The following is a 56589-nucleotide window of genomic DNA, read 5'->3' on the forward strand; positions in this document are numbered from 1 at the left end:
GACCTGACCGCTATTGCGACGGCTTACGGCCTGACCGCTGACGCGACCGGCGCCAATGTGTACGCTGCAATGGTAACCGCGCTGGCTACGTACACCGCCAACGGCGACTACGCTTCGGCATTCGCTACCGCCTATGACTCGAACCAGCCAGCAGCAGTGCTGCGCGAAATGGTCGGCAAAGACGGCGACGCTATCAGCGACAACATCATCACCGGCGGCACGGGTAATGACGTGATCGTTCTGGGCACCCGCGAAGCGCTGAACGGTGGCGCGCAGATCCTGGCTCCAACCGTTGCCGATTTCGCTGCTTCGGATAACGATACCCTGGTCTACGCTCCTGCATTCGGCAACGACACGGTCCTGAACTTCAACGCCGTCGGCGCTGGCGTCGACCACCTGGACTTCACCGCACTGGGCGGCACCACCCTGACCAATGCGTTCACGGCTGACAAGTCGATCACCATCGGTGCTCCGACCGCAACCGCAGCCGCACTGACCACGACCGCGATCGCTGCTCTGTACAACGCGAACAACGCTGCTGCACAGACCCACGTGTACGTTGCTGTCGATCTGGACAACATCGGTACCGTGTACACGATCGCTGACGCTGTTGGCGCAACCAACGCAGTGGTGACCGTTGCCGGCACGATCGATATGGCTGACACCGCCTGGGGCACCCTGACCCAGACTAACTTCGTCAATTCGTCTGCCGCTAACTACTACCTGCTGGAAGGTGCTTCGGCCTTCGTTGCTCCAGTTGTTGTCGTGCCGCCTACGACCGCTGCTGTTACCCTGAACAACACGGTTCCAGGTTACAACGCTGGTAACAACACCAACGTGACCTTCACCGCAGCTGCACAAAACTTCTCTTCGACGCTGAGCAACTTTGCTGCTGGCGACAAGATCGTTCTGCCAGCAGGTTCGGTTATCACCGTGACCGATACTGTTGTCGGTAACAATGAAGTTGTGGTCTCGGCAACTGCCGGTGGTTTCACCCAGAACATCACCGTTCAGACCCAGGCGCCAGCAGTGATCGGTACCGCGGTTAACACCGTTGCGCTGTTCAACACCTTCTTCGGTGCTAACTCGCTGACGATCGCTTCGTCGACGGTGGCTGTTGCTGTCAGCAGCGGCAACACCAACTTCGATGCAGCGACGCTGGACTACGCGTTCAACATCGCAACCGGTACCTACACCGCGAACGTCACCAACTTCGCAGCTGGTGATGTGTTGAATTTCGTCAACGGCAGCGTTGTTACCACCAACAATGCAGTCCTGAACGACAACATCATCGACATCGTTTCGGTCAACGGTGGCACCACCACCACCATCCACCTGGTTGGTGCTGGCGTTGATGCCGGTCTGGCTGTCGGTAACGCAGGTACCGTTGCTGCATACAACGCTGTGATCCCTGGCGCAATCGTCATCGCCTAAGTGTTGTTATAAGTAGCAAGGAATCGCAGGCTTCGGCCTGCGTTTCCAGGCACTCGAAAGGCCAGGCTTTACCGCCTGGCCTTTTTTCATCACCCCTGCCGTTCGCGCCGGGTAGAAACCCATAAAGGCAGCGCTGTCATGCTGCGTTCAGTTAATCTTCTCTGGCGTAAAAACCTGCCCTGTGCTAAGCTTTCGAACTTGTGATCCACATCACATTTCCAAGCGGATTTTTTTGACATCCTGTCGTCCTGCTCACGTCGCCCAGCTCCGACAGGCAATGGCGAACACCTATGCCAGAAGCGGGAAGTCGCCGCTTTCCGCGCCGCCCTCGTGAATTACTAAACAATTGTGTTGGCCTCAAATGAAAAAACTTTTCGATAAAAAGAACGAAATTGGGCAGGCGCTGCTCATGTTCAAGGGCACCTTCTACACAGTCGGTATCTTCAGCGCGATCACCAATCTGTTGATGCTGGTGCCCTCGCTGTACATGCTGCAGGTGTACGACCGCGTGCTGGCCAGCCAGAACGAGATCACCCTGCTCATGCTGACCTTGCTGATGCTGGGCGCCTATGTCCTCATGAGCGCGCTGGAATTGATGCGCAGCATGATCCTGGTGCGCGTCGGCGCCCGTTTCGACATGAAGATGAACAAGCGCGTGTACACCGCCGCGTTCGAGCGCAACCTCAGAAAGGCGGGCGGCAACGCCGGCCAGGCCCTGAGCGACCTGACCAACATCCGCCAGTTCCTCACCGGCAGCGCGCTGTTCGCCTTCTTCGATGCGCCCTGGTTCCCGATCTACCTGCTGGTGATCTTCTTCTTCCAGCCGATCCTCGGCTGGTTCGCCCTGGGCGGCACCCTGATCCTGGTGATCCTGGCGGTCATCAACGAACGCGTCTCGCACAAGCCCCTGGCTGAAGCGAACACCACCGCCATCCTGGCCGGCAATATGGCCACCAACAACCTGCGCAACGCCGAAGTCATCGAAGCGATGGGCATGCTGCCGAACATGCAGTCGCGCTGGTACAAGCTGCACGCGAAATTCCTGCAGTTGCAGGCCGAAGCGAGCGCCAAGGCCGGTACCGTCGGCGCCGTCACCAAGTTCTTCCAGGTCGCGCTGCAATCGCTGATCCTGGGCCTGGGCGCGCTGCTGGTGATCGAAGGCAAACTGACCCCGGGCATGATGATCGCCGCCTCCATCCTGGTCGGCCGCGCCATGGCGCCGGTACAGCAGGTCATCGGCGTGTGGAAGTCGGTAGCCGGCGTGCGCAGCTCCTACGAACGCCTCAGCGCCTTGCTGGAAGAAAACGAAGAACGCAAGGAAGGCATGAGCCTGCCGAAGCCGACCGGCCACCTGACCATCGACAACATCACCGCCGGCCCACCGGGCGCGACCGTGCCGGTCCTGAAGGGCGTCAGCTTCGCCATCCAGGCCGGCGACGTGCTCGGCGTGATCGGCCCCAGCGGCTCCGGCAAGTCGACCCTGGCGCGCCTGCTGGTCGGCGTCTGGCCTGCGCTGATCGGCAAGGTGCGCCTGGACGGCGCCGATATCTACCAGTGGAACAAGGATGAGCTCGGCCCTTACGTGGGTTACCTGCCGCAGGATATCGAATTGTTCGGTGGCACTGTCAGCGAAAACATCGCCCGTTTCGGCGTGGTCGAGCCGGAAAAAGTGGTGGAAGCGGCCAAGCGCACCGGCGTGCACGACATGATCCTGAAAATGCCGCAAGGCTACGACACCGTGCTCGGCGACGGCGGCGCCGGCCTCTCCGGCGGCCAGAAGCAGCGCCTCGGCCTGGCGCGCGCCATGTACGACGATCCGTCGCTGCTGGTGCTGGACGAACCGAATTCGAACCTGGACGAGGTCGGCGAACAAGCCCTGATGATGGCGGTGCACGACCTGCGCCAGCGCGGTAAGACCATCGTGCTCATTACCCACCGTCCGTCCGCGATCAGCGTCTCGACCAAGCTGCTGGTGCTGCGCGACGGCGCCGTGCAGATGTTCGGCCCGACCAACCAGGTCTTGCAGGCGATCCAGGAAGCCAACCAGAAAATGGTCGAAGCACAGCAGCAGGCGGCGCGCCAGCAGCAGGCGCAGCAGGGAGGACAGCCGCCCCAGGCGGGCCAGCCCCAGCTGAACCCGGGCGCCGCAGTCACAACGGAAAAGGAATAAGCAATGAACGACCTGAAAAAGAAGACCGACGTGACCGATGTGGTGGTGCGCGACGTCCAACCGCTGAACGGCGCCAGCGTCGATTCGGGCAAGTACGCCCGCATGGGCTGGATCATCGTGCTGGTCGGCTTTGTCGGCTTTATCCTGTGGGCCTCGCTGGCGCCGCTCGACCGCGGCGTGCCGCTGTCGGGTACGGTGGCCACCGAAACCAGCCGCAAGGCGGTCCAGCACTTGAGCGGCGGCATCGTCCAGGACATCCTGGTCAAGGACGGGGACGTGGTCAAGGCCGGCCAGGTGCTGGTGCGCATCGATCCGACCATCGCCCGCTCCGCTGCCGAAATGAGCCGCGCCCAGTATTTCGGTTCGCTGGCGGCGGAAGCGCGCCTGCTGGCCGAGCGCAGCGGCAAGTCGGAACCGGCGTTTCCCAAGGAATTGATGGATCGCAAGGACGACCCGCGCGCCGTCGAAGCCATGGAAGCCCAGAAGCAGCTGCTGGCCTCGCGCCAGTCCAGCCTGAAGAGCGAACTGGCCGCGCTGGAAGAAAACGCCGCCGGCCTCAAGGCCCAGACCAAGGGCTTGCAGGAGTCGCTGGCATCGAAGAAAAGCCAGGCCGCGATCATCAAGGAACAGCTCGACGGCATGCGCGAACTGGCCAAGGATGGCTATGTGCCGCGCTCGCGCCTGCTGGAAATGGAACGTAACTTCATTTCGCTGCAAGGCACGATTTCGGAAGATATCGGCAATATCAGCCGCGCCCAGAACCAGCTCATGGAACTGAGCCTGCGCCGCATCGTGCGGACCCAGGACTATCAGAAGGAAATCAATGCCCAGCTGGCCGAGGTGCAGAAGGAAAGCGGCGCCATGGCCAGCCGCATCCAGGCCCAGGAGTTCGAACTGGCCAATGCCGAAGTCAAGGCGCCGGTCGACGGCGTGGTGGTCGGCATGCAGATTTTCACCAAGGGCGGCGTGGTCGCTCCCGGCGCGCGCATGATGGATATCGTCCCGAGTTCGGATGCGATGGTGGTTGAAGGGCAACTGGCCGTCAACCTGATCGACAAGGTGCAGGTCGGCCTGCCGGTCGAATTCATCTTCTCGGCCTTTAACACCAACAAGACCCCGCACATTCCGGGCATCGTGACCCAGGTCTCGGCCGACCGGACGGTCGATGAGCGTACCGGCATGCCATACTACAAGATCAAAGCCCGCGTGACGCCGCAAGGCGCCAAGCTGATCGCTTCGCACAAGCTCGATATCCAGTCCGGCATGCCGGCCGAACTGTTCATCAAGACCGGCGAACGCACCATGATGAATTACCTGTTCAAGCCGATTTTCGATCGCGCCAAGACATCATTGTCGGAGGATTAAGATGACGTTTCGACTCACTGCGTTCCGCATCACCGCCCTGGGCCGCATGAAGGCCGCCGCCGGCGCCGCACTGCTGCTGGCCAGCGCCGGCGCGTCCGCCATCAATCTGCAGCAGGCTTACGAACAGGCGCTGCGGAACGATCCGACCTACCGTTCGGCGTTCTATGAAAACCAGAGCGGCAAGGAAAACGCGATCCTGGGGCGCGCCGGCCTGTTGCCCAATGTGCAGGCGAACTACAACGCGAGCAAGAACCACTCGGACATCGAAACGCCGACCTCGATCACCCAGCCGGAATACATCAGCCGGGTCTCCAGCATCCAGCTGCGCCAGACCTTGTTCAATGTGGACGCGTATGCGCGCTTCAAGCAGGGCAAGGCCCAGGCCCTGCTGAGCGACCAGGTCTTCAGCGTGCGCGGCCAGGAAGTGCTGATCCGCGTCATCAGCGCCTATTTCGACGCCCTGTTCGCCGACGAGCAGGTGGCCCTGAACACGGCCCAGCGCGACGCCTACCTCGAACAGAGCGCGGTCAACACGCGCCTGCTCAAGCACGGCGAGGGGACCCGCACCGATGTGCTCGAAGTACAGGCGCGCCTGGAACTGTCGGAAGCGACCCTGATCGAAGCGAAAGACAACCAGGCCACGGCGCGCAATACCCTGGCCGGCATCATCGGCGGCGACCCCGGCACCCTGGTCGGCCTGAACGATACCTTCCGCATGCTGCCGCTCTCGCCGAGCGGGCTGGAAGAGTGGAAGGCGATGGCGCTGCGGCAGAATCCGGAATTGCTGGCCCAGACCACCGCGCTCGAAGTGGCCAAGCAGGAAATCCTCAAAGCGCGCGCCGGCCATTCTCCGCGCCTCGATTTCGTGGCCAGCTACAGCAAGAACGCCTCCGAAACCATCAATACCTACAACCAGGATTCGACCGTGCGCGCGATCGGCATCCAGCTCAACGTGCCGCTGTACTCGGGCGGCTCGGTCAACGCCACCTCGCGCCAGGCCGTGGCCGGCCTGGAGCGTTCGCGCGCCGACCTGCAAGCGAAGACCGACAAGGCCCTGATCGAAGTGAGCAAGCAGTACTCCGCCGTCCAGAGCGGCATCGCCAAGGTGAATGCGCTCAACCGCGCGGTGGAATCGAGCAACCTGTTGATCAAGGCGACCGAACAGAGCATCAAAGGCGGGGTGCGCATCAATCTCGACTTGCTCAATGCCCAGCAACAGCTGTTTACGACCAAGCGCGACCTCGCGCAAGCGCGCTATGGCTACCTGATGGCCTCGCTGCGCCTGCGCGCCGCCGCCGGCGCCCTGGATGCGAGCGACGTGAGCCGCACCGCATCCTACTTCCGCTGACCAACCCCCCTGCCGGCGGCCACGTGGCGCCGGCTTTTTTATCATAAGAGGAAACATGAGCAACGAACTTGAAATCACCACCGGCGGCATCAGCTACAAAGTGTCGGACCTGTCCCCGGAAGCGCAACAGCAAGTGACCAACCTGCGCTACGTCGAATCGGAAATCGCCCGCCTGAACGCCCAGCTGGCCATCTACGAAACCGCACGCGGCACCTACAAGAGTGTCTTGAAAGATCTGTTGCCGAAAACCGCGCAATAAGACTAACCGGACCCTGCCCGCCGCCTCGATGCGGCGGGCAGGGCGCTGCGATTCCTCCGGTGCATCCCATGATGTAGAATGCGCAACGTTATTTGCGTTGTCACATCAATCGCCGGACGATCCGGCATGCATGCACTAAAGGAAGCGCAGTTGAAACTCATCCCTACCATTCTTTGCGGCGGCGCCGGCTCGCGCCTGTGGCCCGTCTCCCGCGAACTTCATCCGAAACCCTTCATCCGCCTGGCCGATGGCCATAGCCTGCTGCAAAAAGCCTGGCTGCGCGGCGCCGCCCTGCCCGAGGTGGCGCAAATGCTGACCGTGACCAACCGCGAACTGTTCTTCAAGACCGAAGACGATTACCGCGCCGTCTCCGCCGGCCACCAGGGCCTGGCCAACAGCTACATCCTGGAACCGTTCGGCCGCAACACCGCGCCCGCGATCGCCGCCGCCGCCCTGCATGTGGCCGCCGTCCATGGCCCCGACGCCGTGCTGCTGGTGCTGGCCGCCGACCATCTGATTTCCGACCAGGCCGCCTTCGGCGCCGCCGTGGCCAAGGCCATTCCGCTGGCCCAGGCCGGCCGCCTGGTGACCTTCGGCATCGAGCCGGACGCGCCCGAAACCGGCTTCGGCTACATCGAGGCGGACGGCAACACGGTGCTGCGCTTCGTCGAAAAGCCGAGCCTGGAAAAAGCCCGCGAGTACCTGGCCAGCGGCCGCTACCTGTGGAATTCGGGCATGTTCTGCTTTGCCGCCGGCAGCATGATCGCCGAGATGGAATTGCACTGCCCGCAGATCCTGGCCGCCACCCGCGCCTGCCTGGCCGAATCGCGCAGCGCCACCGGCAAGAACTTCACCCAGTGCGAACTGGACGCGGCCGCCTTCGAGCAGGTCGCCGACGATTCGATCGATTACGCGGTCATGGAAAAATCGGCCAGGGTGTCTGTGGTGCCGTGCAATATCGGCTGGAGCGACATCGGTTCCTGGAATGCGCTGGGCGAACTGATCGCGCCCGACGCCGACGGCAACCGCATCGACGGCGACGTGCGCCTGCACGATGTGAGCGATTGCTTCATCCAGAGCAACGAGCGCCTGGTGGGCGCGGTCGGTGTCAACAACCTGATCATCGTCGACACGCCCGACGCCCTGCTGGTGGCCGACCGCAGCCGCGTGCAGGACGTCAAGCACCTGTACGTCAGCCTCAAATCCGAAGGGCACGACGTGCACAAGCTGCACCGCACCGTGCACCGTCCGTGGGGCACCTACACCGTGCTGGAAGACAGCACCCGCTTCAAGATCAAGCGCATCGAAGTCAAGCCGGGCGCCAGCCTGAGCCTGCAGATGCACCATCACCGCAGCGAACACTGGATCGTGGTCAGCGGCATGGCCAAGGTGGTCAACGGCGAGCGCGAATTGTTCGTCTCCACCAACGAGTCGACCTATATTCCGGCCGGCCACAAGCACCGCCTGGAAAATCCGGGCGTGCTCGACCTGGTGATGATTGAAGTGCAGAGCGGCGACTACCTGGGCGAGGACGACATCGTCCGCTTCCAGGATAACTACGGCCGCGTTTGATTGCTTACCGTCATTCCCACCCTGGGCGGCCCCCTTGACGGGAATGACGGTTTTAACGTTAACGGTACAGGCGAAGGCGGCAGGACACCCCGGTCTTACGCCGCTGCCTGGTCCCGCTCGGGATGGCATTGCGGGCACGATTTTTCGTACACGTACAGCGGCGAGAGCTGGTCGCGCGGCGTCACCACCGCGCGGCAGGCGAAGCACTGCACGGTCGTCACGGTCGCCTCGAGCTGCGGATTGAGCGCGGTGCGGTAGTCGAACACGAAGCAATCGCCCTGGTAGTGGGCGCCGCCGACTTCCTCGAAATACTTCAGGATCCCGCCGTCGAGCTGGTACACATGCTCGTAGCCGATATTTTTCATGTGGATCGCCGCCTTTTCGCAGCGGATGCCGCCGGTGCAGAAGGTGACCACGGTCTTGCCTTCGAGTTCGTCGCGGTGCCGCGCCACCACGTCAGGAAACTCGCTGAACTTCTCGATGCGGTAGTCGAGCGTGTTCTCGAAGGTGCCGACGTCGACTTCGAAGGCGTTCCGGGTTTCCATCATCACCACTTCACGGCCCTCGTCGTCCACGCCGTTGTCGAGCCAGCGCTTGAGCGTGGTGGCCCCGACCGCCGGCGCGCGCCCTTTTTCGGGCTGGATCAGGGGCATGCGCATGGTGATGATTTCTTTCTTGATCTTCACCAGCATGCGCTTGTGCGACTGTTCCTCGGAATAGCTTTCCTTCACTTCCAGGTCGGCGAAGCGCGCATCGGCACGCACCCAGGCCAGGTACTCGTCGATGTGCGAGCGCGGGCCGGACAGGAACATATTGATGCCTTCCGGCGTCAGCAGGATCGTGCCCTTGAGCCCCAGGCGCTTGCAGATGTCCTGGTACAGGGGACGCATTTCCTCAATATTGTCGAAAGTGACAAATTTATAGGCGGCGATATTGACGTGAGCGGCAGCTGCGGCGATGGCGGCATGCGCTTCAGCTTGTAAAGCGGTATTAGCTTGCATGGGAGCGAAGGAAAGGTAAACGGGAAAGCCGACATTATAGAACAATGTCCACGCCGGTAGCAGGGGTATGCGCGGGAACGGCCGGCGCCACGCCGTCCTGTCGCCCGGCCCGCCAGCGCGGTAAAATAGCGCTCTTTGCACAGCAGGCGAAACACACATGAGTACCGATGTCATCGAAGCCGGGAGCGCCACGCTCGCCGCGCCAGCCAAGCCGGCCGCACCGGCCTTCGTCCACCTGCGCGTGCACTCCGAGTACTCGATCGTCGACGGCCTGGTGCGCATCGACGACGTGGTCGCCGCCGCCGCGAAGGACAGGCAGCCGGCGCTGGCGATCACCGACCTGGCCAACCTGTTCGGCATGGTCAAGTTCTACAAATCGGCGCGCGGCAAGGGCATCAAGCCGGTCATCGGCGTGGACGCCTGGATCAGCAACGACGACAACCGCGACAAGCCGTCGCGCCTGCTGCTGCTGGCCAAGAACCGCATGGGTTACCTGCAGCTGTGCGAACTGCTGTCCAAGGCCTGGCTGACCAACCAGCACAAGGGCCGCGCCGAAATCCGCCCCGAGTGGCTCGACGCGCTGGCCACCAGCCAGTCCACCCTGTCGCCCGACGAAAACCAGGCCAACGGCCTGATCGTGCTCTCGGGCGCGCACTTCGGCGACGTCGGCACCGCCATCGAAAACGGCAACCTGGCCCTGGCCGAACGCTGCGCCCAGCGCTGGGCCTCGGTCTTCCCCGGTCACTTCTACATCGAGGTGCAGCGCGCCGGCCAGCCCAACCAGGAAGCCCAGGTGCGCCACGCGGTGGCGCTGGCCGCCAAACTGGGGCTGCCGGTGGTCGCCACCCACCCGATCCAGTTCCTCTCGCCCGACGAATTCATCGCCCACGAAGCGCGCACCTGCATCGCCGAAGGCGAAATGCTGGCCAACGCCAAGCGCGTCAAGCGCTTCAACGAAGAGATGCGCTTCAAGTCGCAGGCCGAGATGGCCGAGCTGTTCGCCGACATGCCGGCCGCGCTGGCCAACTCGGTCGAGATCGCCAAGCGCTGCAACGTCGTGCTCACCCTGGGCAAGCCGCAGCTGCCGAACTTCCCGACCCCGCCCGGCATGAGCATCGACGAATTCCTGGTCGCCGAATCGAAGGCCGGCCTGGAACAGCGCCTGGTCCACCTGTACCCGGACCCGGAAAAGCGCGCCGCGGCGCGCCCGCGCTACGACGAGCGCCTCAAGTTCGAGACCGATACGATCTGTAACATGAAGTTCCCCGGCTACTTCCTGATCGTGGCCGAGTTCATCAAGTGGGCCAAGGAAAACGGCGTGCCGGTCGGCCCGGGCCGCGGTTCGGGCGCCGGTTCGCTGGTGGCGTACTCGCTCCTGATCACCGACCTCGATCCCTTGCAGTACAACCTGCTGTTCGAACGCTTTTTGAATCCCGAACGCGTCTCGATGCCCGACTTCGATATCGACTTCTGCCAGGAAGGGCGCGACCGCGTCATCCAGCACGTCAAGGATTTGTACGGCAAGGAAGCGGTCTCCCAGATCGCCACCTTCGGTACCATGGCGGCCAAGGGCGCGATCCGCGACGTCGGCCGCGTGCTCGATTTCGGCTACAACTTCTGCGACGGCATCTCCAAGCTGATTCCCTTCAAGCCGGGCAAGCCGGTGACGATCGCCGACGCCATCGAAGAAGAACCGATGCTCAAGGAGCGCCTCGACAACGAGGACGAGGTCAAGCAGCTGCTGGCGCTGGCGCAGCAGGTCGAAGGCATCGCCCGCAACATCGGCATGCACGCCGGTGGCGTGCTGATCGCCCCCGGTAAGCTCACCGACTTCTGCCCGCTGTACACCCAGGGCGGCGACTCGGGCGTGGTCTCGCAGTACGACAAGGACGACGTCGAGGCCGTGGGCCTGGTCAAGTTCGACTTCCTGGGCCTGACCACGCTCACCATCCTCGACCGCGCGGTGCGCTACATCAAGCAGCTCGACCCGGCCAACGCCGACTTCGCGTTGGAAAAGCTGCCGCTCAACGACAAGGCCTCCTACGATCTGCTGACCAAGGCCAAGACGGTCGCGGTATTCCAGCTCGAGTCGCGCGGCATGCAGGGCATGCTGAAAGACGCGCGCCCCGACCGCTTCGAGGACATCATCGCCCTGGTGGCGCTGTACCGTCCGGGCCCGATGGACCTGATTCCCGACTTCTGCAAGCGCAAGCACGGCGAACGCTTCGACTATCCCGACCCGCGCACCGAGTCCATCCTGTCCGAAACCTACGGCATCATGGTGTACCAGGAGCAGGTCATGCAGATGGCCCAGATCGTCGGCGGCTACTCGCTCGGCGGCGCCGACATGCTGCGCCGCGCGATGGGCAAGAAGAAGGCCGAGGAGATGGCCGAGCACCGCGAGATCTTCCGCGCCGGCGCCGCCAAGGACGGCCTGTCGGCCGAAAAGGCCGACGAGATCTTCGACCTGATGGAAAAGTTCGCCGGCTACGGCTTCAACAAGTCGCACGCCGCCGCCTACGCGCTGCTGTCCTACCACACGGCCTACCTGAAGGCGCACCACACCGCCGCCTTCATGGCCGCCAACTTGTCGCTGGCGATGGACGACACCGACAAGATCAAGATCCTGGTCGAAGATTCGCTGGACGTGTGCGGCCTGACCTTGCTGCCGCCCGATATCAACCATTCCGACTACCGCTTCATGCCGGAAGGCCCGCCGCCGTCGGTCACGGGCAAGCGCGTCACCAATATCCGCTACGGCCTGGGCGCGGTCAAGGGTTCGGGCCAGTCGGCGATCGAAGCGATCATCGCCGCGCGCACGGCCGGCGGGCCGTTTACCGACCTGTTCGATTTCTGCAAGCGGGTCGACCGCAAGCAGATCAACCGCCGCACCATCGAGTCGCTGATCCGCAGCGGCGCCTTCGACTGCTTCAAGGTCGACCGCGCGATCCTGCTGGCTTCCGTGGCGTTCGCGGTGGAAGTGGCCGACCAGGCCTCGGCCTCGGTCAACCAGGTCAGCCTGTTCGGCGGCGACGACAGCGACCTGGTGGCGCCGCCCGAGTACGTGAAAGCGACGCCGTGGACCGACCGCCAGAAGCTGGCCGAAGAAAAGATCGCGCTCGGCTTCTACCTGTCCGGCCACATGTTCGATTCCTTCGCCACCGAGGCGCGCCGTTTTGCGCGCACCAAGCTGACCGACCTGGAACCGTCGCGCGAGCCGCGCATGATGTGCGGCGTGATCACCGGCGTGCGCACCCAGATGACCCAGCGCGGCAAGATCCTGATCGTCTCGCTGGACGACAAGAGCGGCACCGTGGAAGTGACGGTGTACAGCGAAGTGGTCGAGTCGAACAAGAACATCTTCAAGGAAGACGAATTTTTGGCGGTGGTGGGCAAGGTGTCGGAAGACCGCTTCAACGGCGGCCTGCGCATCACGGCCGAGAAGGTGTTCGACCTGACCTCGGCGCGCGTGCACTACGGGCGCCAGCTCGGGCTGTACCTGCCGGCCAAGGTGGCTTCTTCGAAAATCGTGGAAGTGCTGCAGCCGCACCGCGCCCAGAGTGGCGGCGGACTGCCGGTCGCGATGCGGGTCAAGCCGCAGGGCGTCGACTGCACCCTGCAGTTCGGCGACGACTGGCGCGTGGCGCCGTCCGACGCCCTGACCCTGGCGCTGGAACAGGTGCTGGGGGCGCGCGAAGTGGCGGTGGAGTACTAGGGCAGTGCGCGCGGCGCCGGGGCTCAGGAACCTGCCGCCGCCTTGCGCTTCCTGCGCAGCCGTTGCCACACCTTGATCTTGCGGCTGGCGGTCTGCCTGACCCGGAACACCAGGCTGCCCTCCAGCGCGCGTTGCACCTGGCGGATCATGCGCGCATCGTGTTCCCGGTCGATCGACACCGTCTGCCCGGCCTGCACCGCCGCCAGCATGCTGGCGCAGTCGCCGAACAGGCTCTCCACGAACACCGATTTGATGGCGGCACGCACGCGGCGCCCGCTTGCGCGCGGCAGTTCGTACGAATCCTTGACCACGTTGATATAAAAATACCCGGCCGCGATATCGAAGTGGTTTTTCACCGACGGCGCCACCCCAAGCCGTTCCAGGTGCCCGCGCGCGGCCAGCAGCGCCCCCGCCAGGTCCATGCACCACTGCTCCGAAATGAGCTTGGTGATGCTGGCCGGGTGCTGGCGGTAGTCGACGATCGCGTGCGGCAGGTACACCAGGCTGGCGCACTGGCTCAATAGCCGGGGCAGGGTGGCCATGTCCTCGAATACGCGCCCGGGTGGGAACACCGGCGCCTCCAGCTGCTCGTACACGGCGCGCTTGAAGACTTTGGCCCACACATACATCTGGCGGTCGGCAAAGAAGATATTGAGGATGGCGGCCTGGTCGCGCAGCAGGCCTTGCGGATAACGCAGGCCGACCCGGTGCGATTTGTCGTCCTGGTCGGGCAGCCACACGCGGAAGTCGCAGGCGATGACGTCCGGATGATACTCGCCGATGGCTTGCTCGAGCGCCGCCAGCGAGCCTGCCAGCAGGCGGTCGTCGCTGTCGACGAACACGATGTACTCGCCTCGGGCGCACGCCAGGCCCTTGTTGCGCGCCACCGAGATGCCCTGGTTGTCCTGCGCCAGCACCGTGCACGCCAGCTGCGGGTATGCCTCGAGCAGGGTGCGTATGCGCGCCAGGGTGGCGTCGCGCGAGCCGTCGTCGATGACGATCAGCTCATGGCGCGGCCCCATCTGGTCCAGCACCGATGCCAGGCACGCCACAATGTAGTGCTGCACATTCCAGGCGGGGACGATGATGCTTAATAACGGCTGCGGCGCCGCGGCGTGCATGGCCATGTACGCAGTCAGCGCGCCAGTCCGACCGGCGCGCGGATGGTCTTGTCGACCTGGCTCTGGTACACCAGCTTATCGTGATGGGCCGCCTGGTCGCGATTGCGCTCCTTGTGCCACAGGTGGAATACCTCGGTGGCGAAGGCGCCGTCCTTGCGCCGCACGCCGGCGTTAAACAGGCGTACCACGAAATCGGCATCTTCATGCCCCCAGCCGCTGAACGATTCGTCGAAGCCGTTCACGCGCTCGATGTCGCTGCGCCAGGCACTCATGTTGCAGGCCTTGATGCGGCGCATGGTGAAGCCGCGCCGCACCCGCCCCAGGTCGGGCAGGCGGACCGCCAGCTGCAGGATCTTCTGGATATTCCCGGCGCGCCAGGCGCGCCACCACACGCCCAGCCCCGCCTCGTGCAGGTCGCGCTGTTCGGCCAGGGCGGCGCGGGTAAAGTCGGGACAGAGCAGCACCCGGCTACCGGTGATCATGCAGCCTGGCTGCGCCAGGCGCCGGTGGCTGGCCACGAAATCCTTGCGCGGCACGCAGTCGCCGTCGAGGAAGATCACGTAATCGCCGCGCGCCGCCAGCACGCCCTGGTTGCGCGCGCGCGCCACGCGGAATCCGTCGTCGGGCTGCCATACATGCACCAGGCGGCGCTGCGTCCCCGCCGCGATGCGTTCGACGCAGTGGCGGGTCGCCTCGGTCGATCCGTCGTCGGTGACGATGATCTCGAAATCGTCGTCGTCCTGCGCCAGGCAGGCGCGCAGCACCGCTTCCAGGGCATCCGGCCGGTTGTAGGTGGTGACGATCAGAGAAATGGTGTGCGGACGTGACAAGATGGACTCCCGGTGAAGCGACATTCACTGCCAGCGGCAGCGCCCATCGCGTACATACCTATTATACGTCTCCGCCGCGTCAGGTCTAGCGCTTGCGGCATCAAAGCGGGACATCCGCGCGTGGCCTGTCACGCCAGCCCGCGCAGTGCGCGCACGGTGCGCTCGGCGGCGCGCTGGCGCACCAGCGCGCGGTTGCTCGAGGCGTCGTCGCGCGCGTTTTCGCGGTGCCACAAATGAAACACTTCGGTGGCAAAAGCGCCATCCTTGCGCACCACGCCGGCGTTAAAGAGGCGCACCACGAAGTCGGCGTCTTCGTGCCCCCAGCCCTCGAAGCTCTGGTCGAAACCGTTGACGGTGTCGATGTCGCTGCGCCAGGCCGCCATATTGCAGCCTTTGATGCGGCGCCAGCTGAAGCGCTTCTGTACCCGTCCCAGGTCGGGCAGCTTGACCAGCAATTGCAGTACCTTGTTGAGGTGGCCGCGCGCGCGCAGCACCAGCTTTTCGCCGACAGCGAGAGCGTGCAGGTCGCGCCTGTCGGCCAGCACGCGCTGGGTGAAGGTTTCGCCCAGCAGGATACGGCTGCCGGTGACCATGCAGCCCGGCTGCGCCAGCGCGCGGTGGCGCGCGACGAAATCGCGCTGCGGGATGCAGTCGCCGTCGAGCAGTACGATGTACTCGCCGCGCGAGGCCAGGATGCCCTGGTTGCGCGCCATCGCCAGCCGGAAGCCCTGGTCCGGCTGCCACACATGCCGCAGCGGCACCGTGGCGCGCTGTTGCAGTCGCGCGACACAGGCGCGGGTCGCCTCGCCCGAACCGTCGTCGGCGATGATGATTTCGAACCGCCTGTCGCTCTGCGCAAAGCAGGCGTCGACGACGGCTTCGAGCGCGTCGGGCCGGTTGTAGGTGGCGATGATGATGGAAATGAGGGCGTCGGCGCGCATCTAGCTATCCTGCAAGGTGAACTTGCCCGATGGGGGCTGGTAGCGTGCGCTCACATACAGGGAGCCTGCCAGCAGCAGGAACCAGTAGGCTTCCGTCACATCCCACAGCAGGCTGTTGAACGAGGAGCTGGCCACGTAGATCACCCATAGCAGCACCAGCGCATCGGCGTGGAAGGAGCGCGTGCGCAGGGCCGGGCGCAGCAGGCTGCCCAGCATGGCGAAATACAGCAGCAGTCCCGGTATCCCGATCTGCACCGCCATCAGCAGGAACTCGCTGTGCGGCTGGTGGCGCGTTTTTCCGAGTTCGTCCTCGGGCCAGTCGCGCAGCGCGGTCGGCGCATACACCTCGGCAAAGGAGCCGGTGCCCAGTCCGGCCAGCGGATGGGCGGCGATGATGCCCGAGCCGACCCGCAGATAACTCATGCGCAGGCCGTTGGGCGAGCGTTTCTGGTCGGTGCGCACCTCGGTGATCAGGTCATCGGTGCGCAGCTTGAAGTTGTCGGAGCTGGCGTAGAAGCCCACGAACAGCAGCACGATGGCGGCCATCCCGAAGCTGGTGCGCAGCAGCGTGAAGCGCACCCGCAGCAGGAACAGCACCACCATCCCGACGAACAGGGTGACATAACCGGTGCGGCCCTGGTTCAGGAAAATGATCGGTACGCTGAACAGGACCCCGGCCGCCACGCAGGCCACGCGCGCGCGCGCGCCCTGGACATAGGTGGAGCCGAGCAGGCAGGTCACCGACGCAAAACTGAGCAGGATGCCGATCGTGATGTGATTCTTGAACGAGAACGAATCCTTGGCATCGCCGATGCGCCACCAGCCGTGCGGAGAGGCGGGCATCAAGTCGTGCCAGACCAGGTAGTTCGAGGTGGCCAGCACCGCCGCGCCGCCGAAAAAGGCGGCCAGCGCGCGCGCCGGCATGCCCGGGTCGCGCATGCTGGTGGCCACCGCGATCGGCAGCACCAGCAGGCGCGAATATTTTTTCAGGGCCGAGACGATATCGGCCGGCGGCCCGATCGACCAGCTCGCGCCCAGCACCAGCAGCGCCAGCAAGGCGACCGCCAGCAGCGCCGGCGGCGTGCGCGCGACCGCGCGCAGCGGCGCGCTGGTGGCCAGGGCCGCGCCAAAACACACTACGCACAAGCCGGCGAAGACATTCGTCAGCCAGGTGGAGAACGGTACGCAAAACAGCGCCAGCAGGAGCAGGTACTGGACCGCGCGCTCAAGCCGTGTAATCGGAAAACCGGGAGAATCTTGCATTCTAGCAATAGCCTTGTTAAGCGACCTGGGTCGTGCAAGCCGCGCCTGCGGCGTGGCGATAGCGGGCGGCGGCCCTCGCGGCACCTGCCCCCCTAAAATTTGTTCGCCATTTTACAGTACGGTCCGCGGGCGGCCCGGGGCGGAGATATGCACGTGCGGGGGAAGCGCTGCCGGAGCCCGATTCGGCCCCCCTGCGATGTTGTAGTGGCCGCACCCGGACCGCGTGTGCGAGAATGGCGGGCCTCTGGTACAGGCCGCGTCTTTACGATGGCGGCATGCCGCAACCGGAACAAGCTGGAAGCTTGAACGCGAAAGAAAACGATGGAAAATAGTGTCATAGTCCGGCGCCTGCTGGCTATCGTCAAACCGTACCGTGCGCGCGCGCTGATGTCGCTGCTGGCCATGGCCGGCACCGCCGTCACCGAGCCGGCGCTCGGCTACGCGCTGCAACTGCTGATCGACAAGGGCTTCGGCCCGAACCGGGTCGAGTTTTCCCTGTGGCTGGTGCCGCTGGTGCTGCTGTCGATCTTCATCGGGCGCGGCATCTTCACCTTCTCCACCGCCTACCTGAACAACTGGGTCATCAGCCGCGTGCTCAACGACCTGCGGCGCATGGTGTTCGACCGCTTGCTGCGCCTGCCCGTGGCGCGCTTTCACGAAGAATCGACCGGCAAGATCATCAACGTCGTCATCGGCGACGTGCGCCAGGTGGTCGACATGATCAACTCCGTGTTCGTGGCCTACGTGCGCGATTCGCTGGTCATTATCGGCCTGCTGCTGATGCTGATGTGGACCAACTGGAAACTGACCCTGATCGCGCTGGTGGTGATGCCGGTCACCGCCGCCATCGTGCGCACCACCGCCAAGCGCATGCGCCGCCTGAGCCGCGACAACCAGCGCGTCACCGCCGAAATGACCCAGGTGGTCGAAGAAGCGGCGCGCGGGCACCAGGTGATCCGCGTGTTCGCCGGCGAGCGCTACGAGCGCGAACGCTTCGAACAGCGCAGCGGCGCGCTGCTCGGCTTCTCGCAGCGCATCACGGTGGCCAGCGCCGCCACCGTGCCGATCACCCAGAGCGCCACCGCGCTGGCGGTGTCGGTGGTGATCGTGATTGCCATGACGTCCGGGATGACCCAGGGAGAATTCATCAGTTTCATCACCATGATGCTGATGCTGCTGGCGCCACTGAAGTCGCTGGTCGGCGTCAACGGCCCGCTGCAGCGCGGCATGGCCGCCGCCGAAACCGTCTTCGCCATGATCGACACCCCGGTCGAAGCCGACCCCGGCAAGGTCGTGCTGGAGCGCGCGCGCGGCCACCTGCAGTTCGAGAAGGTCCGTTTCCGCTATACCGACAACAACCCGCTGGCGCTCGACGACGTCACGCTCGAGGTGCTGCCGGGGCAGACCGTGGCGCTGGTCGGCATGTCGGGCGGCGGCAAGTCGACCTTCGTGAACCTGGTCACGCGCTTCTATTCGCCGCAAGGCGGGCGGATCCTGCTCGACGGTGTGCCGTACGAAGACATCACCCTGCAAAGCCTGCGCGCGCAGCTGGCCATGGTCAGCCAGAACGTGGTGCTGTTCGACGACACCCTGGGCGCCAACATCGCCTACGGCGCCGAGCGGGTCGACCCTGCGCGCCTGGCGGCGGCGATCGGGGCAGCCCACCTGGACGAGGTGGTCGCGGCCCTGCCGCAAGGCGTCGATACGCCGATCGGCGAAAACGGCATGCGCCTGTCGGGCGGCCAGCGCCAGCGCGTGGCGATCGCGCGCGCCATCTACAAGGACGCCCCGATCCTGATCCTGGACGAAGCCACCTCCGCCCTCGACAACGAATCCGAACGCGCGGTGCAGGGCGCGCTCGACACCCTGATGGCCGGGCGCACCACGCTCGTCATCGCGCACCGCCTCTCGACCATCGAACGGGCCGACCGCATCGTGGTGCTCGACCAGGGGCGGATCGTGGAAGCGGGCCGCCACGACGACCTGCTGGCGCTGGACGGCATGTACGCCAACCTGTACCGCCTGCAGTTCGCCAACAAGCCCGAAGACAAGCCCGAAACCAAGGCCGAAGCATGAGCGAAGGGCGCACCCTGGTCATCTCGCCGAACTGGATCGGCGACGCAGTCATGGCCCAGCCGCTGCTGCAGCTGTTAAAGCGCCAGCATCCGGCACGGCCGATCGACGTGCTGGCCCCGCCCTCGGTGGCGCCGGCCTGGCGCGCCATGATCGAGGTCGACAGCGTGCTCGAAACCCCGTTCCGGCATGGCGCGCTGCAGCTGCGCGAACGCTGGCGCTACGCCAAAGTCCTGCGCGCGCGCGGCTACGTCGACGCCTACGTGCTGCCGAATACGATCAAATACGCGCTGATTCCCTGGCTGGCGGGGATTGCGCGCCGGGTCGGCTACAAGGGCGAGATGCGCTATGGCCTGCTCAACGTGGTCCATCACGACGACACCCCCAAGCGCGCGATGGTGCCGTTCTACGCCGCCCTGGCCGGCGCGCCGGGCGCCGCCTTGCATGCAGGCGTGCCGTGTCCGGCGCTGCGGGTCGCGCCGGAACAGATTCATCAGGTGCGCGAACGCCACGGCATGGGTGGGGCGGGGCGGTTGGTGGTGTTTGCGCCGGGTGCCGAATTCGGCGCCGCCAAGCGCTGGCCGGCGCGCCACTTCGCCGCGCTGGCGCAATCGGTGCGCGAGCAGGATTCCTCGGCGCGGATCGCCCTGCTCGGCTCCCCGAAGGACCGTGAAGCCTGCGCCGAGATCACGGCGCTGACCGGCACCGACGGCATCCACAACGTGGCCGGCGCCACCTCGCTGGCCGAGGCGATCGCCCTGATTGCCGGCGCGGCCGCGGTGGTCGCCAACGATTCCGGCCTGCTGCACATTGCCTCGGCGCTGAACCGGCCGGTGATTGCGCTGTACGGCCCGACCGACCCGGACCACGCGCCGCCGTTCTCCGACGTTGCCCGTTCGATCTCGCTGCGGCTGGCCTGCGCGCCGTGCCGCCAGCGCGAATGCCCGCTCGGCCACCACGACTGCATGGAAAAGCTCGAACCAGGCATCGTCTGGCAAGAGCTGCGCCAGATGTAAGGCCTCACACTGCCCAGCCTGTGTCCACCCCGGTGCCAGGTCTGACATTTGTCCACCCCGGTGCCAGGTCTGACATTCGTCCACCCCGGTGCCAGGTCTGACATTCGGACACGGACTCTACTTTAAATAGGGAAACGTGCTGCGTTAATGTCGAGCTCGTGTCCACTCCGGTGCCAGGTCTGACATTCGCCACTCCGGTGCCAGGTCTGACATTCGGACACAGACTCTACTTTAGATGGGAAAACGTTCGGCCTTAATGTTTAGCTCGTGTCCGAATGTCAGACCTGGCACCGAAGTGGACAGGCACCGAAGTGGACAGACATTCGGACACGGACTCTACTTTAAATAGGAAAACGTTTGGCCTTAATGTCGAGCTCGTGTCCACCCCGGTGTCAGGTCTGACATTCGGACACAGACTCTACTTTAGATGGGAAAACGTTCGGCCTTAATGTCGAGCTCGTGTCCGAATGTCAGACCTGGCACCGAAGTGGACACCGGGGTGGACGCCAGCTTGGGAGGTGAAATCTTGCGTCGGCAAGGGTATGATGTGAAGTCCTTATCGCCAGCANCGGGGTGGACGCCAGCTTGGGAGGTGAAATCTTGCGTCGGCAAGGGTATGATGTGAAGTCCTTATCGCCAGCATGCCGCGCGGCTACTTTCAGGATCATCCATGAACCATCCCGTCATTCCGATCGTGGCCCAGGGCAGCAGCCGCCAGCGCAAGCGCCAGGCGCCCAAGGGCCGGCGCGTCGATCCGCAGGCCTTGCTGGAAATCCAGGCCCTGCTCGGCACGCAATCGCGCCAGCGCGACCTGCTCATCGAGCATCTGCACAAGATCCAGGACGCCTTCGGCTGCCTGGCGCACGCCCACCTCGCCGCGCTGGCGCAGGAGATGAAGCTGGCCCAGGCCGAGGTCTACGAAGTCGCCACCTTCTATCACCATTTCGATGTCGTGCGCGAGGGCGACAGCGCGCCGCCGGCATTGACGGTGCGCGTGTGCGACGGCCTCTCCTGCGAGATGGCCGGCGCGCGCGACCTGCTCGACCGCTTGCCGGCCATCCTGGGCGCCGCCGTACGCGTCCTCGCGGCTCCCTGCATCGGCCGCTGCGAACAGGCGCCGGCCGCCGTGGTCGGCCAGCATCCGCTCGCCCACGCCAGTTGCGAGTCGGTGGCCGACGCGGTAAGCCAGGGCCGCACCACCCACGCGCCGACAGGCTACATCGACTACGACAGCTACCGCGCCGGCGGCGGCTACGTTCTCGCGCGCGAATGCCACGCCGGCTTGCGCGATGCCGATGCGCTGATCGCCACGATGGAGGAGTCCAGCCTGCGCGGCCTTGGCGGCGCGGGCTTCCCGACCGGGCGCAAATGGCGCATCGTGCGCGGCGAACCCGGTCCGCGCCTGATGGCGATCAACATCGACGAGGGCGAACCGGGCACCTTCAAGGACCGCCACTACCTCGAACGCGACCCGCACCGCTTCCTCGAAGGCGCGCTGGTGGCGGCCTGGGTGGCCGGCGTCGACACCATCTATATCTACCTGCGCGACGAATACCACGGCTGCCGCGCGATGCTCGAAGCCGAACTGGCGCGCCTGCGCGCCGATCCGCCGTTCGCGTCAATGCCGCAACTGATCCTGCGCCGTGGCGCCGGCGCCTATATCTGCGGCGAAGAATCGGCGATGATCGAATCGATCGAGGGCAAGCGAGGCATGCCGCGCCTGCGGCCCCCGTACGTGGCGCAGGTCGGCCTGTTCGGTTTGCCGACCTTGCAGCACAACTTCGAAACCCTGCACTGGGTGCGCGCCATCGTCGAGCGCGGGGCCGACTGGTTCAGCGGCCAGGGACGCCACGGCCGCAAGGGCCTGCGCTCGTTTTCGGTCTCGGGCAGGGTGCGCGAGCCGGGCGTCAAGCTCGCGCCGGCCGGTATCACCGTGCAGGAGCTGATCGACGAATACTGCGGCGGCATGGCGCCCGGCCACCGGCTCTACGGCTACCTGCCGGGCGGCGCATCGGGCGGCATTTTGCCGGCCGCGCTGAACGCGATCCCGCTCGACTTCGACACCTTGCAGCCCTATGGCTGCTTTATCGGTTCGGCCGCCGTGGTGGTCTTGTCGGACCAGGATTCGGCGCTGGCGGCGGCGCGCAACACGCTGCGCTTCTTCAAGGACGAATCGTGCGGCCAGTGCACGCCGTGCCGGGTCGGTACCGCCAAGGCGCTGGCGCTGATCGAGCAGCCGCAGTGGGACACGCCGCTGCTGGCCGAGCTGTCGCAGGTGATGCGCGACGCATCCATCTGCGGCCTCGGACAGGCCGCGCCAAACCCGGTCGACTGCGTGGTCAAGTACTTTTCTCATGAATTGGTGGCGCCATGAATGCGATCGGCAGAATTAATCAGGTGGCTCCCGGTCAGCCCGTCGAGCTGGAAATCGACGGCCGCCCGGTACGCGCCTTTGCCCACGAAACCCTGATCGAGGTGGCCGCGCGCGAGGGCATCGAGATTCCGCGCCTGTGCTACAAGCCGGGCATGGACACGGCCGGCAACTGCCGCGCGTGCATGGTGGAGATCGAAGGCGAGCGTGTACTGGCGCCGTCCTGCTGCCGCCATCCGGCCGCCGGCATGAAGGTCGCGACCAGCAGCGCGCGCGCCGTGGCCGCGCAAAAAATGGTGCTCGAACTGCTGCAGTCGGACATGCCGGAACGCGCCTACACGCGCCACAATGAAGTCGACTTCTGGGCGCGCAAGCTGGCCCTCGGCCAGCCGCGCTTCGCCGCGCGCAGCCAGCCGGCGCGCGACGCTTCGCACGCGGCCATCACCGTCAACCTCGATGCCTGCATCGCCTGCACGCGCTGCGTGCGCGCCTGCCGCGACGAACAGGTCAACGATGTGATCGGCCTGGCCCTGCGCGGCGACCATGCCAAGATCGTGTTCGACATGGACGACCCGATGGGCGACTCCACCTGCGTCGGCTGCGGCGAATGCGTGCAGGCTTGCCCGACCGGGGCCCTGATGCCGGCGCGCGACGCGGCCCTGGCCGTGCCGGACAAGCGGGTCGATTCGGTCTGCCCGTACTGCGGCGTGGGCTGCCAGCTGACCTACAACGTCAGGGACAACAAGATCCTGTTCGTCGAGGGACGCGACGGCCCGGCCAACCGCGAACGCCTGTGCGTCAAGGGCCGCTACGGTTTCGATTACGCGCACCATCCGCAGCGCCTGACGGTGCCGCTGATCCGCCGCCTTGACGCGCCCAAGAGCGGCGATTTCACGATGGACCCTGCGCGCGTGCTGGATGTGTTCCGCGAGGCGACCTGGGAGGAAGCGCTGGACGCCGCCGGCGGCGCGCTGGCGCGCATCCGCGACACCCACGGCAAGCGCGCGCTGGCCGGCTTCGGCTCGGCCAAGGGCAGCAACGAAGAAGCCTACCTGTTCCAGAAGTTGGTGCGCACGGGATTCGGCAGCAATAACGTCGACCATTGCACGCGCCTGTGCCACGCGTCCTCGGTGGCGGCGCTGCTGGAGGGGATCGGTTCGGGTGCGGTCTCGAACCCGGTGATGGACGTGACCCTGGCCGAGGTGGTGATCGTCATCGGCGCCAACCCGACCGTCAACCACCCGGTGGCGGCCACCTGGATCAAGAACGCGATCAGGAACGGCACCAGGCTGGTGGTGTGCGACCCGCGCCGCTCGGACCTGGCGCGCAGCGCGCACCGCTACCTCCAGTTCAAGCCCGATACCGACGTGGCCCTGCTCAACGCGATGATGCACGTGATCGTGGCAGAAGGCCTGGTCGACCAGGACTTCATCGCCAGCCGCACCATCGGCTACGCCGAGCTGGAACAGAACGTGGCGGGCTACAGCCCGGAGCTGATGGCGCCGATCTGCGGCGTCGATGCCGACACCATCCGCTACGTGGCGCGCCTGTATGCCACGTCCAAGGCGTCGATGATACTGTGGGGCATGGGCATTTCGCAGCACATCCACGGCACCGACAACGCGCGCTGCCTGATCGCGCTGGCGCTGATGACGGGCCAGATCGGCCGTCCCGGCACCGGCCTGCATCCGCTGCGCGGCCAGAACAATGTGCAGGGCGCGTCCGACGCGGGCCTGATCCCGATGATGTTCCCCGATTACCAGCGAGTCGACAATCCGGCGGCCTTGTCCAAGTTCGAACAGGCCTGGGGCATGCCGCTCGACGCGCAACCCGGCCTGACAGTGGTGGAGATCATGCACGCCATCCCGCGCGGCGAGATCCGCGGCATGTACATCATGGGCGAAAACCCGGCCATGTCCGACCCGGACGCCAACCACGCGCGCGCCTCGCTGGCCGCGCTCGACCATCTGGTGGTGCAGGATATTTTCCTGACCGAGACCGCCTACCTGGCCGACGTGATCCTGCCGGCCAGCGCCTTTCCCGAAAAGACGGGCAGCTTCACCAATACCGACCGCCTGGTGCAGATCGGCCGCCAGGCCATCGATCCGCCGGGCCAGGCCAGGCAGGACCTGTGGATTATCCAGCAGATGGCGCAGCGCCTCGGGCTCGACTGGCGTTACGCCCACGTATCGGAGGTGTTCGACGAGATGCGCCGCATCATGCCGAGCATCGGCGGCATCACCTGGGACAGGCTGGAACGCGAGCACGCCGTCACCTACCCATGCACGAAGGAGGGCGATCCGGGCCAGCCGGTGGTCTTCACCGAGCAGTTCCCGCGCGAGTCCGGACGCGCGCGTTTTGTGCCGGCCGATATCATCCCGGCCGACGAGCGCCCGGACGCCGAGTACCCGATGGTGCTCATCACCGGCCGCCAGCTCGAACACTGGCACACCGGCAGCATGACGCGCCGCACGGCGGTGCTGGACGCGATCGAACCCGACCCGGTGGCGCTGGTCCACCCGCTCGACCTGGCGGCGCTGGGCGGCAAGCCGGGCGACGTGGTCACCATCGCGTCGCGCCGGGGCGACGTGGCGCTGTACGCGCGCGCCGACGACAGCTCGCCGCGCGGCGCCATCTTCGTGCCGTTCTGTTATTACGAAGCGGCCATCAACCGCCTCACCAACGCCGCGCTCGACCCCTTCGGCAAGATCCCCGAGTTCAAATACTGCGCGATCCGCGTGACCCTGGGCGGCGTGGTGGAGCAGCAGGGCAGCTTCGGCGGCGGCCAGGTGCTGGCGCGACTGGCAAGTCCATGACCTTGCCCGAACTGAGCGAGGCGCGCGCGCCCCTGACCCACGACGTAGAGGTGCTGGACGAACGCGGGCGCCGCTCGACGATCGCGATTCCCGCCGAGCGCCCGCTGACGGTGTACGTGGACAAGCGCGAGCTGGTCACCCTGATGACCCTCGGCGGCGCGCCGGAAGCGCTCACGCTGGGCTACCTGCGCAACCAGCGCCTGGTGGACTCGGTGGCCGACATCGTCTCGGTGCAGGTCGACTGGTCGGTCGACGCGGTGGCCGTGCTCACGCGGGCCGGCATCGCCGACGTGGAAGCGCGCACCTCCAGCAAGGTGGTGACCACCGGCTGCGGCCAGGGTTCGGTGTTCGGCGGGCTGATGGACGACATCGACAACATCGCGCTGCCGCCGGACGCGCGCCTTGCCCAGTCGACCGTGTACCGCATCGTCGACACCATCCGCACGCAGCAATCGATCTACAAGCAGGCCGGCTCGGTGCATGGCTGCGCGCTGTTCTCCAACGCCGGCGAGCTGCTGTATTTCGTCGAGGACGTGGGCCGCCACAACGCGGTCGACGCCATCGCCGGGCGCATGTGGCTTGACGGCGTGGCCGGCGGCGACAAGGTGTTCTACACGACCGGCCGCCTGACCTCGGAAATGGTGATCAAGGGCGCGCAGATGGGCATCCCCTTCCTGCTGTCGCGTTCCGGCACCACCCAGATGGGTCACATGGTGGCCGGCAGGATCGGCATGGCGCTGCTGGCGCGCTGCAGCGGCAAGCATTTTTTGCTGCTGACCGGCCATGGGCGCCTGGACTTCGAACCGCTCGCGGATTGATGTCGCTGCCGGAAGCCACCCGCGCCGCCTTTTCGCTGCTGTTCTCGGGCGACGCCGCGCTGTGGGGCATCGTGTGGGTCTCGCTGAAAACCAGCGTGCTTGGCCTGCTGCTGGCGGCGCCGCCGGCGGTGCTGCTCGGGTATGCGATCGCCAGCTACCGCTTCGGCGGGCGCCGCATCGCGATCTGGCTGGTGCAGGCCAGCCTGTCGCTGCCGACGGTGCTCATCGGCCTGCTGCTGTATCTGCTGCTGTCGCGCCATGGTCCATGGGGTTCGCTGCACTGGCTCTTTTCGCAGCCGGGCGTGGTGCTCGGACAGGCCGTCATCGCCACGCCGGTGCTGGTGGCGTTTACCCTGGCGGCGGTACAGGCGCTCGATCCGCGCTACGCCGACACCGCGCGCGCGCTGGGCGCGTCGCGCTGGCGCACCATGCTCACGGTGCTGCATGAAGTGCGCTTCGGCGTGATGGCGGCGGTGATCAGCGGCTTCGGGCGGGTGATTTCGGAAGTCGGCTGCGCGCTCATGGTGGGCGGGAATATCGCCGGCCAGACGCGCACCATCACCACCGCCATCGCGCTGGAGACGAGCAAGGGCGAATTCGCGCAGGGGATCGCGCTCGGGATCGTGCTGGTGGTGCTGGCGCTGGCCATGAACGGCGCGCTGATGCTGCTGCAGGGCGACACGCGCAGCGCGGGAGCTGGCCGATGATGCTGCGCATCGACAGGCTGCGCAAGGTGCTTGGCGCGCGCGTGCTGTTCGACCTCGAGGCCTTTGCGCTCGACGCCGGCCGCGCTTATGTGCTGACCGGGATCAACGGCGCCGGCAAGAGTACCCTGCTGCGCGTGCTGGCCGGACTGGAGCCGGGCGAGGCGTCCGGGGTGACGTGGCAAGGGCAGCCGCTGGCATTCTCGCCATACCCGCAAGCGCTGCGCGCGGCGATCGTCTACGTGCACCAGCACCCGGTGCTGTTCTCGACCAGCGTGGCGGATAATATCGGCTACGGCCTGCGCGCGCGCGGCGTCGCCAGGGCGCAGGCCGCGCCGGCCGTGGCGCAGGCCATGGCATGGGCCGGCGTCGAGCATCTGCGGGGGAGCGATCCGGCCCGCCTGTCGGGCGGCGAAGTGCAGCGCGTGGCGCTGGCGCGCGCGTGGGTGCTGCGTCCCGCGCTGCTGCTGCTCGACGAACCGACCGCCAACCTCGACGGCCCGGCGCGCGAACAGCTGATCGCGCTCATTCCGGCCTTGCTCGCCGCCGGCAGCACGGTGGTCATGGCGTGCCACGACCGCGACCTGATCGGCATGCCCGGCGTGCAGCGCCTCAAACTACGTGATGGAAAGCTCGAAACCAAATGATCAAAGCAAGCACACTCGCCTTCATGCTCTGCCTGGCCTGCCCGCCGCTGCTGGCGGGCGAACCGGTCCTGCGCCTGTCCACCACCACCAGCACCGACAATTCCGGCCTGCTGGCCTGGCTGCTGCCGCCGTTCGAGGCGAAGACCGGCCACAAGGTGCATGTGATCGCCGTCGGCAGCGGCAAGGCGCTGGAACTGGCGAAGAATGGCGATGTCGACCTGACCCTGGTGCACGCGCGCGCGGCCGAGGACCGCTTCGTGGCCGAGGGCCATGGCGTCGGACGGCGCGACGTGATGTACAACGATTTCGTGCTGGCCTGCCCGCCATCGGACAAGGCGGACATCAAGGGCGGTTCCGACATCGTCGCCGCGCTGCGCAAGCTGGCCTCGAGCGAAGTGCGCTTCGTCTCGCGCGGCGACAATTCGGGCACCGACCAGATGGAAAAGAGCTACTGGAAAATCGCCGGCGTGCGCCCGCCATCGGCGCGCTACCTGTCGGCCGGCCTGGGCATGGGCGAAGTGTTGAGCATGGCGGCCGAGCTGCAAGCCTGCACCCTGAGCGACCGCGCCACCTACGCCACCTACAAGGACAGGACCGGCCTGGCGATCCTGGTGCAGGGCGATCCGAGGATGTTCAACCCCTACGGCATCATCGCGGTCAATCCGGCGCGCCATCCGGGCATCAACGCGCAAGGCGCGCGCCAGCTGATCGAGTGGATCACCTCCGCCGAAGGCCAGGCCAGGATCGCCGCCTTCCGCCCGAACGGGCAGCAGCTGTTCTTCCCGTCGGTCCAAAAATAGCGGAACGACGTATGATAGCGGCCGTGCGCCAGGCACTGGCAAGGCCGCAAGGAGAGTACATCGTGAACGTATTGATATTTGGCGCGACCGGCATGGTGGGGCAGGGCGTACTGCGCGAATGCCTGCAGGCCGCTGACGTGGAGCAGGTGGTGGCGCTCGGCCGCACTCCGACCGGGCAGCGCCATCCCAAGCTGCGCGACGTCGTGCATGCCGACCTGTTCGAGTACGCCTCGCTTGGCACGCGGCTGGACGACATCGACGCCTGCTTCTTTTGCGTCGGCGTGACGTCCTCGCGCATGGCCGAGGCGGACTACACGCGCCTGACCTGCGATATGACCCTGGCGGCGGCCAATGCGCTGGTCGCGCTCAATCCGCGCATGGTGTTCGTGTACGTGTCCGGGGCCGGCGCCGACAGCAGCGAAACCAGCGCCACCATGTGGGAGCGGGTACGCGGCAAGACCGAAAATGCGCTGCTGGCGCTGCCGTTTCGCGGCGTGTATATTTTCCGGCCCGGGATGATCGAGCCGCTCGACGGCATCCGCTCCAAGACCCCGGCCTACCGCATTTTCTATGCGCTGATGAAGCCCGTGCTGCCGCTGCTGCGCGCGGCCATGCCGAAGCACGTGCTGACCACGCGCCAGATGGGGCAGGCGATGCTGGCGGTGGTGCGCAGCGGCGCCCGCAAGCGCGTGCTGGAAAGCGCCGACATCGGCGCGCTGGGCCGCCACGCCACGGCGCCGTAAGCACCGATGGGCCGGCGCTACCACCACAGTGTGTACGTGATCGAGCTGTCGAAGGATGTGCTGTACGAGCCGCGCTTCCGCAAGGCCAATCCCGCTTACGTGAGCGGCAAACCTTGCGTCTACGTGGGCATGACGGGACTGAGTATCGACCTGCGCTTCGACAAGCACAAGGCGGGCATCCAGGCCAATAAGTTCGTGCAGAAGTACGGCCTGCGCCTGCTGCCGCAGCTGTACGCGGTGTACAACCCGATGCCCTACGCGGGTGCGGCCGACATGGAAGTCGAATTGGGCATCGGCTTGCGCGAGGCCGGCTACGGCGTGTGGCAGGCCTGAGCGCTCAGCGCACGCTCTGGATCAGGAAGCTGTCCTGGCCGCAGCTGCTTTGCGAGCGCTTCACCTGGCCCGGGCTGCAGCTGCGCGAGCTGCCGTTCTTGTCGTAGCAGGCATGCACCTCGCGCAGGAAGCGCCCGCCGCTGGCGCAGAACGGCAGCACGCCATCCCTGGCCAGATTCGGATTGGCGCCCTTGAAGGCGCTGTACAGCTCCGCGTTGGTGGTGCGCAGCGGCGCCACCGGCTTTTGATACGGCGCGGGGATCGCCAATTGATCCTTGAGTTTGGCCGACAGCTCGAAGTAGGCCGCCGGTTCCAGTCCCGAGCAGGTGCCGTGCTTGCTCCATTCGTGGCCGATCAGTTTCGGCGAGGGGAACAGCGGCGTGTACTTTTCGCGCACGTCGTCGGGCAGCTTCTGCTTGCTGCAGTTCGACGGATAGCCGCTTTCGTACTGCGGCCACAGCCCGTGCAGCACGAAGCCGAGCTGGCGCCCGACTGCGCACTGGTCCGGGTCGCTGCGGCTGGCGCAGTAGGACGGCGACCAGCTCAGCGCCACCGCGTAGTAATCGAACTGTCCGGTGACCGCGCGCGGCGCCTTGGCCTGGGCCGCCCCGGCCAGGGCCATCAATGCCACCAGTGCGTATTGCCGTAATTTGAGCATGCTATCTCCGCGTCGAAGGTTGAACGAATGGCTATTTTATCTGCAAAATGTGTATGAAAAGCATTGATTTAGCTGCTTGCTGACGGCGGCCAAGCTTGCGCCGGCCAGGCGCGTCGCGTCGCTTTCCGATCCGGATCCACCCGGCTGATAAAATAGCAATATCTGTTCAACCGAGAATCACCATGGAAAAAATCATCCCCCACTTCGGCGCCATCAACCTGGCATTGCCCGAGGAATACAACGAAGCGACCTACCTTGTTGATGGACGGGAAATCGACCTCTCGCTCGCTTTCTTCAATGCATTCGAGGGAGAGGATGGGATCACCGAGTTTTCGGCAGTCAAGGACCTGGATCCGGCCGTGCTCGACCGCGTTGCGCACTTCATGCAGGATCTCGACAGCAAGATCGCGCGCGCGCATGCGGCCTGCGTGGCCGATTTCCATGCCGGCGGCGTGGTCAGGGACACCTATGTCGACCATCACCTGGAAGAGTTTTCGCCCGAGGAACTGGCGGCAACGATCGAAGGCACCGACGCCGCCCTGCCGGTCGAGGAACGCTTGCTGGCGACCCTGCACCTGAGCCATGTCGGCCTGCATCCGATGCCGGACGAGTCGGATGCTTCGTTTGCGATGTTCGATTTCACCTTCGGCGAGGACCTGACCAACTATGTGGTCGCGGTCAAGTTTGCCGAAGACGGGACGATCCAGGGCATCGACGTCGAAAGCTGAGTCGGCCGCAGCCGCGCCCTAGCGGGGACCGGCGCGGCGGCGCCGGCGGGCCATGCCCAGGCCGGCTGCGCCGATCGCCAGCAAGGCCAGGGAGAGCGGCTCCGGCACCGCGTTGACCGCCTCGATCGCAAACCGGGTCTGGTCGGTCCAGAGCCAGCCGCGCGTGTCGACGCCGTTGGCGCTGCGGTAGTTGTAGACGTATTCCTCGCCGGTAATGGTCGAGCTGTTGACCTGGTAGGCGACGTCCGTGATCGACCAGGTGGTGGCGAACTTGAGCGGACTGCCGATCCGGTAGCCGAAGCGGTCGATCGTGCACTTCCAGTAATACTGCTCGCCGACGCCGCAGCCGATGTAATCGTTCGAGCCATTGTGCTTGAAGGAAATGAGTTCTTCCTTCGCGAACAGGCCGTCACCGTTCAGGTCGTCGGCGATAAAACTGCCCGCGATCAGTGCCGCCGGATCGAAGCGGTCGGCGACCTTGTCGTAAAACCCCGTATAGCTGAACTGAAACTCGATGGGAACTGCCTGCGCTGCCGCGGCGCACCCTGCAAGCGCCGCCGCGCCGATCAATCTGGAGAACATGGCTACCTCCGCTGAGGAATCAAGAAACTTCCGGGGCGAACAAACGGCGCCCGGCCTGCCACGTGAACCACGTGTCTGCGGATCGTAGCAGGCGGACTGGTGCGCTCCGTAGCATATGCGCAACACATAAGATTTACTGTGGAAAAGTTCTTGCGAGATTTTCCAAACCGTGGGGCGATCCTGGCCGGACCGGCCTGGGCGCGCTATATCAGAATGACGTCGTAGTATTTTTTGATGTGCAGCTAGCTGCAAACAGGAAAGCGATGACTAGGAAAAAAGCGCATCGGAAGGACGTCAAACTCCATAAAGTGTAAAGGAGGCCGCGTTTCATGGTATCGGCTCGCGGGACGGCATAGCCTCGCGCCAACCGGAAACAGGACCCGTGTTCTAGGGCAGCATTGATTGCTGGGCGAAGATCCCCGCCATCGCGCCCTGCGACGACGCTAGTGTGACAGAGGGGATCTGGAGCGTGGCGAGGTCGCCGGCGGCGTAGATGCCGGGTATGCTGGTTTGGCGGCGCTCGTCGACTTTCAGGGCGATGCCGCTGGGCGTATCGACCGTGGCGAGGCCCAGCGATTCATGCAGGCTCGCAGACGGCTTGTTGCGTGGATGCGCGAAGAGCACGTCAACCGCAATACTGCGACGCTCATCCAGATTGACGGTGCCGATCTGACCCTTGTCATGGGCGATCTCGATGATCCGGCCATCAACGACAGGTATCGTGCGCCGTGCCAGATCGGCCCGGATCTCTGGCGGGATCTCGTATCCATCGGCGAAGACGGTCAGGTTGCTGGTCCAATCGTGGAACAGCCTGGCAGATTGGTACGAATGCTGGCCGGACCAGACCAGGCCCCAGTGCTGGTCGGCAACTTCAAAACCGTCGCAATAGGGGCAGGGCACAATGGTCTTGCCCCAGCATTCGGCAAAGCCGGGAACGTCAGGCATGTGGTCTGCGACGCCATAGCTCAAGATGAGGCGGCGCGCCTTGAGGCTACCGCCATCGACCGTACGAACGGAAAAATCGTCGATCGCGCCCGAAACACTGTCGGCCCGTGCACGGACCAGCTTGATCGTGGGATACCGCGCCAGCTGCTGACGCGCCTCGGCCAGGATGTCCAGCGGCGGTTTATGGTCGTGGCCGAGCAGGCCATGTGAGTGGCCAGCGAAGCGATTGCGCGGCAGCCCGGTATCGAGAACGGTGACAGTGCGGCGGGCACGGCCGAGCTGAAGGGCGGCGGCGAGGCCAGCAAAGCTGCCGCCGATGATGATAACGTCATTCATGATGATGCGCTCCATGCTGTAGAGGAAAGGATAAATTGGGTATGATGTGCCACGTCATCAGCGATTCACACTCGACACGGGCAGCGGGTGGCACTCCGGCCTCGGGGGGACGTCGCATTCACCGCAGGCCGGACTTCGCAATGGGGAGTACAGGTAGAAAGCTACGCATGACGCTTGCGCCATTAAGATACTTTAGAGTATCCTAATTCATTATTTAGAACACTGTCAAGTACTGAACTGCATGACCGAAAACAGCTCGGGACGGCGCGGCCGCCCCATCAACGATGCGCTTGGCCAGACGATCGTCGACGCCGCCTGTGAACTTTTTGTGGAATTGGGTTTTCAAGCGACCACAATGGACAAGGTCGCCCAGCGGGCGAGGATCTCCAAGCTGAGTATTTATCGACACTTCGGGAGCAAAGAGGCGCTCTTCAGCGCAGCTATCGCGGCGCGTTGCCACCAGTTTTCCCCACAGGCGCTGTTCGACGGAATCGATGGCTCGGCCGAAGATCAGCTCATGGCGGTAGGAACGTCCCTGCTCCGGACGTTCCTGCACCCGGAGGTGCGCGGTGTCGACGCCATGATCATGGCCGACAAGACCAATCAACAGTCCTTAAGCAAGCTCCAATACGACGCCGGCCCAGCCCACGTCATTGCCCAGATCGAGGCCTTGTTGCGTCAGCTGCATGCGAAAGCGGCTCTTAGCGTCCCGGATCCCCTGCGGTCTGCACGGTTGTTTGCCGCGCTCTTCAAAGGATCCGATCTCTTGCATATCGCACGCTTCGATCGGGCGAGAGCAGAGGACGACAACGAAATCGAATCCTATTGCAAGTCGGCAGTTGCAATGTTCATCGCCGGCCACGGTGGTGCTGACTCCACTTAGCTGCGTGGCAAGCACTTACTTTGAATTTAATTCTTGCGTAACTGCTTGAAAATAATAAGCTTTTTTGTTACATCAGAATGACGTCGTACTGTTCCTGGTGATACGCGGTTTCCACCTGCAGCGAGATCTGCTTGCCGATGAAGTCGCCCAGCATCGCCAGGTGCTGCGATTCTTCTTCTAGGAACAGGTCCACCACTTCCTGCGAGGCCAGGATGCGGAATTCGCGCGGGTTGAACTGCTTCGCCTCGCGCATCAGCTCGCGCAGGATTTCGTAGCAGATGGTGCGGCTGGTTTTCACCTGGCCCTTGCCGGCGCAGGCCGGGCAGGGTTCGCACAGGATGTGCGCGAGCGATTCGCGCGTGCGCTTCCTCGTCATTTCCACCAGTCCCAGCGCCGAAAAGCCCGACACCGACACCTTGGTGCGGTCGCGCGACAGGGTCTTCTTCAACTCCGCCAGCACCGCCTGGCGGTGCTCGTTGTTGTCCATGTCGATGAAGTCGAGGATGATGATGCCGCCCAGGTTACGCAGCCGCAGCTGGCGCGCGATCGCATGCGCCGCTTCCAGGTTGGTCTTGAAAATGGTGTCGGCAAAATTGCGCCCGCCGACAAAACCGCCGGTGTTGACGTCGATGGTGGTCATGGCCTCGGTCTGGTCGACGATCAGGTAGCCGCCCGACTTGAGGTCCACGCGCCGTCCCAGCGCGCGCAGGATTTCTTCTTCCACGCCGTACAGGTCGAACAGCGGACGCTCGCCGGTGTAGTGCTGCAGGCGCGTGAGCACGGTCGGCGTGTAGGCCTTGGCGAATTCGACCAGCATCGCGTGGTTCTCGCGCGAGTCGACCTGGATGGTGGCCGTCTCGTCGTGCACGAAGTCGCGCAGCACGCGCTGGGCCAGGCTCAGGTCCTGGTACAGCAGGCTGGTGGCGGGACGCGTCTTGGCGCCGTGCAGGATCGCGCTCCAGGTCTTGCGCAGGTAGTCGACGTCGGCCGCCAGGTCGCTGTCGGACGCTTCCTCGGCCATGGTGCGCACGATGTAGCCGCCTTTTTCCTCGGGCGGCAGCAGGCTGTGAAGGCGCGTGCGCAGCAGTTCGCGCTCGGATTCCTTTTCGATCTTTTGCGAGATCCCGATATGGCTGTCCTGCGGCAGGTACACCAGCATGCGCCCGGCAATCGAAATCTGGGTCGACAGGCGCGCGCCCTTGGTGCCGATCGGGTCCTTGATCACCTGCACCGTCAGCACCTGGCCGTCGAACAGGATCTTTTCGATCGGGGTCGGCGCCACGCTCGGGCCTTCATGGGTGCGCGCTTCCCAGATGTCGGCCACGTGCAGGAAGGCGGCGCGTTCCAGGCCGATGTCGATAAAGGCCGACTGCATCCCCGGCAGCACGCGCACCACCTTGCCCGAGTAGACGTTACCGGCCAGCCCGCGCGTGAGGGTGCGCTCGATGTGCAGTTCCTGCACGGCGCCTTGCAGGATCAGCGCCACGCGCGTCTCCTGCGGAGTGATGTTGATCAGGATGTCTTCGTTCATGGTTCAGGGCCGCCGTGCAGATTGTTGTTGTAGGGCCGGGGGGCGCGTCCGGCGCGCGCGCAGGAGCGCATCAGGCCAGCGGAATGCCCGCTTCGCGCAGCAGTTGCGCGGTCTCGAAAAGGGGCAGTCCGACGATGCCAGAATGGCTGCCTTCGATGTGTTCGACGAACAGCGCGGCCAGGCCTTGCAGGCCGTAGCCGCCGGCCTTGTCGTACGGTTCGGGGGTGGAGCAGTAAGCCTTGATCGAGGCCGCCGACAGCTTGGCGAAGCGCACCTGCGACACCTGCGTGACCTGGCGCTGCATGTCGGTGTGATAGACGGCGATCGCGGTCATGACCTGGTGGGTGCGGCCGGACAGCCGTTCGAGCATCTCCATCGCCTCGTTGGGCGAACCGGGTTTGCCGAGGATGGCGCCGTCGATGGTGACGGTGGTGTCGGCCGCCAGCACCGGACGCAGGGTCAGGCGGCGGTGCTGCACCATGTTCCAGCCGAAGGCCGCTTTTTCCCTGGCCACGCGCGCCACGTAGTCGATGGCCGCTTCGCCCGGGTTCACCAGTTCGGTCACGTCCGGGCCGCGCGGGGTATCGTTGCGCAGCGTGAGCAGCTCGAATTCGACGCCGATCTGGCGCAGCAATTCGCGCCGGCGCGGGCTTTTGGAGGCAAGGTAGATTTTTTTGTCGATCGGTTTCATCGGATTCCCGTTTTTTCAGACGCGATGATAAGGGTGATTCTGCGTGATCGACCACGCCCTATACAACTGCTCGGCAAGCATAACACGCACGATGCCGTGCGGGAGCGTCATACTGGAAATACGAATCAGCCCCTCGGCGCGCGCCTTGAGCTCGGGATCGAGGCCGTCGGCCCCGCCGATCAGGAAGACGGTGTCGCGTCCGTCCTGCTGCCACTGCATCAGCTGCTGGGACAGGCCCACGCTGGTCAGGTCCTTGCCGCGTTCGTCGAGCGCGATGATGCGGGCGCTCTTGGGCAGGACCGCTTCGATGCGCTCGCGTTCGAGCGCCATGGCGGTGGCCGCCGTCTTGCTGCCGGAGCGTTCGACCGGCTTGATTTCCTTGAGCACGATGCGCAGTTCGGGTGGCATGCGCTTCGTGTACTCGGAAAAGCCGGTCTCGATCCAGGCGGGCATCTTGTGGCCGACCGCAGCGATCATGAGCTGCATCGATGCTTACTCGGCGTCTTTTTTGGCGACGCGCTTGATGACTTTCTTGACCGGTGCGGCGTCGGCCGGGGCTTTCGGCGTCTTGGCGGCGGCGCGTTTCGGCGGCAGTGCCTTGAGTGCCTTGACGGCGGCTTCTTCCGACTTGGTGGCGGCGACCTTCACCACTTTGCCGACGGCCTTGGTCGCGGCTTTTTTGGCCGGCGCCTTTTTGGCGGCGGGAGCTGCCTTGGCGGCGGCTGCTTTTTTGGCGGCGGGCTTGCGCTCGTTGACCGGCTTGACTTCCGGCGCGTCCTGGGTCGAGGCGAGGTGCTTCGACTTCGGCTTGACTTCGGCCGCTTCGGCCGCTTCGGCGGTGCTCTTGCGCTTGGCCGCGCCCAGCTTGACCGGCTTGTCGCCCCAGATTTCTTCGAGACGGTAGTACTGGCGGATCGCCGGCTGCATGATGTGGACGATCATGTCGCCCAGATCGACCAGGACCCATTCGCCGGTGTCTTCGCCTTCGATGCCGACCACGTCGCCGCCGGCCGCTTTTACCTTGTCGCGCACCGATGCGGCGAGCGCCTTGGTCTGACGGTTGGAGGTGCCGGAAACGACGGCGATGCGGTCAAAGAGGCTGGTCAGGTGAACGGTATCGAACACGGTAATGTCCTGGCCCTTCACGTCTTCGAGGGCGTCGACGACGAGGGTCTGCAGTTTTTTAATATCCATTAGATTTCGTATAAATTATGTTGTTGAATATAGTCTAGCACTACCGGGGAGATAAGCGAGTTTGCCTTCTCGCCCCGTTGTAATGCCGCACGAATCTGGGTGGCGGAGATGTCCACGTCCAGCGTCTCGGCCAGGTAAGCCCTGCCGGACGGGGTGTTACGCAATTGCGCCAGGCTGCCCCGGCGCATGGTGAGTTCGCTGGCGACGGCCGCCGGCAATGCCGCATCGGCCATCGAAAATCCCGGGCGCGCAGCCACGCCGATATGGGCCAGTTCGAACAGCTGCCGCCATTCGCGCCAGCTGTCGAGCTGCTGCAGCTGGTCGGACCCCATCAGGAAGACGATCGACGCATCAGGCCCGAGTTCGGCGCGTACGCTGCGCAAGGTGTCGATGGTGTAGGTCGGCGTGCCGCGTTCGATTTCCTGCAGGTCCAGCGTGACCGGGTGCGTGGCAGCGGCGCCGGCAAAGGCCAGGCGCAGCATGGCGATGCGGTCGGCGTCGCGCGCCTGCAAGCCGCTTTTCTGCCATGGGCTGCCGGCCGGCAGGATGCGCAACTGGTCCGGTTCGAGCAGGGTGGCAAACAAGGTGGCCAATGCCACATGACCGTTATGGACCGGGTCGAAACTGCCTCCCAGCAGTGCGACGCACAAGGTCACGTAAGGAGCCAGTCGCGATGCACCAGGAAGTCGCTGTACAGCTTCGCTTCGGCGCTGCCGGCCTCGGGATGCCAGTCGTAGCGCCATTTGACGATGGGCGGCATCGACATCAGGATCGCTTCGGTGCGTCCGCCCGACTGCAGGCCGAACAGGGTGCCGCGGTCCCACACCAGGTTGAATTCCACGTAGCGGCCGCGCCGGTAAGCCTGGAAGTCGCGTTCGCGCTCGCCGTACGGCGTGTCCTTGCGGGCCATCAGGATCGGCAGGTAGGCCTTGACGAAGGAGTCGCCCACGCTTTGCGTCATCGCGTACGAGAGGTCGAAACCGGCTTCGTTGAAGTCGTCGAAGAAGATCCCGCCCACGCCGCGCGGCTCCTTGCGGTGTTTCAGGTAAAAGTAATCGTCGCACCAGCGCTTGAAGCGCGCGTGCAGCGTGCTGCCGAACGGCGCCAGCGCGTCGTGGCAGGTCTGGTGGAAGTGGCGCGTGTCGCCCTCGTCGCCGTAGTAGGGCGTCAGGTCCATGCCGCCGCCGAACCACCATACAGGCTCTTCGCCGGGCGCGGTGGCGGTGAAGAAGCGCACGTTCATGTGGACCGTGGGCGCGTACGGATTGCGCGGGTGGATCACCAGCGATACGCCCATCGCTTCCCAGGCGCGGCCTGCCAGTTCGGGACGCGCGGCCGCGGCCGATGGCGGCAGGTTGGCGCCCATCACGTGCGAGAAGTTGACGCCGCCGCGTTCCAGTACATTGCCTTCCTCGATCAGGCGCGAGATGCCGCCGCCGCCCTCGGGACGCTGCCATTCTTCGCGCAGGAAGGGCTTGCCGTCGGCTTCTTCGAGCGCTTGCACGATGCGCGCTTGCAGGTCGAGTAGCCAGGCCTTGACGGCCGCAGGGGAAGGGGATGACATCGGGGAGCGGGACCGGGGAATAAAAATTGAGGACGAATTGTACACCGTGCCGGTGTTTTATGATATAGCCCTTAAAACGCCGTCCCCGCGCCAAGGCGGCACTCGGCGGGGACGACGGTTATGGGGCTACTGGTCTATTCCTGGTGCTTCAGCTTAGTGCTTCAGTCCCCGCCAGCCGATATCGCGGCGGAACTGCGCGCCGTTGAAGTGGATCTTGTCGACCGTTTCGTAAGCCTGCTTCTGCGCCATCTTGACGCTGTCGCCCAGGCCCACCACGCACAGCACGCGGCCACCGCTGGTCATCAGCTTGCCGTCGGCCTGGCGGGTACCGGCATGGAAGGTCACGCATTCCGGCGTCTCGGCGGGAATCCCGTCGATCACGTCGCCCTTGCGCGGATCGTCCGGATAGCCGCTGGCGGCCATCACCACGCCCACCGCCGTGCGGCGGTCCCATTCCAGTTCGACCGTGTCGAGCGTGCCGCCCACCGCGTGCTCCATCACCGTCAGCAGGTCGCTCTTGAGGCGCGCCATGATCGGCTGCGTTTCCGGGTCGCCCATGCGGCAGTTGAATTCCAGCGTCTTCGGATTGCCTTTGTCGTCGATCATCAGGCCCGCGTACAAAAAGCCGGTGAACTGGATGCCGTCCTTGGCCATGCCGTTGATGGTCGGGTTGATAATCTCGCGCATCACGCGCGCATGCATGGCCGGCGTGACGATCGGGGCCGGCGAATAGGCGCCCATGCCGCCCGTGTTCGGGCCTTCGTCGGCATCCTTGAGGCGCTTGTGATCCTGGCTGGTCGCCAGCGGCAGGACGTTTTTGCCGTCGCACATGACGATGAAGCTCGCTTCCTCGCCCGCCAGGAATTCTTCGATCACGATGCGCGCGCCGGCGTCGCCGAAGCGGTTATCCGCCAGCATATGGTCGACCGCCTGGTGCGCTTCTTCCAGCGTCATCGCCACCACCACGCCCTTGCCGGCCGCCAGGCCGTCGGCCTTGATGACGATCGGCGCGCCGTTGGCGTCGATGTAGGCGTGCGCCTCTGCCACGTCCGAGAATGTCTGGTAGGCCGCCGTCGGAATGCCGTGGCGCTGCATGAAGGCCTTGGCGAAGTCCTTTGAGCTTTCCAGCTGCGCCGCTTCTTTGGTGGGCCCGAAAATCTTCAGGCCGCGGCCGCGGAACAGGTTGACGATGCCGGCCGCCAGCGGCGTTTCGGGACCGACCACGGTCAGGGCGATGCCTTCGCGCTGGACGAATTCGGCCAACTGCTCCGGGTCGGACAGTTCGACGTTGACGAGGCGGATGTCGCGCGCCGTGCCGCCGTTGCCGGGGGCGACGTAGACCATCTGGATACGTTCGGATTGGGCCAGTTTCCAGGCCAGTGCATGTTCACGGCCGCCAGAGCCGACTACCAGGATTTTCATAGGAGCTTAATCTTCGATCAGGACGTTGGTATAGACTTCCTGCACATCGTCGAGGTTCTCGAGCGCGTCGAGAATTTTTTGCATCTTGATGCCGTCTTCGCCGCCGATCACGGTTTCGGTGGACGGCTTCATGATGATCTCGGCCACTTCGGCCTTGAAGCCGGCCGCTTCCAGCGCTTCTTTCACGGCCGCGAAACCGAACGGGTCGCACAGCACTTCGAAGCCGCCTTCTTCGTCGGCCACCACGTCTTCGGCGCCGGCTTCCAGGGCCGCTTCCATCAATTTGTCTTCATCCACGCCGGGGGCGAACAGGAACTGGCCGCAGTGCTTGAACATGAACGCGACCGAGCCTTCGGTGCCCATGTTGCCGCCGTGTTTATTGAAGGCGTGGCGCACTTCGGCCACCGTGCGCACACGGTTGTCGGTCATGCAGTCGACGATGATGGCGGCGCCGCCGATGCCGTAGCCTTCGTAGCGCACCTCTTCGTAGTTCACGCCTTCGAGTCCGCCCGAGCCGCGCTGGATGGCGCGCGTGACGTTCTCTTTCGGCATATTGGCGTCAGCCGCCTTGTCCACCGCCAGCCGCAGGCGCGGGTTGGTGGCGATGTCGGGGCCGCCCATGCGCGCGCCAACCGTGATTTCCTTGATCAATCGGGTCCAGATCTTGCCGCGCTTGGCGTCGGTGGCGGCCTTCTTGTGCTTGATATTGGCCCATTTGCTGTGTCCAGCCATGTCGAGATTTCCTTAGACGGTATGCATCAGTGGCCGACATTTTACCATAGCGGCCTTGCCGAAATCCGCCGGCCTCCAGCCAGTTTGCGCGATTCGTTCTACAATCGCTGCATGAACAAAAGCGCAACGGCTGCCGCCGCCCATCCGACCCCGCGCCCGGCCCTGCTGGCGGGCCTGGCGCTTGCCATCGCGGGCGCCGTGCTGTTCTCGACCAAGGCGGTGCTGGCCAAGCTGATGTACCGCTACCAGGTCGATGCCGTCACCGTGCTGGCGTTCCGCATGCTGTTTTCGCTGCCGGTGTTCGCCGCCGTCGCCATCTGGAAGATGCGCAGCGAAGCGCCGCTGCCCGTGGCCGACCGCTGGCGCCTAGTGTTCCTGGGCGTGGTCGGCTACTACCTCTCCAGTTTTCTCGACTTTCTCGGCCTGCAGTTCATTTCGGTCGGGCTGGAACGCCTGATCCTTTTCCTCACGCCGACCTTCGTGCTGCTGATTACCTCGGTCTTCCTGAAGCGCCATATCAGCCGCATCGAGTGGCTGGCGCTGCTCGTCTCGTATTGCGGCATCGTGCTGGTGTTCGTGCACGACCTCCATGGCGGCGCCGGCAGCACCACGATCGGCGCGCTGCTGGTGCTGGGGTCGGCGGTGTCGTACGCGGTCTACCTGCTGATGTCCGGCGAGATGGTGCGCCGCATCGGTTCCCTGCGCCTGGTGGCGTATGCGATGTGCGTCTCGAGCGCGGTGTGCATCGGCCAGTTCTTCGTACTGCGGCCGGCCTCGATGCTGGTGCAGCCGGCGGCGGTGTACTGGTACTCGCTGGCCAACGGCATCTTTTGCACCGTGCTGCCGGTCTTCATGACCATGATCGCGGTGCAGCGCATCGGCGCCTCCACCGCCTCGCAGGCCGGCATGATCGGCCCCGTCTCGACCCTGTTCCTCGGCGCGCTGGTACTGGGCGAGCCGATCACCGCCGTGCAGCTGGGCGGCACCGGCATGGTCCTGGCGGGGATCTACATGCTGTCGAAGAAAAAATAGTCACCACTAACACGACCCACGAAAGCGACCGAATGAGCCAAGCAAACAAGCCCCGCATCGCCCTGATCGCACACGACAAGAAGAAGGACGACATGATCGTGCTGGCCGGCGAGTATGTCGATTTCCTGCGCGGTTGCCAGCTGATGGCAACCGGCACCACCGGCGCGCGCCTGATCATGGAGCTGGGGCTGACGGTGGAGCGCAAGGAGTCCGGCCCGTTCGGGGGCGACCTGCAGATCGGCGCGGCCCTGGTGGAAGGCGAGATCGACGCGGTGGTGTTCCTGCGCGACCCGATGACGCCGCAACCGCACGAGCCGGACATCAACGCGCTGGTGCGCGCCTGCGACGTCCACAACGTCGCCTGCGCCACCAATATGTCGACCGCCCATATGCTGCTGTCGCATCTCAGGCTCGCGGCGGCACAACCCATTTCAGACGCAGACAGGAGTCCAGCATGATGGCAAAAGCAATCCGTATCAACCGCACCGGCGGCCCCGAGGTCATGGAATACGTCGACGTGGAAGTGGGCGAGCCGGGACCGGGCGAAGCGCGCGTGCGCCACGCCGCCTGCGGCATCAATTATATCGACGTGTACTTCCGCACCGGCTTGTATCCGCAGCCGCTGCCGGCCGGCCTGGGCATGGAAGGCGCGGGCGTGGTCGAAGCGGTGGGCGAGGGCGTGACCGAGGTGGCCGTGGGCGACCGCGTGGCCTATGCCGGCCGTCCCAACGGGGCTTACTGCGACGTGCGCAACATGCCGTCCGCGCTGCTGGTGCGCCTGCCGGACGCGATCTCGTTCGAGACCGGCGCCGCCATGATGCTGCAGGGACTGACCGTGCAGTACCTGCTGCGCCGCACCGTGCCGCTCAAGCGCGGCGACACCATCCTGTTCCACGCGGCCGCCGGCGGCGTGGGCCTGATCGCCTCGCAGTGGGCGCGCGCGCTGGGCGTGAACATGATCGGCACCGCCGGTTCCGACGAAAAAGCGGCGCTGGCCAAGGCCGCCGGCTGCAGCCACGTGATCAACTACAACACCGAGGATTTCGTGGCGCGCGTGATGGAGATCACCGGCGGCGAAAAGGTCTCGGTGGTGTACGACTCGATCGGCAAGGACACCTTCTTCAAGTCGCTCGACTGCCTGCGTCCCCTGGGGACCATGGTCAGCTTCGGCAGCGCGTCCGGCCCGGTGCCCGATTTTTCGCTGGCCGAACTGTCCTCGCGCGGCTCGCTGTTCATTACCCGCCCGACCCTGTTCAGCTACGCCGCCAGGCGCGCCGACCTGGAAGCGATGGCGGCCGAGCTGTTCGCGGTGGTCGCCAGCGGCGACGTGAAGATCGATATCAACCAGACCTACAAGCTGGCCGATGTCGCGCAGGCGCATATCGACCTGGAAGGCCGCAAGACGACCGGCTCGTCGATCCTGGTGCCATGAGCGCGCCGAACGACGACAAGGACGACGGCTCGCCCAAGTTCGGGCGCCTGTTGATCGGACTGATTCTGGCGGTGCTGCTGATCGTGGGGATCACCTTCGGTTCGGAGGCCTGGCTCGGTCACCCATGAAAAAACGCGCTCCGTGGAGCGCGTTTTGTTTGCCGGAGGCTGGCGAGTCAGCCTTCGCGCTTGAGTTCGACCCGCCGCGCGACCCCGCTCACGCCGGGGAATTCGGCAAAGGCGCTGTGCACCAGCGCCGGCATCAGCGCCGGCGTGGACAGTTCGCGGCTCATGTTATGCACTGTGACGTCGAACAGGCGCTTGCCGTCGGGGATGGACTTGATTCCCACCTGCAGCTCGCGCCGGTACTGGTGGTCGATGCGCTCGCGGTACATCGGCGCGCCGGTCCAGAACGGATCGTAGAAGGGGCTGTGCCAGCCGCCCCAGTAGCGCCGCGCGCCCCAGTAGCGGCCGCGGTAGCCGTAGCCGCCGAAGGCGAAGCGCGGGCTGGCGTAGAAGAAGGGATCGACCATTTCGACGATCCGTACCGGGATGTCGGTGGTGGTGAAGCGCATCGAGATCTTGAGGGTCGGCTTGCCGCTCTCGCCGGCGTCGCGGAAGCCGAGGCGCGCCAGCTCGCCGCGCACCAGGTTCTGGTAGCTGCGCAGTTCGAGCGTGTCGTCCTGCACCGGCGGCGCTTCGAACACATAGGTCTTGTCCTGCAACTCGGCCGGCCACTGGTGGAAGGTGGTCACATCGCTGCGGATCGTGCTCGCGCAGCCTCCCAGCAACAGCATCGCCGCCGTACCGGCGGCCATCAATAATCGTCTCATCGCATTACTCCCATGACTCAAAACGGATTTCACCGAAGCTAACTTTATGGCTCACAGTCTATTTTCGCAGAATTTTTACAAGTTGTTACCCCCGTTCACACTGCGATACAGGCAAACCGGGGCAATGAGGCGCGGCGCAAGCTTGCGGTATTGGTAAAATAGGCGCCCGACTCACCGTCCCCTCCGAGATCCCATGCGCACAGACACTCCGCAAACCATCTATCGCAAAGATTACACCCCGCCCGGCTTTATGGTGGAAACGGTCGAACTTGGCTTTGATCTCGACCCGCAGCGCACCATCGTCGCCAGCCGCCTGACCATGACGCGCAATCCGGAGAGCAGGGCGCGCGCGATTGAGTTGCACGGAGAGAATATCGTCCTGGTGGCGCTGAGGATGAACGGCAAGACCCTGTCCAAGCGCGATTACCGCCTCGACGACAAGATGCTGCTCATCCCCGATGCGCCGGATGAAGTTACGCTGGAAATCGAAACCCTGACGGCGCCGGTCAAGAACACCACCTTGAATGGCTTGTACGTGTCCAACGGCAACTTTTTTACGCAATGCGAGGCGGAAGGTTTCCGCAACATCACGTATTTCCCCGACCGTCCCGACGTGATGGCGAAATACACGGTGATGTTGCGTGCCGATAAGGCGACCTATCCCGTGTTGCTGTCGAACGGCAACCTGATCGAAGAAGGCGAGCTGGGCGATGGCCGCCACTATGCCAAGTGGGAAGACCCGTTCAAGAAACCGTCTTACCTGTTCGCGCTGGTGGCGGCGCGCCTGGTGTGCCAGGAGGAAACCTTCAAGCTGGCCGACGGCCGCTCGGCGCTGCTGCAGGTGTGGGTGGAGGAGGGCAACCTCGACAAGACCGATTACGCCATGCAGTCGCTCAAGAACTCGATCCGCTGGGACGAGGAGCGCTTCGGGCTCGAACTCGACCTGGACCGCTTCATGATCGTGGCGGTGGGCGACTTCAACATGGGCGCGATGGAAAACAAGGGCCTGAACATCTTCAACACCAAGTTCGTGCTGGCCAATCCGCGCGTGGCGACCGATTTCGACTACGCCGGCATCGAGGCGGTGGTCGGCCACGAGTATTTTCACAACTGGACCGGCAACCGCATTACGTGCCGCGACTGGTTCCAGCTGTCGCTGAAGGAAGGCTTGACGGTGTTCCGCGACCAGGAATTTTCGGCCGATATGATCGGCACCGACAGCGGGCGCGCGGTCACCCGCATCGACCAGGTGCGCACTTTGCGCCAGGCGCAGTTTCCGGAAGACGCGGGACCGATGGCGCATCCGGTGCGGCCCGACAGTTTTGTGGAGATCAATAACTTCTACACCGTCACGGTGTACGAAAAAGGCGCGGAAGTGGTGCGCATGTACCAGACCCTGCTCGGGCGCGAACGCTTCCGCAAGGGCATGGACCTGTATTTCGAGCGGCATGACGGCCAGGCCGTCACCTGCGACGACTTCCGCGCGGCCATGGCCGATGCGGGCGGGCGCGACCTGTCCCAGTTCGAACGCTGGTACAGCCAGGCCGGCACGCCGGTGGTGCGCGCCGAGGGCCGCTACGACGCCGACGCGCTCACCTACGAACTGACCTTGACCCAGAGCTGCCCGGCCACGCCCGGCCAGGAAAACAAGCTGCCCTTCCATATTCCGGTGGCGGTGGGCCTGCTGGGCGCCGACGGGCGCGACCTGCACCTGAACGTCGACGGCCACGACGCCGTGACGGCGGTGCTGGAACTGACCGACGCCTCGCGCACCTTCCGCTTCACCGGCGTGAAGGAGGCGCCGACGCCATCGATCCTGCGCGATTTTTCCGCGCCCGTGGTGCTGGAATACGATTACACCGATACCGAACTGCTGCACCTGTTCAGCCACGACAGCGACCCGGTGAACCGCTGGGAAGCCGGCCAGCGCCTCGCCATGGCGCGCCTGCTCAAGCTCACAAGCGCCGTGGCCGCGGGCGATACGCTCGGACTGGACACCACCTTCATCGAGGCGCTGCGCAAGATCCTGGCCGACGATGCGCTCGACGCGGCCTTCCGCGAACAGGCCTTGCTGCTGCCGTCCGAGAGCATGATCGCCGACCAGATGGCGGTGGTCGATCCGCAGGCCATTCACCAGGCGCGCCAGTTCGTGCGGCGCACTGTCGGCGAGGCGCTCAAGGCCGACCTGCGCGCGCAGTACGACGCCAACCAGACGCCCGGCCCTTACAGCCCCGATGCGCTGTCGGCGGGGCGGCGCGGCCTGAAAAACCTGGCCTTGTCGTATCTGGCGTCCACCTCCAGCGAAGAGAGCATCGCACTGGCGCAGGCGCAGTTCGACAACGCCGGCAACATGACCGACCGAGTGGCCGCGCTGGCGGCCCTGATCCACGCGGGCGCCGCGTCCGCGCAGGCGGCGCTGCAAGCCTTCTACGCCGACTTCGACAAGGAGGCGCTGGTGATCGACAAGTGGTTCGCGATGCAGGCCTCGGCCCCGGCAACCGACGTGGCGGCCGTGCGCGCATTGATGCGCCATGCAGCCTTCAACATCAAGAATCCGAACCGCGCGCGCAGCCTGGTATTTACTTTCTGCGTCGGCAATGCGTCGCAGTTCCATGCGCCGGACGGCAGCGGCTACGCCTTCTGGGCCGAACAGGTGATCGCGCTCGACGCCCTCAACCCGCAGGTGGCGAGCCGCCTGGCGCGCTCGATGGACCGCTGGCGCAGGTATGCGCCGGCCCTGCAGGCGCACATGAAGAAGGCCTTGCAGAAGGTCGCGGGCGTGAAAAAATTATCCAACGACGTGCGCGAAGTGGTGAGCAAGGCGCTCGCCAATTAGTCGGCAGGGCCACGGCAACGCATCGTCCGCAAAGAATATTAAACAAAGCAAAGGGAAGTGAATGAAACGCGTCAGTCTCACGCAACACCTGGTCGAAGAACAACGGCTGCATAACTCCATTCCGGCCGAACTGCGCCTGCTGATCGAAGTGGTCGCGCGCGCCTGCAAGACCATCAGCCATTCGGTCGGCAAGGGAGCGCTCGGCGATATCCTCGGCAGCGCCGACACCGAGAACATCCAGGGCGAAGTGCAGAAAAAGCTGGACGTGATCTCGAACGAGATCCTGCTCGAAGCGAACGAATGGGGCGGCCACCTGGCGGCGATGGCGTCGGAAGAGATGGAATCGATCCATCCGATCCCGAACCGTTATCCGATGGGCGAATACATGCTGCTGTTCGACCCGCTCGACGGCTCGTCGAACATCGACGTCAACGTCTCGATCGGCACCATCTTCTCGGTGCTCAAGGCGCCCGAAGGCATGGGCACCCCGACCGAAGCGGACTTCATGCAGGCTGGCAGCCAGCAGGTCGCCGCCGGCTACGCCGTGTACGGTCCGCAGACCATGCTGGTGCTCACCACCGGCAATGGCGTGAACTGCTTCACCCTGGACCGCGAAATGGGTTCCTGGGTGCTGACCCAGCGCGACATGAAGATTCCGGAAGCGACCAGGGAATTCGCGATCAATATGTCGAACCAGCGCCACTGGCACGCGCCGGTGCAACGCTATGTCGACGAGCTGCTGGCCGGGTCGACCGGCGTGCGCGGCAAGGACTTCAATATGCGCTGGATCGCGTCGATGGTGGCCGACGTGCACCGCATCCTGAACCGCGGCGGCATCTTCATGTACCCGGCCGATACGCGCGACACCTCGATGCCGGGCAAGCTGCGCCTGATGTACGAAGCCAATCCGATGGCGATGATCGTCGAGCAGGCCGGCGGCGCCGCGACCGACGGCCGCACCCGCATCCTCGATATCGCCCCGGAAAAGCTGCACCAGCGGGTACCGGTGTTCCTCGGTTCGAAGAGCGAAGTCGAGCGCGTGAGCAGCTATCACGCCGGATAAAACTGGTTTTTTTAACAAAAAGCCGACAGAACGCGCATTCGCACTAGCAATTTTGCGGAATTCTTTGCTAGAATACGCGTCTTCGCCGATTTAGCTCAGTTGGTAGAGCAGCACATTCGTAATGTGAAGGTCGCCAGTTCGATTCCGGCAATCGGCACCAGGTACATGCATCAGGTCAGAACCCGCACGCTTTACGGCGTAGCGGGTTTTTTCTTGCCGGCGCCCTCAGCGCGGCGCCGTTAGCAGCAGGGAGGGCAGGCGGAAGCGCATTTTTCCGCTCTCGGCGCGGCCGTTGTTCTTGCCCGATTCAAAACTGCTGACCATGCCGGACAACAGGGTCGCGTTAAAGGCGGCGACCCCGAGCACAATGGCCAGCGATGCCGTGATCGCGGTGATGATGACCGTTTTCTTGAGGTCTTTCATGTCGGCTTTGATCTCGTAGTAGAGGCGCTCCATATTGTCGAAGCGTGCGTCGATGCGTTTGACGTACTCCGTGTGCCGTTCGGCGGCCAGGCGCTGGATCTCGATATCCTGTTGCCGCCATTGTGCCGCTTGCTCCGCCTCGGCACGCTGCCGTTCCTTGCGCTCATCGGCTTGGGCTTGCCGCCATTCGGCCTGGGTTTTCTGCCATGCGGCATCGGCCTCCCGCCGTTCCGCCTCAAGGCGTTCGCGCTCCTTCTGGCGTTCTGCCTCCAGGCGTTCGCGTTCCTTCTGGCGTTCTGCCTCCAGGCGCTCCCGTTCTTTTTTACTCTCCGCTTCGGATAGCCGACGTTCAGCCTCGAGCTGTTCGCGTTCTTTTTTACTCTCTGCTTCGGCTTGCCGACGTTCCGCCTCAAGGCGTTCGCGTTCTTTTTTGCTCTCCGCTTCGGCCAGCCGACGTTCTGCCTCCAGGTGTTCGCGTTCCTTCTGGCGTTCGGCCTCGAGGCGGTCGCGCTCTTTCTGGCGTTCGGCCTCCAGCCGTTCGCGCTCTTTCTGCCGTTCCGCCCGTTGCTCGGCTTCCAGTCGGTAGCGCTCGGCACGCTCCGCATCCTGGCGCGCATGCGCTTCGCGCCGTTCCTCTCGCCACTCGGCGTCCAGCCGGACTCGCTCGGCCCGCCGCTCGGCATCCATGCGGTCGCGCTCGTCCATCCGCATGATGAGCGTTTCGACGTTCGCCTCGACCGATGACATGCGTGTTTCCGCCCAGCTGCGTTGGGCTGCCAGGCGTGATTCGATCTCCTCGCGTGATGGTCCGTTCATGAGTCGATGATAGTCCTGCCATGATGAGCGTCAAGCGGGCGCGTTTGAGGCAGCGCAAGGCGCGTACCCCGCCTGCGCGTATTCGCCTTACTAATTATTCGAACAAGTAGCCCGACTGATAATCTTCGGTGCGCCGGCCCTGCCAGGGACATAAAAAGGCCCGCACAAGGCGGGCTGGGCGGCATCGATAGCGGTTGAATCAGGTCACGGCGCGCCCGCTGGCGACCTCAGACGCGATTCATCAGCGAACGCGCTTCCTGCCGCACCACGCGCCCGACGATGATGCATTCGCCGCCGCGGCAAGCGCGCCGGTGGTAGGCCGGGTCCGGATTCATGGACGACAGATACCATTCGCGGCCTTCGCGCACCAGTTGCTTGACTACCGCTTCGCCATCGAAATTTACCGCGTACAACTCGTTATTGACGGGCTTGGTGTCGGCGATATTGATGACCACCACATCGCCTTCGATCATCAGCGGCCACATGCTGTCGCCCTTGACGCTGATGGCCAGCAGGCACTGCGGCACCAGGTCGTTCTTTTCGATGAAGCGGCGCGGCAGGTTGATCGTGGTGTCGTTGCGGTCTTCCTGCGAGGCCTCGAAGCCCATGACGCCGGCGCGCAGGGTCAGGCTGACCTTCTTGATGGGGATGTATTCGTCCTGCTCGGCATCGACCGTGATGCGTCGGCCGACCAGGCGGAAATCGTTCCCGCGCGACTGCGCCATCGTCATCGCATCCTTGGCGGCGGCGTAGTCGTCCGCTTGCGATGCGAGCGCGGCGCTGAAGGACGAGATCGGTACACCCAGCAACTTCGAAAATTTGATGGCCACATCGATGTTCAATGGAATTTTTCCGTTGAGATATTGGTTCAACGCGCTTTGGCCGAATTCCATCTGGTTGGCGGCGGCTTCCTGGGACGCCGGCAGCCCTTGGCTGCGACGCGCGTGTTGCCACTCGATGAAGAGTTGCTTGAGCTGCGCTGCGTCCGCAAGCTCGTGTTGGTTTAGGGGGAGGGCTGGCATAGACCGAACAATATAAGGAAAACTAATAAAAAGCAATCAGTCTGACTGTTGACAACAACGATTAGTAGGACTAATATACTACTTATGAACACAAGACCAGCCGTCCGGCTCCACCCCGGCTCAGCCAGTGCCTTGCCGCGCGAAGGGATCGCCGTCCCCAGCCGAATGCAGTCCGTCCCCGCGCACGGGGACGCCCGCCGGACCTGACCCGGCAGTTCGACCAGTTTGACCAGAAGCCCGGCGCCATTGCCAGCAGCAATGGCCGCTGCCCCGCCACGCCCGCGCCAGCGGCAGGCATTCCACCAAGGAGAACAGATGACCGTCCAACCAGAACTCAATCACGAAGCGCGCCAGTTGCTCGCTGTCGCATGCGCCTGGCGAGAGAGCCGCAAGGCCACCGTCGCCACCGGTGGCGTGATCGGGGAATTAAGCGCGCTGCGCCATCGCCTCGACGGCGATGCGCTGGCTCAAGCAATCGACACGTATTGGAGGGCAGCATGAGACGTCAGCTGGTCGAACAACTTCGTTGCAACATTGTGGCCGCCCTTGCACATGGCCCGACACAGGTCGCCCCGCTGGCCCAACGGCTGGGCGCCGACGCCGAAAAAGTGCGCCAGCAATGCCTGGAGCTGTTCCGCGAGGGCGCCATCGGGCGCGATCCGCGCACCCGCCGTGCGCACATGGTGTACCGGGCGGCCGGCATGCCCGACCCGGCCGAACCCGATCCGCACCCGATCCAGCGCGTGCTGGCGCAGGAATGGAAAGGCCACCCCTACCGCGATCCGCTGGTTGCCGCGCTGTTCGGCCCGACGGGGAGGGCGCATGGCGGCGGCTTCGGCATGGCCCAGCATGGCGGCCATCGCGCCGACCGCGCCTGACGGCCTGTGCCTGCGGATAGTTGCTACGACAGCTGCCCTGAGCCTGGGCCGCGCTTGCCGGCATGCACACCGGCAAGCCCGCGTGCGACAGCTGGCGGATCGCTGGCCTCTGGCGCACGCTGCCGGCATATTGCGTGCGATCGCAATCTGGCAGAGAGCGTTGCCATTGTGCATGCGCACGCACCATTGGCGCAGCCGCGGGCGCCATTCATCCAATCCCCAGCCATTCCGCCCCGCATGCCCCGCATGCCCCGCATGCCGCGCGCGGCGACGACGACGTTACGCCGCGTGCCGGGCTAACGATCCCCTTCCTATCCCGCCACACAACAATGCCTCCCGGCATGCATGGCAACTCTGTTAGTCACCGCACAGTGAGCGAATGGCAATCGTTATATTTTTTGTATTCGGCACCAAGAAAAGGTGTCACCACCGCGCTGGTATAAAACTTTTAGAGGAATGGATCATGGACAATCAGAAATCGAATGGCGGCAACGCAAGCAATCTGGGTAACGAAGGTTCGGGCAGCAGCATGGGCAAGGACCTTGGCGCTGGCCGCAGCGACAATAACAAGCCTAACGACAACAACAAGGGCAGCGATCTGAGCAAAAGCGCGACCGATTTGCACAAAACCATCGACAAAGCGGCTGAAGCTGCCCAGCCAGTGGTTGAACGCCTGGCCTCCAGCGCGCACGCCGGCGTCGATAAAGTCAGCGGCGCCCTGTCCGGTGTCACCGGCCGCGTCGACGAAAAAACCCGCCAGCTGACCGACGCCTACAAAAACTTTGCAGAAACCGGCCGCGACTACGTTCGCACCAGCCCGGCGACCTCGGTGCTGGTCGCCCTGGGGATCGGCTTTACCCTGTCGAAACTGCTGGGTCGTCGTCACTGATCAGCGCTGTCATGCGCTGGCACGGTCCCGGTCGGCAAATGCCGTCCGGGCCAGCCCCGTACGTCCATCAACTCCCCGTTTCGATCGTTTCGCTACCTTGCCCTGGCAGGTAGTGCCGCATTCCCGCGCCGGTCTCTCGTCCCACATATTTTAGTTGAGGTAATTCATGGTCACACGTAAGAAAACTGGCGCTTCGGAAGATGGCGCCGGCTCCATTCTGAGCACGGTCTCCGGACCGTCGAACGCGCAGCCGCCCGCCAGTCTCGGCAGCAGCGATCCCATTGCCGCACAGTTGCTCGTCAAGACTGTCGCCGGCCAAGAGCTGGCCGCCGCCATGCCGTTCAACCCGAACAAGCCAGGCGAATACGGCGACGCCGCCCGCACGCCGCAGGCCGGCGCGACGGCAGAACCGTCGACCCCGCTCGCCACCGGCAGCACGCCGACCGAAACCATCGCCTCCGACAAGCTCGGCAGCGGCGTGCCGGCGGTGGGCGCGAATCCGACCGTCGGTCCGCTCGACCGCGTGCGCGTCGACAGCGGCGGACAACGCCTGACCACCAACCAGGGCGTGCCGGTTGCCGATAACCAGCATTCGCTCAAGATCGGCCTGCGTGGGCCGACCGCGATGGAAGACTTCATCCTGCGCGAAAAGCTGACCCATTTCGACCACGAGCGCATTCCCGAGCGCGTGGTGCACGCCCGCGGCTCCGCTGCCCATGGATATTTCGAGAGCTACCAGGACCTGAGCGCAGTGACCCGCGCCTCGCTGTTCGCCCAGCCCGGCAAGCGCACTCCCGTGTTCACCCGGTTTTCGACCGTCGCCGGCGAAAGAGGTTCCTCCGATACCGTGCGCGATGTGCGCGGTTTTGCCGTCAAGTTCTATACGGACGAAGGCAACTGGGATCTGGTCGGCAACAACATGCCGGTCTTCTTCATCCAGGACGCCATGAAGTTCCCCGACCTGGTGCATTCGGTCAAGCCCGAACCGCATCACGCCATGCCGCAGGCATCGAGCGCCCACGACACCTTCTGGGATTTCGTCTCGCTGATGCCCGAATCGACCCACATGCTGCTGTGGCAAATGTCGGACCGCGCGATTCCGCGCAGCTACCGCACGATGCAGGGTTTCGGCGTGCACACTTTCCGCCTGGTCAACGCGGCAGGCGAATCGGTGTTCTGCAAATTCCACTGGACCCCGCTGCAGGGCACGCACTCGCTGGTGTGGGATGAAGCGGCCAAGCTGGTCGGCGCCGATCCCGACTACCATCGGCGCGACCTGTGGGAAGCCATCGACAGCGGCAACTTTCCCGAGTGGGAGCTGGCCCTGCAAATCTTCACCGAAGAGCAGGCCGAGTCGTTCGCCTTCGACGTGCTCGATCCGACCAAGATCGTGCCCGAAGAATTGGTGCCGCTCACCCCGGTCGGTAAGATGGTGCTCAACCGTAACCCGGACAACTTCTTCGCCGAAACGGAACAAGTGGCCTTCTGTACCGCCCACATCGTCCCCGGCATCGATTTCAGTAACGATCCGCTGCTGCAAGGCCGTATCCATTCCTACCTCGATACCCAGATCAGCCGTCTGGGCGGTGTGAATTTCCACGAAATCCCCGTCAACGCGCCGATCGCGCCCGTGCACAACAACCAGCGCGACGGCATGCACCGCCAGGCCGTGCATCGCGGCCGCGTCAGTTACGAGCCGAACTCGCTGGGCGGCGGTTGCCCGTTCCAGGCCGGCATGAAAAACGGCTTCACCAGCTTCCCGCAGACGATTTCGGAAGACAAGGTGCGTGGCAATCCGGAACTGTTCGCCGATCACTATTCGCAGGCGCGCCTGTTCTTCAACAGCCAGAGCCCGGTCGAACAGGCGCACATTGCCGCCGCCTTCCGCTTCGAACTGACGCGCGTGCAGACCCCGGCCGTGCGCGAGCGCGTGCTGGCCACCCTGGCCAATGTCAATCCGGTCCTGGCCGGCTCGGTTGCCGCCGGCCTGGGCATGGACGTGCCGGCGCCGCTGCCGCTGGCGACCGACCGTCCGATGCATGAGTACGAGCCGTCGCCGGCCCTGTCCTTGCTCAGCCGTCCGGGCGAAACCGGAATCCGCACGCGCAAGGTGGCGCTGCTGGTCGCCAATGGGGTCGACGGCGCCATGGTGCGCGCGATCTACAGTTCGCTGCTGGAAGAGGGCGCCGTGCCGCGCCTGGTCGGCGGTCAGCTGGGCAAGGTCAAGACCAGCGATGGCGGCACCCTCGACGTGGAAATCACGCTCGAAGCCGGCCCGTCGGTCCTGTACGACGCCGTGGTCGTGCCCGATGGCGAAGCAGCCATCGGCACGCTCAGCCGCGACGCCCATGCCCAGGATTTCGTGCGCGAGCAGTATCGTCACTGCAAGCCGATCCTGGTGGTCGGCGCCGCCGCCGCGCTGCTCAAGCAGGCGGGCGTGCCGCCGGCCTTGCCGGACGGTTCGGCCGACCCGGCCCTGATCGGTACCGAAGGCGGGGCCCTGGCGCCGGCGCTGGCGGCCTTCAAGGCGGCGCTGGCCGGTCACCGTTCGTTCGCGCGCGAAACCGATCCGCCGAAGGTCTGAACGACGGCGTGGTAAACGAGAAAAACGCCAGCAATGCTGGCGTTTTTTTCGGCTGAAGGAAGTGCGTGCGGATCAGCGGAAGGTGTCGTACTCGCCCTTGCGGCGACGCGACATGAAGCCGATCAGGCCCAGGCCGGCCAGCAGCATGGCATAGGTTTCCGGTTCCGGCACCGGGGTGGTCGGTACCTGGAAGGCGGTCTTGCTGAGGTCGCGCGCGAAGATGGTCAGGTTCGAGTAGTCGGACAGCTTGCCGCCCGGGTTGAGCGCGTTCAGGGACCAGCTGCCGCTGGTCTTGGCGCCGGCGCCGAGGACTTCGTCGTTGAACAGCCAGGCCGAGCTGCCGCCGCCGGTATGCATCGCAAACACCAGGTCCAGCTTGATGTTGTTGTTCGGGTCGTTGTTCGCCATGGTCCACGAGCCGGTGCGGCCGCTGCTCTTGTCGAAAGTGAAGGTGAGGCTGGTGCCCAGCTTGCCGGTCGTGATGGCCACGCCGTTGTCGGCGTCGCTGCCGAAGGCGGCGATCGAGGTCCAGCCCTGTTTCGAGCCGTACAGCGCGAAGTCGCTGGCGAAACCGCTGCTGTTGCCGTTCTTGCCTTGCTGGGGATTGACGCCGCCGGCATAGTCGACCGCATCGGCGCCCGCGCCGTTGAGGGTGACGTCGCCCTTGGCGGTCTTGCCGGCGCTGCCGCTGCCTGCCTGCGCGTCGGTGGCGAACAGGACGCTCGTGAACAGTGCCGCGCCCATGGTAATCGTTTTAGCAATGTTTTTCATGTCGTTTCCGATGAGTAGAAATGGAGTGAGAAGCATTGCGGGGGTTAGGCAGCGCTTGAAGCAAATGCGTTAGTACAGGGCAAATAGTACCGCAGGTATTGATGAGATTCAAGTGAGAAAGTTATATTAATACAATTCAACTGATAAAAATATAACTTTCGCTTGCAATAATGTTGCTTCAGAAAAATTTTCACTGTCTGGCACAACTGGAAACTTCGGCTCTGTGGCGGGGCATCGGCGTCTGGCGCGCCGTTCAGGCCCCTGCCGTCGCGTGCGCAAAGCCGCTTGAGGCGACCGTTGTTCCCACCCAACAAAAACGCCAGCGCGAGGCTGGCGTTGTCGTCTTGCGAAGCGGCGGGATCAGCGGAACAGCGGCTGTGCCTGCTTGCGGCGGCGCGACATGAAGCCGACCAGGCCCAGGCCGGCCAGCAGCATGGCGTAGGTTTCCGGTTCCGGTACCGGGGTGGTCGGTACTTCGAAGGCGGTCTTGCTGACGTCGCGCGCGAAAATCGTCAGGTTGTCGTAGCCGGCCTTGTTGCCGAACAGGGTCAGCGCATTGAAGGTCCAGCTGCCGTTGCTGGTCGCGCCGGCGCCGATGGTTTCGTTGTCGAACAGGAAGGCCGAGCTGCCCACGCCGCCGTACATGGCGAATACCAGGTCCAGCTTGACGTTGTTCTTCGTGTCGTTGTTGGACACGGTCCACGCACCGTGGCGGCTGTCCGACTTGTCGAAGGTGAAGGTCAGGTTGGTGCCCAGCTTGCTGGTGGTGATGGCCACGCCATTGTCGGCACGGCTGCCGAAGGCGGCGATCGAGGTCCAGCCCTGCTTCGAGCCGTACAGCGCGAAGTCGCTGGCGAAGCCGCCGCTGCCGCCCTTGGTGGCGAACAAGCCCTGGGGATTGACCAGGAAGGCGTAGTCGACCGCGTCGGCGCCGGCGCCGTTCAGGGTGACGTCGCCCTTGGCGGTATTGCCGCCCCAGGTCGCGTGGGCGCTCGATGCGAACAGCAGCGACGTGCACAGGGCCGCGCCGATGGTGAAATTCTTAGCAATGTTTTTCATGTCGTTCCGATGACGGGAGAGTGGAGGAAGAAGCATTGCAGGGATGAGGCAGTGCTTAGTGCAAATGCAACAACGGCCCATATCATAACGTAACGACTGCTGTTTTTCAAGCAAGAAAGTTATATCGATGCAATCTAACTGTTAAACACACAACAGTAGAGGCGATTTATATTTGCAAAAAGAAAACGCCAGCGCGAGGCTGGCGTGTCGGCTGCCGATGATGGGGCAAGCTTATTTCGACAGGTCGACCGCCGGCGTGTGGCCGCCAGCCCCCTTGTCCCTGCGCAGGCGCCGCATGCCGCGCTTGAGCAGGTGTTCGAGGTCGTCGATGTATGTGAACACGGCC

General features: G+C 64.6%; 51 protein-coding genes and 1 tRNA gene (2 of these 52 running past the window's edge). 30 read left to right on the plus strand and 22 right to left on the minus strand.

The annotated features are described in order from the left end of the window. The 6 genes from EJB06_RS26595 to EJB06_RS26620 form a co-directional block, all read left to right on the plus strand. Positions 1–1434 carry the 3' portion of a DUF4214 domain-containing protein gene (locus tag EJB06_RS26595; RefSeq protein WP_126077058.1) on the plus strand. Its footprint begins 2823 nt before the window's first position, so 1434 of the gene's 4257 nt are visible here — the last part of the coding sequence; the start codon falls outside the window, past its left edge; the stop codon is at positions 1432–1434. A 361-nt stretch (positions 1435–1795) separates the two neighbouring features. Then, positions 1796–3604 (plus strand): type I secretion system permease/ATPase, encoded by a 1809-nt coding sequence (locus EJB06_RS26600; RefSeq protein ID WP_126077059.1) that lies wholly within the window; start codon positions 1796–1798, stop codon positions 3602–3604. A 3-nt stretch (positions 3605–3607) separates the two neighbouring features. After that, entirely contained in the window at positions 3608–4969 is a 1362-nt protein-coding gene (locus EJB06_RS26605; RefSeq protein WP_126077060.1) for an HlyD family type I secretion periplasmic adaptor subunit, read from the plus strand. A 1-nt stretch (position 4970) separates the two neighbouring features. Then, complete coding sequence (locus tag EJB06_RS26610; protein WP_229427303.1) at positions 4971–6317, plus strand: TolC family outer membrane protein; 1347 nt, start codon at positions 4971–4973, stop codon at positions 6315–6317. Between the two features lie 55 nt (positions 6318–6372). After that, positions 6373–6576, plus strand: coding sequence for a DUF6447 family protein (locus tag EJB06_RS26615; RefSeq protein ID WP_126077061.1), 204 nt, complete (start codon positions 6373–6375; stop codon positions 6574–6576). A gap of 150 nt (positions 6577–6726) precedes the next feature. Next, entirely contained in the window at positions 6727–8148 is a 1422-nt protein-coding gene (locus tag EJB06_RS26620; protein ID WP_126077062.1) for a mannose-1-phosphate guanylyltransferase/mannose-6-phosphate isomerase, read from the plus strand. Positions 8149–8243: 95 nt separating this feature from the next. On the opposite strand, the gene EJB06_RS26625 is transcribed toward EJB06_RS26620, so the two are convergent. Further along, positions 8244–9149 carry a sulfurtransferase gene (locus EJB06_RS26625; protein ID WP_126077063.1) on the minus strand — a complete coding sequence of 302 codons (906 nt, stop codon included), beginning with the start codon at positions 9147–9149 and terminating at the stop codon, positions 8244–8246. Positions 9150–9306: 157 nt separating this feature from the next. On the opposite strand from EJB06_RS26625, the gene dnaE reads away from it, so the two are divergent. Then, positions 9307–12864, plus strand: a complete 3558-nt coding sequence (gene dnaE / locus EJB06_RS26630) for a DNA polymerase III subunit alpha (protein ID WP_126077064.1) — start codon at positions 9307–9309, stop codon at positions 12862–12864. 23 nt (positions 12865–12887) lie between these two features. Here dnaE and EJB06_RS26635 read toward each other — a convergent pair whose 3' ends face one another. The 4 genes from EJB06_RS26635 to EJB06_RS26650 form a co-directional block, all read right to left on the minus strand. Then, the gene (locus tag EJB06_RS26635) at positions 12888–13991 is read right to left on the minus strand and encodes a glycosyltransferase family 2 protein (protein WP_126077065.1); all 1104 of its coding nucleotides are present in this window, start codon (positions 13989–13991) and stop codon (positions 12888–12890) included. A gap of 8 nt (positions 13992–13999) precedes the next feature. Next, a complete protein-coding gene (locus tag EJB06_RS26640; RefSeq protein ID WP_229427304.1) occupies positions 14000–14815 on the minus strand; it encodes a glycosyltransferase family 2 protein in 816 nt (271 codons plus the stop codon). A gap of 128 nt (positions 14816–14943) precedes the next feature. Then, complete coding sequence (locus tag EJB06_RS26645; RefSeq protein ID WP_126077067.1) at positions 14944–15756, minus strand: glycosyltransferase family 2 protein; 813 nt, start codon at positions 15754–15756, stop codon at positions 14944–14946. Further along, complete coding sequence (locus tag EJB06_RS26650; protein ID WP_126077068.1) at positions 15757–17019, minus strand: O-antigen ligase family protein; 1263 nt, start codon at positions 17017–17019, stop codon at positions 15757–15759. It abuts the gene before it with no gap. 321 nt (positions 17020–17340) lie between these two features. Here EJB06_RS26650 and msbA point away from each other — a divergent pair, with 321 nt between their 5' ends. The 10 genes from msbA (at position 17341) to EJB06_RS26700 (ending at position 29340) form a co-directional block, all read left to right on the plus strand. Then, positions 17341–19095 (plus strand): lipid A export permease/ATP-binding protein MsbA, encoded by a 1755-nt coding sequence (gene msbA, locus EJB06_RS26655; RefSeq protein WP_126077069.1) that lies wholly within the window; start codon positions 17341–17343, stop codon positions 19093–19095. Beyond that, a complete protein-coding gene (gene waaF / locus EJB06_RS26660; protein ID WP_126077070.1) occupies positions 19092–20108 on the plus strand; it encodes a lipopolysaccharide heptosyltransferase II in 1017 nt (338 codons plus the stop codon). The genes msbA and waaF overlap by 4 nt, the downstream gene beginning before the upstream one ends. Positions 20109–20778: 670 nt before the next feature. Continuing rightward, complete coding sequence (locus EJB06_RS26665) at positions 20779–22482, plus strand: NAD(P)H-dependent oxidoreductase subunit E (RefSeq protein ID WP_126077071.1); 1704 nt, start codon at positions 20779–20781, stop codon at positions 22480–22482. After that, positions 22479–25295, plus strand: coding sequence for a formate dehydrogenase subunit alpha (fdhF, locus tag EJB06_RS26670; RefSeq protein WP_126077072.1), 2817 nt, complete (start codon positions 22479–22481; stop codon positions 25293–25295). The genes EJB06_RS26665 and fdhF overlap by 4 nt, the downstream gene beginning before the upstream one ends. Continuing rightward, positions 25292–26113, plus strand: coding sequence for a formate dehydrogenase accessory sulfurtransferase FdhD (locus tag EJB06_RS26675; RefSeq protein WP_126077073.1), 822 nt, complete (start codon positions 25292–25294; stop codon positions 26111–26113). Before fdhF ends, EJB06_RS26675 begins: the two co-directional genes overlap by 4 nt. Further along, on the plus strand, positions 26113–26820 hold the full coding sequence (locus EJB06_RS26680) for an ABC transporter permease (RefSeq protein ID WP_126077074.1): 708 nt from the start codon (positions 26113–26115) through the stop codon (positions 26818–26820). Before EJB06_RS26675 ends, EJB06_RS26680 begins: the two co-directional genes overlap by 1 nt. Further along, entirely contained in the window at positions 26817–27464 is a 648-nt protein-coding gene (locus EJB06_RS26685) for an ABC transporter ATP-binding protein (RefSeq protein WP_126077075.1), read from the plus strand. The genes EJB06_RS26680 and EJB06_RS26685 overlap by 4 nt, the downstream gene beginning before the upstream one ends. Then, positions 27461–28264 (plus strand): ABC transporter substrate-binding protein, encoded by an 804-nt coding sequence (locus EJB06_RS26690; RefSeq protein WP_126077076.1) that lies wholly within the window; start codon positions 27461–27463, stop codon positions 28262–28264. The genes EJB06_RS26685 and EJB06_RS26690 overlap by 4 nt, the downstream gene beginning before the upstream one ends. Before the next feature lie 62 nt (positions 28265–28326). Further along, the gene (locus EJB06_RS26695; RefSeq protein WP_126077077.1) at positions 28327–29007 is read left to right on the plus strand and encodes an NAD(P)H-binding protein; all 681 of its coding nucleotides are present in this window, start codon (positions 28327–28329) and stop codon (positions 29005–29007) included. A 6-nt stretch (positions 29008–29013) separates the two neighbouring features. After that, positions 29014–29340, plus strand: coding sequence for a hypothetical protein (locus EJB06_RS26700; RefSeq protein ID WP_126077078.1), 327 nt, complete (start codon positions 29014–29016; stop codon positions 29338–29340). Positions 29341–29344: 4 nt separating this feature from the next. Here the strand turns inward: EJB06_RS26700 and EJB06_RS26705 are convergent, their stop codons facing one another. Further along, positions 29345–29998: a ribonuclease T2 family protein gene (locus EJB06_RS26705; RefSeq protein ID WP_126077079.1), complete on the minus strand. Its 654-nt coding sequence runs from the start codon at positions 29996–29998 to the stop codon at positions 29345–29347. Between the two features lie 182 nt (positions 29999–30180). Here EJB06_RS26705 and EJB06_RS26710 point away from each other — a divergent pair, with 182 nt between their 5' ends. Continuing rightward, the gene (locus tag EJB06_RS26710; protein WP_126077080.1) at positions 30181–30726 is read left to right on the plus strand and encodes a DUF2004 domain-containing protein; all 546 of its coding nucleotides are present in this window, start codon (positions 30181–30183) and stop codon (positions 30724–30726) included. An 18-nt stretch (positions 30727–30744) separates the two neighbouring features. Here EJB06_RS26710 and EJB06_RS26715 read toward each other — a convergent pair whose 3' ends face one another. Together EJB06_RS26715 and EJB06_RS26720 are read right to left on the minus strand one after the other, a co-directional pair. Further along, complete coding sequence (locus EJB06_RS26715; RefSeq protein ID WP_126077081.1) at positions 30745–31308, minus strand: PEP-CTERM sorting domain-containing protein; 564 nt, start codon at positions 31306–31308, stop codon at positions 30745–30747. A gap of 387 nt (positions 31309–31695) precedes the next feature. Further along, positions 31696–32589, minus strand: coding sequence for an NAD(P)/FAD-dependent oxidoreductase (locus EJB06_RS26720; RefSeq protein WP_126077082.1), 894 nt, complete (start codon positions 32587–32589; stop codon positions 31696–31698). Positions 32590–32830: 241 nt separating this feature from the next. Here EJB06_RS26720 and EJB06_RS26725 point away from each other — a divergent pair, with 241 nt between their 5' ends. Further along, complete coding sequence (locus EJB06_RS26725; protein ID WP_126077083.1) at positions 32831–33472, plus strand: TetR/AcrR family transcriptional regulator; 642 nt, start codon at positions 32831–32833, stop codon at positions 33470–33472. A gap of 67 nt (positions 33473–33539) precedes the next feature. Here the strand turns inward: EJB06_RS26725 and rng are convergent, their stop codons facing one another. The 8 genes from rng to EJB06_RS26765 form a co-directional block, all read right to left on the minus strand. After that, positions 33540–35003 (minus strand): ribonuclease G, encoded by a 1464-nt coding sequence (rng, locus tag EJB06_RS26730; protein ID WP_126077084.1) that lies wholly within the window; start codon positions 35001–35003, stop codon positions 33540–33542. Between the two features lie 70 nt (positions 35004–35073). Next, entirely contained in the window at positions 35074–35694 is a 621-nt protein-coding gene (locus EJB06_RS26735; RefSeq protein WP_126077085.1) for a Maf family protein, read from the minus strand. Between the two features lie 15 nt (positions 35695–35709). Continuing rightward, on the minus strand, positions 35710–36180 hold the full coding sequence (gene rlmH / locus EJB06_RS26740; RefSeq protein WP_126077086.1) for a 23S rRNA (pseudouridine(1915)-N(3))-methyltransferase RlmH: 471 nt from the start codon (positions 36178–36180) through the stop codon (positions 35710–35712). Positions 36181–36186: 6 nt separating this feature from the next. Further along, positions 36187–36888 (minus strand): ribosome silencing factor, encoded by a 702-nt coding sequence (gene rsfS / locus EJB06_RS26745; protein ID WP_126077087.1) that lies wholly within the window; start codon positions 36886–36888, stop codon positions 36187–36189. Continuing rightward, complete coding sequence (locus EJB06_RS26750) at positions 36888–37544, minus strand: nicotinate-nucleotide adenylyltransferase (protein WP_126077088.1); 657 nt, start codon at positions 37542–37544, stop codon at positions 36888–36890. The genes rsfS and EJB06_RS26750 overlap by 1 nt, the downstream gene beginning before the upstream one ends. After that, positions 37541–38452, minus strand: coding sequence for an oxygen-dependent coproporphyrinogen oxidase (gene hemF / locus EJB06_RS26755; RefSeq protein ID WP_126077089.1), 912 nt, complete (start codon positions 38450–38452; stop codon positions 37541–37543). The genes EJB06_RS26750 and hemF overlap by 4 nt, the downstream gene beginning before the upstream one ends. A gap of 153 nt (positions 38453–38605) precedes the next feature. After that, positions 38606–39874, minus strand: a complete 1269-nt coding sequence (purD, locus tag EJB06_RS26760; protein ID WP_126077090.1) for a phosphoribosylamine--glycine ligase — start codon at positions 39872–39874, stop codon at positions 38606–38608. 6 nt (positions 39875–39880) lie between these two features. Next, positions 39881–40606, minus strand: coding sequence for a YebC/PmpR family DNA-binding transcriptional regulator (locus EJB06_RS26765; protein WP_126077091.1), 726 nt, complete (start codon positions 40604–40606; stop codon positions 39881–39883). Between the two features lie 111 nt (positions 40607–40717). Here EJB06_RS26765 and EJB06_RS26770 point away from each other — a divergent pair, with 111 nt between their 5' ends. Genes EJB06_RS26770 through EJB06_RS32930 form a run of 4 tightly spaced genes read left to right on the plus strand, consistent with a single transcriptional unit; the run spans position 40718 to position 43198 of the window. After that, positions 40718–41638 (plus strand): DMT family transporter, encoded by a 921-nt coding sequence (locus EJB06_RS26770; RefSeq protein ID WP_126077092.1) that lies wholly within the window; start codon positions 40718–40720, stop codon positions 41636–41638. Between the two features lie 32 nt (positions 41639–41670). Next, on the plus strand, positions 41671–42096 hold the full coding sequence (locus EJB06_RS26775) for a methylglyoxal synthase (RefSeq protein ID WP_126077093.1): 426 nt from the start codon (positions 41671–41673) through the stop codon (positions 42094–42096). Beyond that, complete coding sequence (locus EJB06_RS26780) at positions 42096–43070, plus strand: quinone oxidoreductase family protein (RefSeq protein WP_126077116.1); 975 nt, start codon at positions 42096–42098, stop codon at positions 43068–43070. Before EJB06_RS26775 ends, EJB06_RS26780 begins: the two co-directional genes overlap by 1 nt. Further along, positions 43067–43198 carry a hypothetical protein gene (locus EJB06_RS32930; protein ID WP_267876916.1) on the plus strand — a complete coding sequence of 44 codons (132 nt, stop codon included), beginning with the start codon at positions 43067–43069 and terminating at the stop codon, positions 43196–43198. Before EJB06_RS26780 ends, EJB06_RS32930 begins: the two co-directional genes overlap by 4 nt. A 47-nt stretch (positions 43199–43245) precedes the next feature. Here EJB06_RS32930 and EJB06_RS26785 read toward each other — a convergent pair whose 3' ends face one another. Continuing rightward, positions 43246–43902 (minus strand): DUF4136 domain-containing protein, encoded by a 657-nt coding sequence (locus tag EJB06_RS26785; protein ID WP_126077094.1) that lies wholly within the window; start codon positions 43900–43902, stop codon positions 43246–43248. 193 nt (positions 43903–44095) lie between these two features. Here EJB06_RS26785 and pepN point away from each other — a divergent pair, with 193 nt between their 5' ends. The 3 genes from pepN to EJB06_RS26800 all read left to right on the plus strand — a co-directional run bounded on the left by pepN (position 44096) and on the right by EJB06_RS26800 (position 47961). Continuing rightward, positions 44096–46738 (plus strand): aminopeptidase N, encoded by a 2643-nt coding sequence (gene pepN, locus EJB06_RS26790; protein WP_126077095.1) that lies wholly within the window; start codon positions 44096–44098, stop codon positions 46736–46738. Between the two features lie 61 nt (positions 46739–46799). Further along, positions 46800–47801, plus strand: coding sequence for a class 1 fructose-bisphosphatase (locus tag EJB06_RS26795; RefSeq protein WP_126077096.1), 1002 nt, complete (start codon positions 46800–46802; stop codon positions 47799–47801). A gap of 84 nt (positions 47802–47885) precedes the next feature. Beyond that, a tRNA-Thr gene (locus EJB06_RS26800) sits at positions 47886–47961 on the plus strand. A gap of 65 nt (positions 47962–48026) precedes the next feature. On the opposite strand, the gene EJB06_RS26805 is transcribed toward EJB06_RS26800, so the two are convergent. Both EJB06_RS26805 and EJB06_RS26810 read right to left on the minus strand, forming a co-directional pair. Further along, positions 48027–49040: a coiled-coil domain-containing protein gene (locus EJB06_RS26805; protein ID WP_126077097.1), complete on the minus strand. Its 1014-nt coding sequence runs from the start codon at positions 49038–49040 to the stop codon at positions 48027–48029. Positions 49041–49267: 227 nt separating this feature from the next. After that, complete coding sequence (locus tag EJB06_RS26810) at positions 49268–50062, minus strand: LexA family transcriptional regulator (RefSeq protein ID WP_126077098.1); 795 nt, start codon at positions 50060–50062, stop codon at positions 49268–49270. A gap of 315 nt (positions 50063–50377) precedes the next feature. Between EJB06_RS26810 and EJB06_RS26815 the strand changes: the two genes are divergently transcribed. The 4 genes from EJB06_RS26815 (at position 50378) to EJB06_RS26830 (ending at position 54413) form a co-directional block, all read left to right on the plus strand. After that, positions 50378–50563: a hypothetical protein gene (locus EJB06_RS26815; RefSeq protein WP_126077099.1), complete on the plus strand. Its 186-nt coding sequence runs from the start codon at positions 50378–50380 to the stop codon at positions 50561–50563. Further along, complete coding sequence (locus EJB06_RS26820; RefSeq protein WP_126077100.1) at positions 50560–50940, plus strand: hypothetical protein; 381 nt, start codon at positions 50560–50562, stop codon at positions 50938–50940. Before EJB06_RS26815 ends, EJB06_RS26820 begins: the two co-directional genes overlap by 4 nt. Before the next feature lie 463 nt (positions 50941–51403). Beyond that, positions 51404–51829 carry an ElaB/YgaM/YqjD family protein gene (locus EJB06_RS26825; RefSeq protein ID WP_126077101.1) on the plus strand — a complete coding sequence of 142 codons (426 nt, stop codon included), beginning with the start codon at positions 51404–51406 and terminating at the stop codon, positions 51827–51829. 166 nt (positions 51830–51995) lie between these two features. Continuing rightward, positions 51996–54413 (plus strand): catalase, encoded by a 2418-nt coding sequence (locus EJB06_RS26830; RefSeq protein WP_126077102.1) that lies wholly within the window; start codon positions 51996–51998, stop codon positions 54411–54413. Between the two features lie 72 nt (positions 54414–54485). Here EJB06_RS26830 and EJB06_RS32710 read toward each other — a convergent pair whose 3' ends face one another. From EJB06_RS32710 to EJB06_RS26845, 3 genes are all read right to left on the minus strand, one after another. Continuing rightward, positions 54486–55184: a PEP-CTERM sorting domain-containing protein gene (locus EJB06_RS32710; RefSeq protein ID WP_229427306.1), complete on the minus strand. Its 699-nt coding sequence runs from the start codon at positions 55182–55184 to the stop codon at positions 54486–54488. A gap of 360 nt (positions 55185–55544) precedes the next feature. Beyond that, positions 55545–56243, minus strand: coding sequence for a PEPxxWA-CTERM sorting domain-containing protein (locus EJB06_RS32715; protein WP_229427307.1), 699 nt, complete (start codon positions 56241–56243; stop codon positions 55545–55547). A gap of 231 nt (positions 56244–56474) precedes the next feature. After that, positions 56475–56589, minus strand: the 3' end of a protein-coding gene (locus EJB06_RS26845) for an efflux RND transporter permease subunit (RefSeq protein WP_126077103.1). 3005 nt of this gene lie beyond the right edge of the window; 115 of the gene's 3120 nt are visible here — the last part of the coding sequence; its start codon lies beyond the right edge, outside the window; it ends in the stop codon at positions 56475–56477.

The organism is Massilia atriviolacea (assembly GCF_003953935.1).
Lineage (GTDB): Bacteria > Pseudomonadota > Gammaproteobacteria > Burkholderiales > Burkholderiaceae_D > Telluria_A > Telluria_A atriviolacea.

Excerpts from the sequence above, each read along its gene's own strand:
- EJB06_RS26615 (WP_126077061.1), top strand. The coding sequence starts at position 6,373 with ATGAGCAACGAACTTGAAATCACCACCGGCGGCATCAGCTACAAAGTG.
- dnaE (WP_126077064.1), top strand. The coding sequence starts at position 9,307 with ATGAGTACCGATGTCATCGAAGCCGGGAGCGCCACGCTCGCCGCGCCA.
- EJB06_RS26610 (WP_229427303.1), top strand. The coding sequence starts at position 4,971 with ATGACGTTTCGACTCACTGCGTTCCGCATCACCGCCCTGGGCCGCATG.
- EJB06_RS26690 (WP_126077076.1), top strand. The coding sequence starts at position 27,461 with ATGATCAAAGCAAGCACACTCGCCTTCATGCTCTGCCTGGCCTGCCCG.
- EJB06_RS26735 (WP_126077085.1), bottom strand. The coding sequence starts at position 35,694 with ATGAAACCGATCGACAAAAAAATCTACCTTGCCTCCAAAAGCCCGCGC.
- EJB06_RS26685 (WP_126077075.1), top strand. The coding sequence starts at position 26,817 with ATGATGCTGCGCATCGACAGGCTGCGCAAGGTGCTTGGCGCGCGCGTG.
- hemF (WP_126077089.1), bottom strand. The coding sequence starts at position 38,452 with ATGTCATCCCCTTCCCCTGCGGCCGTCAAGGCCTGGCTACTCGACCTG.
- EJB06_RS26765 (WP_126077091.1), bottom strand. The coding sequence starts at position 40,606 with ATGGCTGGACACAGCAAATGGGCCAATATCAAGCACAAGAAGGCCGCC.
- EJB06_RS32710 (WP_229427306.1), bottom strand. The coding sequence starts at position 55,184 with ATGAAAAACATTGCTAAAACGATTACCATGGGCGCGGCACTGTTCACG.
- EJB06_RS26785 (WP_126077094.1), bottom strand. The coding sequence starts at position 43,902 with ATGAGACGATTATTGATGGCCGCCGGTACGGCGGCGATGCTGTTGCTG.
- rlmH (WP_126077086.1), bottom strand. The coding sequence starts at position 36,180 with ATGCAGCTCATGATCGCTGCGGTCGGCCACAAGATGCCCGCCTGGATC.
- EJB06_RS26605 (WP_126077060.1), top strand. The coding sequence starts at position 3,608 with ATGAACGACCTGAAAAAGAAGACCGACGTGACCGATGTGGTGGTGCGC.
- EJB06_RS26780 (WP_126077116.1), top strand. The coding sequence starts at position 42,096 with ATGGCAAAAGCAATCCGTATCAACCGCACCGGCGGCCCCGAGGTCATG.
- EJB06_RS26825 (WP_126077101.1), top strand. The coding sequence starts at position 51,404 with ATGGACAATCAGAAATCGAATGGCGGCAACGCAAGCAATCTGGGTAAC.
- rng (WP_126077084.1), bottom strand. The coding sequence starts at position 35,003 with ATGAACGAAGACATCCTGATCAACATCACTCCGCAGGAGACGCGCGTG.
- EJB06_RS26645 (WP_126077067.1), bottom strand. The coding sequence starts at position 15,756 with ATGCGCGCCGACGCCCTCATTTCCATCATCATCGCCACCTACAACCGG.
- EJB06_RS26830 (WP_126077102.1), top strand. The coding sequence starts at position 51,996 with ATGGTCACACGTAAGAAAACTGGCGCTTCGGAAGATGGCGCCGGCTCC.
- EJB06_RS26700 (WP_126077078.1), top strand. The coding sequence starts at position 29,014 with ATGGGCCGGCGCTACCACCACAGTGTGTACGTGATCGAGCTGTCGAAG.
- EJB06_RS26665 (WP_126077071.1), top strand. The coding sequence starts at position 20,779 with ATGAACCATCCCGTCATTCCGATCGTGGCCCAGGGCAGCAGCCGCCAG.
- EJB06_RS26680 (WP_126077074.1), top strand. The coding sequence starts at position 26,113 with ATGTCGCTGCCGGAAGCCACCCGCGCCGCCTTTTCGCTGCTGTTCTCG.
- EJB06_RS26715 (WP_126077081.1), bottom strand. The coding sequence starts at position 31,308 with ATGTTCTCCAGATTGATCGGCGCGGCGGCGCTTGCAGGGTGCGCCGCG.
- EJB06_RS26795 (WP_126077096.1), top strand. The coding sequence starts at position 46,800 with ATGAAACGCGTCAGTCTCACGCAACACCTGGTCGAAGAACAACGGCTG.
- EJB06_RS26775 (WP_126077093.1), top strand. The coding sequence starts at position 41,671 with ATGAGCCAAGCAAACAAGCCCCGCATCGCCCTGATCGCACACGACAAG.
- msbA (WP_126077069.1), top strand. The coding sequence starts at position 17,341 with ATGGAAAATAGTGTCATAGTCCGGCGCCTGCTGGCTATCGTCAAACCG.
- EJB06_RS26815 (WP_126077099.1), top strand. The coding sequence starts at position 50,378 with ATGACCGTCCAACCAGAACTCAATCACGAAGCGCGCCAGTTGCTCGCT.
- waaF (WP_126077070.1), top strand. The coding sequence starts at position 19,092 with ATGAGCGAAGGGCGCACCCTGGTCATCTCGCCGAACTGGATCGGCGAC.
- EJB06_RS26720 (WP_126077082.1), bottom strand. The coding sequence starts at position 32,589 with ATGAATGACGTTATCATCATCGGCGGCAGCTTTGCTGGCCTCGCCGCC.
- EJB06_RS26805 (WP_126077097.1), bottom strand. The coding sequence starts at position 49,040 with ATGAACGGACCATCACGCGAGGAGATCGAATCACGCCTGGCAGCCCAA.
- fdhF (WP_126077072.1), top strand. The coding sequence starts at position 22,479 with ATGAATGCGATCGGCAGAATTAATCAGGTGGCTCCCGGTCAGCCCGTC.
- EJB06_RS26820 (WP_126077100.1), top strand. The coding sequence starts at position 50,560 with ATGAGACGTCAGCTGGTCGAACAACTTCGTTGCAACATTGTGGCCGCC.
- EJB06_RS26770 (WP_126077092.1), top strand. The coding sequence starts at position 40,718 with ATGAACAAAAGCGCAACGGCTGCCGCCGCCCATCCGACCCCGCGCCCG.
- EJB06_RS32930 (WP_267876916.1), top strand. The coding sequence starts at position 43,067 with ATGAGCGCGCCGAACGACGACAAGGACGACGGCTCGCCCAAGTTCGGG.
- pepN (WP_126077095.1), top strand. The coding sequence starts at position 44,096 with ATGCGCACAGACACTCCGCAAACCATCTATCGCAAAGATTACACCCCG.
- EJB06_RS32715 (WP_229427307.1), bottom strand. The coding sequence starts at position 56,243 with ATGAAAAACATTGCTAAGAATTTCACCATCGGCGCGGCCCTGTGCACG.
- EJB06_RS26675 (WP_126077073.1), top strand. The coding sequence starts at position 25,292 with ATGACCTTGCCCGAACTGAGCGAGGCGCGCGCGCCCCTGACCCACGAC.
- EJB06_RS26635 (WP_126077065.1), bottom strand. The coding sequence starts at position 13,991 with ATGGCCATGCACGCCGCGGCGCCGCAGCCGTTATTAAGCATCATCGTC.
- rsfS (WP_126077087.1), bottom strand. The coding sequence starts at position 36,888 with ATGGATATTAAAAAACTGCAGACCCTCGTCGTCGACGCCCTCGAAGAC.
- purD (WP_126077090.1), bottom strand. The coding sequence starts at position 39,874 with ATGAAAATCCTGGTAGTCGGCTCTGGCGGCCGTGAACATGCACTGGCC.
- EJB06_RS26625 (WP_126077063.1), bottom strand. The coding sequence starts at position 9,149 with ATGCAAGCTAATACCGCTTTACAAGCTGAAGCGCATGCCGCCATCGCC.
- EJB06_RS26810 (WP_126077098.1), bottom strand. The coding sequence starts at position 50,062 with ATGCCAGCCCTCCCCCTAAACCAACACGAGCTTGCGGACGCAGCGCAG.
- EJB06_RS26705 (WP_126077079.1), bottom strand. The coding sequence starts at position 29,998 with ATGCTCAAATTACGGCAATACGCACTGGTGGCATTGATGGCCCTGGCC.
- EJB06_RS26710 (WP_126077080.1), top strand. The coding sequence starts at position 30,181 with ATGGAAAAAATCATCCCCCACTTCGGCGCCATCAACCTGGCATTGCCC.
- EJB06_RS26650 (WP_126077068.1), bottom strand. The coding sequence starts at position 17,019 with ATGCAAGATTCTCCCGGTTTTCCGATTACACGGCTTGAGCGCGCGGTC.
- EJB06_RS26600 (WP_126077059.1), top strand. The coding sequence starts at position 1,796 with ATGAAAAAACTTTTCGATAAAAAGAACGAAATTGGGCAGGCGCTGCTC.
- EJB06_RS26725 (WP_126077083.1), top strand. The coding sequence starts at position 32,831 with ATGACCGAAAACAGCTCGGGACGGCGCGGCCGCCCCATCAACGATGCG.